Annotated in this window: 55 protein-coding genes (2 of these 55 cut by a window edge); 22 read left to right on the top strand and 33 right to left on the bottom strand. The window is 67.8% G+C overall.

Going from position 1 to position 57671, the window contains the following annotated elements; all coding sequences use genetic code 11:
* Positions 1-356, top strand: partial view of a YeiH family protein gene (locus AC1DN2_RS06380; RefSeq protein WP_476849647.1) — the end only. It extends 670 nt beyond the left edge of the window; 356 of the gene's 1026 nt are visible here — the last part of the coding sequence; its start codon lies off the left edge, out of view; its stop codon occupies positions 354-356.
* Positions 357-390: 34 nt separating this feature from the next.
* A complete protein-coding gene (pepN, locus tag AC1DN2_RS06375) occupies positions 391-3042 on the top strand; it encodes an aminopeptidase N (protein ID WP_476849646.1) in 2652 nt (883 codons plus the stop codon).
* A 142-nt stretch (positions 3043-3184) separates the two neighbouring features.
* Here pepN and AC1DN2_RS06370 read toward each other — a convergent pair whose 3' ends face one another.
* From AC1DN2_RS06370 to AC1DN2_RS06350, 5 genes are all read right to left on the bottom strand, one after another.
* Positions 3185-4291, bottom strand: coding sequence for a lipoate--protein ligase family protein (locus AC1DN2_RS06370; protein ID WP_476849645.1), 1107 nt, complete (start codon positions 4289-4291; stop codon positions 3185-3187).
* A gap of 132 nt (positions 4292-4423) precedes the next feature.
* Positions 4424-4681: a type B 50S ribosomal protein L31 gene (locus tag AC1DN2_RS06365; RefSeq protein ID WP_476849644.1), complete on the bottom strand. Its 258-nt coding sequence runs from the start codon at positions 4679-4681 to the stop codon at positions 4424-4426.
* A 169-nt stretch (positions 4682-4850) separates the two neighbouring features.
* Positions 4851-5660 (bottom strand): TrmH family RNA methyltransferase, encoded by an 810-nt coding sequence (locus tag AC1DN2_RS06360; RefSeq protein WP_476849643.1) that lies wholly within the window; start codon positions 5658-5660, stop codon positions 4851-4853.
* 33 nt (positions 5661-5693) lie between these two features.
* A complete protein-coding gene (locus tag AC1DN2_RS06355; protein ID WP_476849642.1) occupies positions 5694-6479 on the bottom strand; it encodes a sulfite exporter TauE/SafE family protein in 786 nt (261 codons plus the stop codon).
* Between the two features lie 18 nt (positions 6480-6497).
* The gene (locus AC1DN2_RS06350; RefSeq protein WP_476849641.1) at positions 6498-7283 is read right to left on the bottom strand and encodes an ABC transporter ATP-binding protein; all 786 of its coding nucleotides are present in this window, start codon (positions 7281-7283) and stop codon (positions 6498-6500) included.
* 132 nt (positions 7284-7415) lie between these two features.
* Here AC1DN2_RS06350 and serB point away from each other — a divergent pair, with 132 nt between their 5' ends.
* Positions 7416-8423 (top strand): phosphoserine phosphatase SerB, encoded by a 1008-nt coding sequence (serB, locus tag AC1DN2_RS06345; protein WP_476849640.1) that lies wholly within the window; start codon positions 7416-7418, stop codon positions 8421-8423.
* A 98-nt stretch (positions 8424-8521) separates the two neighbouring features.
* Here the strand turns inward: serB and AC1DN2_RS06340 are convergent, their stop codons facing one another.
* The 3 genes from AC1DN2_RS06340 to AC1DN2_RS06330 form a co-directional block, all read right to left on the bottom strand.
* A complete protein-coding gene (locus AC1DN2_RS06340; protein ID WP_476849639.1) occupies positions 8522-9298 on the bottom strand; it encodes an SDR family oxidoreductase in 777 nt (258 codons plus the stop codon).
* Positions 9299-9446: 148 nt separating this feature from the next.
* Positions 9447-9866, bottom strand: coding sequence for an Hsp20/alpha crystallin family protein (locus AC1DN2_RS06335; protein WP_028275538.1), 420 nt, complete (start codon positions 9864-9866; stop codon positions 9447-9449).
* Positions 9867-10140: 274 nt separating this feature from the next.
* A complete protein-coding gene (locus AC1DN2_RS06330; protein WP_230008961.1) occupies positions 10141-10866 on the bottom strand; it encodes a beta-ketoacyl-ACP reductase in 726 nt (241 codons plus the stop codon).
* Positions 10867-11016: 150 nt separating this feature from the next.
* Here AC1DN2_RS06330 and AC1DN2_RS06325 point away from each other — a divergent pair, with 150 nt between their 5' ends.
* The 4 genes from AC1DN2_RS06325 to AC1DN2_RS06310 are packed head-to-tail and all read left to right on the top strand — an operon-like array spanning position 11017 to position 13133.
* Entirely contained in the window at positions 11017-11481 is a 465-nt protein-coding gene (locus AC1DN2_RS06325) for a DUF3099 domain-containing protein (protein WP_028275536.1), read from the top strand.
* On the top strand, positions 11478-11771 hold the full coding sequence (locus tag AC1DN2_RS06320; protein WP_476849638.1) for a hypothetical protein: 294 nt from the start codon (positions 11478-11480) through the stop codon (positions 11769-11771). The genes AC1DN2_RS06325 and AC1DN2_RS06320 overlap by 4 nt, the downstream gene beginning before the upstream one ends.
* Positions 11772-12650, top strand: coding sequence for an SURF1 family cytochrome oxidase biogenesis protein (locus AC1DN2_RS06315; protein WP_476849637.1), 879 nt, complete (start codon positions 11772-11774; stop codon positions 12648-12650).
* Between the two features lie 3 nt (positions 12651-12653).
* Positions 12654-13133: a YbaK/EbsC family protein gene (locus AC1DN2_RS06310; RefSeq protein WP_476849636.1), complete on the top strand. Its 480-nt coding sequence runs from the start codon at positions 12654-12656 to the stop codon at positions 13131-13133.
* Between the two features lie 95 nt (positions 13134-13228).
* Here AC1DN2_RS06310 and AC1DN2_RS06305 read toward each other — a convergent pair whose 3' ends face one another.
* Positions 13229-14827, bottom strand: a complete 1599-nt coding sequence (locus AC1DN2_RS06305) for an ABC-F family ATP-binding cassette domain-containing protein (protein WP_476849635.1) — start codon at positions 14825-14827, stop codon at positions 13229-13231.
* A gap of 327 nt (positions 14828-15154) precedes the next feature.
* On the opposite strand from AC1DN2_RS06305, the gene AC1DN2_RS06300 reads away from it, so the two are divergent.
* Genes AC1DN2_RS06300 through AC1DN2_RS06290 form a run of 3 tightly spaced genes read left to right on the top strand, consistent with a single transcriptional unit; the run spans position 15155 to position 17234 of the window.
* Positions 15155-15802: a biotin transporter BioY gene (locus AC1DN2_RS06300; protein WP_476849634.1), complete on the top strand. Its 648-nt coding sequence runs from the start codon at positions 15155-15157 to the stop codon at positions 15800-15802.
* Complete coding sequence (locus AC1DN2_RS06295; RefSeq protein ID WP_476849633.1) at positions 15799-16605, top strand: energy-coupling factor ABC transporter ATP-binding protein; 807 nt, start codon at positions 15799-15801, stop codon at positions 16603-16605. Before AC1DN2_RS06300 ends, AC1DN2_RS06295 begins: the two co-directional genes overlap by 4 nt.
* Positions 16602-17234, top strand: a complete 633-nt coding sequence (locus AC1DN2_RS06290) for an energy-coupling factor transporter transmembrane component T family protein (protein WP_476849632.1) — start codon at positions 16602-16604, stop codon at positions 17232-17234. The genes AC1DN2_RS06295 and AC1DN2_RS06290 overlap by 4 nt, the downstream gene beginning before the upstream one ends.
* A 329-nt stretch (positions 17235-17563) precedes the next feature.
* Here the strand turns inward: AC1DN2_RS06290 and AC1DN2_RS06285 are convergent, their stop codons facing one another.
* Positions 17564-18718, bottom strand: a complete 1155-nt coding sequence (locus AC1DN2_RS06285; protein ID WP_476849631.1) for a thiolase family protein — start codon at positions 18716-18718, stop codon at positions 17564-17566.
* 133 nt (positions 18719-18851) lie between these two features.
* Positions 18852-20264 (bottom strand): class I adenylate-forming enzyme family protein, encoded by a 1413-nt coding sequence (locus AC1DN2_RS06280; protein WP_476849630.1) that lies wholly within the window; start codon positions 20262-20264, stop codon positions 18852-18854.
* Between the two features lie 58 nt (positions 20265-20322).
* On the opposite strand from AC1DN2_RS06280, the gene ypfJ reads away from it, so the two are divergent.
* On the top strand, positions 20323-21210 hold the full coding sequence (gene ypfJ / locus AC1DN2_RS06275) for a KPN_02809 family neutral zinc metallopeptidase (protein ID WP_476849629.1): 888 nt from the start codon (positions 20323-20325) through the stop codon (positions 21208-21210).
* A gap of 55 nt (positions 21211-21265) precedes the next feature.
* Here ypfJ and AC1DN2_RS06270 read toward each other — a convergent pair whose 3' ends face one another.
* The 7 genes from AC1DN2_RS06270 to AC1DN2_RS06240 form a co-directional block, all read right to left on the bottom strand.
* Positions 21266-21862: a hypothetical protein gene (locus tag AC1DN2_RS06270; protein ID WP_476849628.1), complete on the bottom strand. Its 597-nt coding sequence runs from the start codon at positions 21860-21862 to the stop codon at positions 21266-21268.
* A gap of 227 nt (positions 21863-22089) precedes the next feature.
* Positions 22090-22422, bottom strand: coding sequence for a metal-sulfur cluster assembly factor (locus AC1DN2_RS06265; RefSeq protein ID WP_018772973.1), 333 nt, complete (start codon positions 22420-22422; stop codon positions 22090-22092).
* A gap of 13 nt (positions 22423-22435) precedes the next feature.
* Entirely contained in the window at positions 22436-23233 is a 798-nt protein-coding gene (sufC, locus tag AC1DN2_RS06260; protein ID WP_026537381.1) for a Fe-S cluster assembly ATPase SufC, read from the bottom strand.
* 88 nt (positions 23234-23321) lie between these two features.
* The gene (locus AC1DN2_RS06255; protein WP_223917407.1) at positions 23322-23681 is read right to left on the bottom strand and encodes a non-heme iron oxygenase ferredoxin subunit; all 360 of its coding nucleotides are present in this window, start codon (positions 23679-23681) and stop codon (positions 23322-23324) included.
* 31 nt (positions 23682-23712) lie between these two features.
* Complete coding sequence (gene sufD / locus AC1DN2_RS06250) at positions 23713-24999, bottom strand: Fe-S cluster assembly protein SufD (protein ID WP_476849627.1); 1287 nt, start codon at positions 24997-24999, stop codon at positions 23713-23715.
* Entirely contained in the window at positions 24999-26462 is a 1464-nt protein-coding gene (gene sufB, locus AC1DN2_RS06245; RefSeq protein ID WP_476849626.1) for a Fe-S cluster assembly protein SufB, read from the bottom strand. Before sufB ends, sufD begins: the two co-directional genes overlap by 1 nt.
* Positions 26462-27325, bottom strand: a complete 864-nt coding sequence (locus AC1DN2_RS06240) for a helix-turn-helix transcriptional regulator (RefSeq protein ID WP_476849625.1) — start codon at positions 27323-27325, stop codon at positions 26462-26464. The genes sufB and AC1DN2_RS06240 overlap by 1 nt, the downstream gene beginning before the upstream one ends.
* A gap of 171 nt (positions 27326-27496) precedes the next feature.
* On the opposite strand from AC1DN2_RS06240, the gene AC1DN2_RS06235 reads away from it, so the two are divergent.
* The 5 genes from AC1DN2_RS06235 (at position 27497) to AC1DN2_RS06215 (ending at position 32488) form a co-directional block, all read left to right on the top strand.
* A complete protein-coding gene (locus tag AC1DN2_RS06235; protein ID WP_028275511.1) occupies positions 27497-28465 on the top strand; it encodes an ABC transporter ATP-binding protein in 969 nt (322 codons plus the stop codon).
* Entirely contained in the window at positions 28462-29274 is an 813-nt protein-coding gene (locus tag AC1DN2_RS06230; protein ID WP_230008147.1) for an ABC transporter permease, read from the top strand. The genes AC1DN2_RS06235 and AC1DN2_RS06230 overlap by 4 nt, the downstream gene beginning before the upstream one ends.
* 7 nt (positions 29275-29281) lie before the next feature.
* Positions 29282-30226, top strand: a complete 945-nt coding sequence (locus AC1DN2_RS06225; protein ID WP_476849624.1) for a COX15/CtaA family protein — start codon at positions 29282-29284, stop codon at positions 30224-30226.
* Positions 30227-30512: 286 nt separating this feature from the next.
* Positions 30513-31037, top strand: a complete 525-nt coding sequence (locus AC1DN2_RS06220) for a hypothetical protein (protein WP_476849623.1) — start codon at positions 30513-30515, stop codon at positions 31035-31037.
* 290 nt (positions 31038-31327) lie between these two features.
* The gene (locus AC1DN2_RS06215) at positions 31328-32488 is read left to right on the top strand and encodes an acyltransferase family protein (RefSeq protein ID WP_476849622.1); all 1161 of its coding nucleotides are present in this window, start codon (positions 31328-31330) and stop codon (positions 32486-32488) included.
* Between the two features lie 37 nt (positions 32489-32525).
* Here the strand turns inward: AC1DN2_RS06215 and AC1DN2_RS06210 are convergent, their stop codons facing one another.
* Positions 32526-33473, bottom strand: coding sequence for a threonine/serine dehydratase (locus AC1DN2_RS06210; RefSeq protein WP_476849621.1), 948 nt, complete (start codon positions 33471-33473; stop codon positions 32526-32528).
* 131 nt (positions 33474-33604) lie between these two features.
* Positions 33605-34567 carry a heme o synthase gene (locus tag AC1DN2_RS06205; protein ID WP_026266346.1) on the bottom strand — a complete coding sequence of 321 codons (963 nt, stop codon included), beginning with the start codon at positions 34565-34567 and terminating at the stop codon, positions 33605-33607.
* 497 nt (positions 34568-35064) lie between these two features.
* Between AC1DN2_RS06205 and tkt the strand changes: the two genes are divergently transcribed.
* The 6 genes from tkt to pgl all read left to right on the top strand — a co-directional run bounded on the left by tkt (position 35065) and on the right by pgl (position 43326).
* On the top strand, positions 35065-37182 hold the full coding sequence (gene tkt / locus AC1DN2_RS06200) for a transketolase (RefSeq protein WP_223917422.1): 2118 nt from the start codon (positions 35065-35067) through the stop codon (positions 37180-37182).
* Between the two features lie 63 nt (positions 37183-37245).
* Positions 37246-38361 carry a transaldolase gene (tal, locus tag AC1DN2_RS06195; RefSeq protein ID WP_476849620.1) on the top strand — a complete coding sequence of 372 codons (1116 nt, stop codon included), beginning with the start codon at positions 37246-37248 and terminating at the stop codon, positions 38359-38361.
* Positions 38362-38367: 6 nt separating this feature from the next.
* Positions 38368-40002, top strand: coding sequence for a glucose-6-phosphate isomerase (locus AC1DN2_RS06190; RefSeq protein WP_476849619.1), 1635 nt, complete (start codon positions 38368-38370; stop codon positions 40000-40002).
* A gap of 15 nt (positions 40003-40017) precedes the next feature.
* Entirely contained in the window at positions 40018-41580 is a 1563-nt protein-coding gene (zwf, locus tag AC1DN2_RS06185; protein ID WP_476849618.1) for a glucose-6-phosphate dehydrogenase, read from the top strand.
* A complete protein-coding gene (locus AC1DN2_RS06180) occupies positions 41577-42518 on the top strand; it encodes a glucose-6-phosphate dehydrogenase assembly protein OpcA (protein WP_028275501.1) in 942 nt (313 codons plus the stop codon). The genes zwf and AC1DN2_RS06180 overlap by 4 nt, the downstream gene beginning before the upstream one ends.
* The gene (pgl, locus tag AC1DN2_RS06175; protein ID WP_290370274.1) at positions 42508-43326 is read left to right on the top strand and encodes a 6-phosphogluconolactonase; all 819 of its coding nucleotides are present in this window, start codon (positions 42508-42510) and stop codon (positions 43324-43326) included. The genes AC1DN2_RS06180 and pgl overlap by 11 nt, the downstream gene beginning before the upstream one ends.
* Here the strand turns inward: pgl and AC1DN2_RS06170 are convergent.
* The 13 genes from AC1DN2_RS06170 to uvrA form a co-directional block, all read right to left on the bottom strand.
* Positions 43279-43638, bottom strand: coding sequence for an RNA polymerase-binding protein RbpA (locus tag AC1DN2_RS06170; RefSeq protein ID WP_306292809.1), 360 nt, complete (start codon positions 43636-43638; stop codon positions 43279-43281). The two genes, pgl and AC1DN2_RS06170, sit on opposite strands and share 48 nt — an antisense overlap.
* 154 nt (positions 43639-43792) lie before the next feature.
* Positions 43793-44050: a preprotein translocase subunit SecG gene (gene secG, locus AC1DN2_RS06165; protein WP_018772994.1), complete on the bottom strand. Its 258-nt coding sequence runs from the start codon at positions 44048-44050 to the stop codon at positions 43793-43795.
* A 48-nt stretch (positions 44051-44098) separates the two neighbouring features.
* A complete protein-coding gene (tpiA, locus tag AC1DN2_RS06160; protein ID WP_018772995.1) occupies positions 44099-44914 on the bottom strand; it encodes a triose-phosphate isomerase in 816 nt (271 codons plus the stop codon).
* A 108-nt stretch (positions 44915-45022) separates the two neighbouring features.
* A complete protein-coding gene (locus AC1DN2_RS06155; protein ID WP_476849617.1) occupies positions 45023-46249 on the bottom strand; it encodes a phosphoglycerate kinase in 1227 nt (408 codons plus the stop codon).
* Between the two features lie 10 nt (positions 46250-46259).
* A complete protein-coding gene (gene gap, locus AC1DN2_RS06150; RefSeq protein ID WP_028276841.1) occupies positions 46260-47270 on the bottom strand; it encodes a type I glyceraldehyde-3-phosphate dehydrogenase in 1011 nt (336 codons plus the stop codon).
* 287 nt (positions 47271-47557) lie between these two features.
* Positions 47558-48181, bottom strand: a complete 624-nt coding sequence (locus AC1DN2_RS06145; RefSeq protein WP_476849616.1) for a superoxide dismutase — start codon at positions 48179-48181, stop codon at positions 47558-47560.
* Between the two features lie 169 nt (positions 48182-48350).
* The gene (gene whiA, locus AC1DN2_RS06140) at positions 48351-49331 is read right to left on the bottom strand and encodes a DNA-binding protein WhiA (RefSeq protein ID WP_390202376.1); all 981 of its coding nucleotides are present in this window, start codon (positions 49329-49331) and stop codon (positions 48351-48353) included.
* 10 nt (positions 49332-49341) lie between these two features.
* Positions 49342-50361: a gluconeogenesis factor YvcK family protein gene (locus AC1DN2_RS06135; protein ID WP_028276839.1), complete on the bottom strand. Its 1020-nt coding sequence runs from the start codon at positions 50359-50361 to the stop codon at positions 49342-49344.
* Positions 50361-51284 (bottom strand): RNase adapter RapZ, encoded by a 924-nt coding sequence (rapZ, locus tag AC1DN2_RS06130; protein ID WP_018773001.1) that lies wholly within the window; start codon positions 51282-51284, stop codon positions 50361-50363. Before rapZ ends, AC1DN2_RS06135 begins: the two co-directional genes overlap by 1 nt.
* A gap of 119 nt (positions 51285-51403) precedes the next feature.
* The gene (gene uvrC / locus AC1DN2_RS06125; RefSeq protein WP_476849615.1) at positions 51404-53413 is read right to left on the bottom strand and encodes an excinuclease ABC subunit UvrC; all 2010 of its coding nucleotides are present in this window, start codon (positions 53411-53413) and stop codon (positions 51404-51406) included.
* Positions 53414-53498: 85 nt separating this feature from the next.
* Entirely contained in the window at positions 53499-54167 is a 669-nt protein-coding gene (locus tag AC1DN2_RS06120; protein WP_026266350.1) for a lysophospholipid acyltransferase family protein, read from the bottom strand.
* Complete coding sequence (locus tag AC1DN2_RS06115; protein WP_476849614.1) at positions 54154-54945, bottom strand: HAD hydrolase-like protein; 792 nt, start codon at positions 54943-54945, stop codon at positions 54154-54156. The genes AC1DN2_RS06120 and AC1DN2_RS06115 overlap by 14 nt, the downstream gene beginning before the upstream one ends.
* 189 nt (positions 54946-55134) lie before the next feature.
* Positions 55135-57671, bottom strand: the 3' portion of a protein-coding gene (uvrA, locus tag AC1DN2_RS06110) for an excinuclease ABC subunit UvrA (RefSeq protein WP_476849613.1). It continues 412 nt past the right edge of the window; only the last 2537 of its 2949 coding nucleotides appear in the window; the start codon falls outside the window, past its right edge; the stop codon is at positions 55135-55137.

Raw genomic sequence — 57671 nt, 5'->3', positions numbered from 1 at the left:
AACTCACCCGGGTGATCCTGCTGGCACCGATGGTTGCCGCCGCGGGCTTCCATCACCGGCTGGGCACCGCAGCCGACGGCGCCAAGCGCCCCCCGGTGGTCCCGCTGTTCGTCATCGGATTCGTGGCCCTGGCGGGCCTGCGCACCGCCGGGTGGCTCTCCCCCGCGGCCCTGGACGCGGCCGCCGCCGTCCAGGACCTGCTGCTCGGCATGGCGCTGTTCGGGCTGGGCTCCGCCGTCCGGGTGGGCCAGCTGCTGCACACTGGCGCACGCGCGCTGCTGGCCGCGCTGGCGTCCTGGCTGCTGATCGCCCTGCTGGGCCTGGCGGCCGCCTTCCTGATGTTCCCGCCGGCGTGACCGGGCACACACGCTCCCGTGATTAGATAGCGGGGTGTCAAACCAGAATCTGAGCCGCGACGAGGCCGCGGACCGCGCCGCCCTCATCACCACTCACAGCTACGATGTCTCCCTCGACGTCCGGCAGGCGGCCGACCCGAACGTCGCCGGCTACACGAGCCGCAGCATCATCTCCTTCTCGGCCAGCGAACCCGGCGCGACGACCTTCGTGGATTTCATCGCCGGCAGCGTGCACAGCGTCTTCCTCAACGGCAAGGGACTCGCCGTCGCCGACGTCGTGGACGGTTCCCGGATCCGGCTCGAAAACCTGCAGCCGGAGAACCAGGTCACCATCACGGGAACCGCCCTGTACAGCACCTCCGGTGAAGGCATGCACCGCTTCGTCGATCCCGCCGACGGCCAGTGCTACCTCTACACGCAGTATGAACCCGCCGACGCCCGCCGGGTGTTCGCGAACTTCGAACAGCCCGACCTGAAGGCCGAGTTCACCTTCCACGTCATGGCCCCCTCCGACTGGCAGGTGTCCTCCAACGGCGCCGAGGTGCTGCGCACCCAACTGACGAGTGATCCCGCCACGAGCCGCTGGGACTTCGCGCCCACCAAGGCGATGTCCACCTACATCACCACCGTCCTCGCCGGACCGTACTTCAAGGCCGAGGACGCCTGGCGCGGCACGCTCGCCGACGGCACCGTTCTGGACGTACCGCTGGCGCTCTACTGCCGAGCCTCCATGGCCGCGTCCTTCGACACCGACGCCCTGTTCCGCCTCACCAGGAACGGGCTGTCCTTCTTCAACGAACTCTTTGATTTCCCTTACCCGTGGGGCAAATACGAGCAAGCGTTCGTCCCTGAGTACAACCTCGGCGCCATGGAAAACCCGGGCCTGGTGACCTTCACCGAAAGCTACGTCTTCACCTCCCGGGCCGCCGATTCGCAGTACCAGGCCCGCGCCAACACGCTCCTGCACGAGATGGCGCACATGTGGTTCGGGGACCTCGTCACCATGAAGTGGTGGGATGATTTGTGGCTCAAGGAATCCTTCGCTGATTACATGGGCACCCTCGGCGTGGACCGGACCACGGACTGGGACACGGCCTGGGTGAACTTCGCCAACAACCGTAAGGCGTGGGCCTACGTCCAGGACCAGCTGCCCACCACCCACCCGATCGTCGCCGACATCCCGGACCTGGAAGCCGCGAAGCAGAACTTCGACGGCATCACCTACGCCAAGGGCGCATCGGTGCTCAAGCAGCTGGTGGCCTACGTCGGGTTCGAAGCCTTCATCGCCGGGTCCCGCCAGTACTTCCGGGACCACGCCTACGGCAACACCACCCTCGCCGAACTGCTGGCCGCCCTCAGCGCCGCGTCCGGCCGCGACCTCAGCGAATGGGCCCGCCAATGGCTCCAGACCTCCGGCATCTCCACCCTGTCCAGCGAAATCACCGAATCCACCGAATCCACCGAAGACAGCAGCGCGCTCAGCTCCGTCGCCGTCCTGCAGGACGCCGTGGATCCCACCACCGGCCGGCAGGAGCCCCGCCCGCACCGGCTGCGGATCGGCCTCTACGATTTCGACGACGCCGGCGCCTTGGTCCGCACTGACAGCGTCGAGACCGATGTTCGCGGCGCCCGGACCGATGTGACCGCGCTGGCCGGCAAACCGCGCCCTGCGCTGCTGCTGGTCAATGACGAGGACCTCAGCTACGCCAAGGTCCGGCTGGACCCGCATTCCGAGGCCACTGTCCGCGGCTCCCTGGACAAGCTGGACGACCCCATGGCGCGGGCGCTGTGCTGGACGGCGCTGTGGGACTCGGCCCGGGATGCCGTCACACCGGCCGCACTCTACGTCGACGCCGTCGAGCGCTTCGGGCCCGCCGAGCCGGGCATCGGCGTCCTCCTCAATGTCCTGGGCAATGCCTCGACGGCAGTGGAACGCTACGTGCCCCGGGGCCAGCGCGATGCCGTGCGCCACGGCTTCCTCACCACGGCCGCCGAACAGCTGCACGCGGCAGCGCCGGGTTCCGACCAGCAATTGGCCTGGGCCCGGACCCTTGCCGCAACCAGCCGCTACGACGCCGGCCAGCTGGACCTGCTCAGGGGCATCCTGGACGGTAGCACGGTGATCGATGGCCTCGCCGTGGACGCCGAACTGCGCTGGAATCTCTGGCATGCCCTGGCGGCCAACGGCCAGGCCCCGCAGGAGCAGCTCGACCAGGAGCTCGCCCGGGACAACACGGCGGCAGGCAAGTCCGGGCACGCCACGGCCCTCGCCGCGCGCCCCGAGGCATCCGTCAAGGCGGCCGCCTGGGAGGCCGCCGTCCACGGCACCGGCCTGTCCAACCAGCTCCTCGGCGCCACGATTGCCGGGTTCAACACCGGCGCGGCCTCCCTGCTGGCCGGGTTCATCGACCCGTACTTCGAATCCCTCGAGGACGTCTGGGCGGACCGGAGCATCGAGATCGCCAGCCGGATTATCCGCGGCTTCTACCCCGCGGCACAGGACCTGGACGGCGGAACGCCCGAAACCCACGCCGTGATTGTCCGCACCGACCAGTGGCTGGCCGCCCACCCTGATGCGCCGCGTGCCCTGCGCCGGATCATCATCGAACAGCGCAGCCAGCTGCACCGTTCCCTCAGGGCGCAGGCACTGACAGCACCGGCCCAGGCACCATCGACTGCTCCGTAACGGCCCTTTTGACGGCTGAAATCGGCGGCTGGGCCCACGCCGGCAGGGTTCCCTGGCCGAGCTTGCGAGGCGAGGGTGCCGGTGGGGAGCAGCCGATGGGGATGAAGGCTGTTAGGGAGCGGGCTTCTTAAAGAACAGGCTCCTACGGGACCCGGTGCAGCCACTCCGTGGTGCCGAACTTGGTCTCCACGCGGCGGCGGGCGGCCTCCAGCTCTGCGTCGGTGAGGATGGACGGTGTCGCGCCGTAGCGTTCGGCGAAGACGTCCATCATCGCTGCAACGATTTCGGCGCGGGCCAGGCCGGTCTGGCGGCGGAGCGGATCCACGCGCTTCTTGGCGCTCCTGGTGCCCTTGTCGGACAGTTTCTCCTTGCCGATCCGCAGGACCTCCACCATCTTGTCGGCGTCGATGTCGTAGCTCATGGTGACGTGGTGCAGCATGCCGCCGTTGGCGAGTCGCTTCTGCGCGGCGCCGCCGATCTTGCCGTGCTCGGTGGCGATGTCATTGAGCGGCACGTAGAAGGCGCTGATGCCGACCTTTTCCAGGGCCGCCATCACCCAGGCGTCGAGGAAGCGGTAGGAGTCCGCAAAGCTGATGCCGTCCACGAGGGTCTGCGGGAGGTACAGCGAGTAGGTGATGCAGTTTCCGGCCTCCATGAACATCGCTCCCCCGCCGCTAATCCGCCGGACCACGCTGATGCCGTGCCGGGCCACGCCCTCGGGATGGAGTTCGTTGCGGACGGACTGGAAGCTGCCGATCACCACGGAGGGCTCCTCCCAGTCCCAGAACCGCAGGGTGGGATTGCGCCGCCCGGCGCCGACTTCCTCGGTGAGGACCTCATCCAGGGCGACGTTGACGTGGGTGGGGAGGACGGACGGGGCGATGATGTTCCAGTGGTGGTCCGACCAGCCGGTGGCCTTCGCCAGGGCGCGGCGGACGGTGACGGCGACGGCGTCGGCGGAAAAACCGAACAGCACGGTGCCTTCGGGCAGCGCCGCCGTCACGGCGTCCGCGATGTCCGCGGCACTGGTCTCAACGGGCAGCCCGGTGAGCGCCCGGTTAATCTCCGGCAGCGCCTCGTCGGGTTCGAGGAAGAAGTCCCCGCTCAGCGAGACGTGGGCCAGGACGCCGTCGACGACGTCGAAGTCGGCGACCACGAGCTTGCCGCCCGGGACCTTGTACTCGCCGTGGTGACGGCCGCCGCCGTCGTCGTCGGGGCTGGGGGCGGTGGCCGCGGGATGGGATGTCATGACCTCCATCCTGCCGCATGCGTCCGGGAACCCGGGAACCCGGGTCGCCCGGTTAGCCGGAACGGCAGCAGAGACGCAGAAAGCCCGCACCGTTGCCGGTGCGGGCTTTCCGTAAGACCTTGGGGAAGAAAGTTACTTCTTGCCGCCGAAGCCCTTGAAGCGAGCGTTGAAGCGCTCGACGCGGCCTGCGGAGTCCATGATGCGCTGCTTGCCCGTGTAGAACGGGTGGGACTCGGAGGAGATTTCGACGTCGATGACCGGGTAGGTTTTGCCGTCTTCCCACTCGATGGTCTTCGAAGAAGACACGGTGGACTTGGTCAGGAACTTGACGCCGGAAGCCAGGTCGTTGAAAACAACAGCTTCGTACTTCGGGTGAGTATTAGACTTCATAATTGGACCTTTGTTCGCACAACTGGATTTTGCCAGTTGCCAGGTATGAATGGGATGGCCGGCGGAAAGCACCGGACGGCCAGCTATCAATGATAGCCGATCCCCGGACCGCTGACGAACACCATTGGCGCACGTCAGCGCGGCGCGGCCGCCGCACGATGCAGGGGCCTCAGTCCTTCGGGCGGAGCTCCCAGAACGCCACCGCCGACGCCGCGGCGACGTTGAGCGAATCGACGCCCGGGCGCATCGGGATTTTCACTGCGAGGTCGACGGCGGCCAGGGTTCCTTCGCTCATGCCCGCGCCTTCCGTGCCCAGCACCAGGGCCAGCCGCTCCGGGCGGCGCGCCGCGAGCACGTCGAGGTCCACCGCGTCATCCGTGAGTTCCATGGCCGCCACGGTGAAGCCTTGCTCCTGCAGCGCGGCCAGGCCTTCCGCCCAGTCCTCCAGCCGGGCCCACGGAATCTGGAACACGGTGCCCATGCTGACCCGCACGCTGCGGCGGTAGAGCGGATCCCCGCAGCGCGGCGAGACCAGGACGGCATCCACGCCCAAGGCCGCGGCCGAGCGGAAAATGGCCCCGACGTTCGTGTGGTCCACGATGTCCTCCAGCACCGCAACCCGGCGGGCTCCGGCGAGCAGGTCCGCCAGCGGCACCGGGGCGGGCCGGTGCATGGCGGCCATGGCGCCGCGGTGCAGATGGAAACCGGTGATTTGCTCCAGCAGCGCCGCGGGGCCGATGTAGGCCGGGACGTCCGGGTACTGCTCAAAGACGTCGGCGAGGTCCCCGGCCCACTTCTCGGCCAGGAAAAAGGACCGCGGCCGGTGCCCTGCGGCCAGGGCCCGGCGCAGGACGCGGGAGGACTCGGCGATGTACAGGCCCTCGGCGGGTTCCCGGATTTTACGCAGGTGCACGTCCGTGAGCTGCGTGTAGTCCGCAACCCGCGGGTCGTCGGCGGATTCAAGAAAGTGAAAGGTCACGGGCAGGTCATTCCTGGGAGGCTGTTGGAAGGGCTATTTGAACAGGTTGGCGGTCATGAACCCCAGCGCCACCAGGCCCAGGGTGAAGATGACCCCGCGCAGGACCGCCGGGGAGAGCCGGCGCCCCACCCTGGAGCCAATCACGCCGCCGATCAGGGAGCTCACGGCGATCAGCCCGACCACACCCCAGTCGATCCGGTCGAAGGCGAACAGGAGGTAGGAGGCTGCGGCCACCACGTTCACGCCCAGGACCAGGAAGTTCTTCATCGCGTTGGCGTTCTGGATGGTCCCGGTCATGAACACGCCCAGGATGCCGACTAACAGGATGCCCTGGGCCGCGACGAAGTAGCCGCCGTAGACGCCGGCGAGGTACACCAGCACCACGAGCAGGACACCGTGGCGGCGGTCCCGGATCGCGTGCTCGGGGTTCTCCTCGCGGTTCCTCACCCACCGCTGCAGCCGCGGCTGGAAGACCACCATCAGCAGGGCCAGCACGATCAGGACGGGGGCGGCGTAGTAGAAGACTTTCTCGGGCAGGTGCAACAGCAGATAAGCGCCGGTGACGGCACCCAGCAGGGAGGCCGGCAGGAGCCGGAGCAGCTGCTTGCCGCGGCCCTCGAGTTCTTTCCGGTAGCCCCAGGCGCCGGTGGCGTTGCCGGCCACGAGCCCCATGGCGTTGCTGATGGAGGCCGTGACGGGGGCGTAGCCCAGGGCGATCAGCACCGGGAACGTGACCAGGGTGCCGGATCCGACGACGCTGTTGATGGTGCCCGCCCACAGCCCGGCGAAGAATATGAGGGCGCTATTGAGGAGCTCCACGCGCGGTCAGCGGCCCCGTCAGCGGCTGGCGGTCGCGGTGTACCGGCCCGCGTTGACGCTGACGTCCAGCGGCAGGCCGAACGTTTCGCTCAGGTTTTCCGCCGTGAGGACCTCCTGCAGCGGGCCGGAAGCCACGACGCCGCCGTCGCGCATGAGCATCGCGTGCGTGAAGCCCGGGGGCACTTCTTCGAGGTGGTGGGTGACCAGGACGATCGCCGGGGCGGCGTCGTCGCGGGCGAGTTCGCTCAGGCGCTGGACCAGGTCCTCGCGGCCGCCGAGGTCGAGCCCCGCGGCCGGCTCGTCCAGGAGCAGGAGCTCGGGATCGGTCATGAGGGCGCGGGCAATCTGGACGCGCTTGCGCTCCCCCTCGGAAAGCGAGGCGAAGGGGCGGTTGAGCAGCGGGCCCATCCCCCACTCGTTCAGCAGCCCGAAGGCGCGCCGCTCGTCGTCCTTCTCGTAGCCCTCGCGCCAGCGGCCGGTCACGCCGTACGCGGCGGTGACCACCACGTTGAGGACCTTCTCGTGCTCGGGGATCTGGCTGGCCAGCGCAGCGGAGGACAGCCCGATCCGGGGGCGGAGCTCGAAGACGTCGACGGCGCCGAGGACTTCCTCGAGGATGCCCGCCATTCCGGAGGTCGGGTGGATGCGGGCCGCGGCCAGCTGGAGGAGCGTGGTCTTGCCGGCGCCGTTGGGGCCCAGGATCACCCAGCGTTCGCCCTCTTTGACCTGCCAGTCGACCTTGTCCAGGAGCGTCTTCGCCCCACGTACAACACTGACCCCGGCCATTTCAAGAACATCACTCATAGGAGTAGACACTAGGACAAAAAAGCGGGTGACTGATAACCGGCGCCGCGCCCTGCCGTGGAGCGTCACGCGGCGCCTGCCCGGGCGCAACGAATTCGGGCCGCCCGCCGCCCGCTCGCTAGGATTGAGGCCATGAGTTCGAACGTGACCGCAGTGAGCTACGGCCTGAAACTGTCCCTTCCCGACATCCAGCGGCTGCGTTCGCTCCTGACGGCCGCCGGGCTGGGCGTCGGGGCGGAAACCCGGACCGGCGACGCCCGCTTCGAGGTATACGCCGTCGACTGCGCACTGGACAGTGTGCAGGACGACTCACTGGACTCCTCCCGGGGCGACTCCCAGGCCGGCGGAGCGGACAGCCGCCCGGACACCGGACGGGACGGACGGACTGCCGACGCCGCCACAGCCGCCGCGGTTGCGGAAGCCCGCCTGGACGGTGCGCGCCGTGCGCTGGCGGCCGCCGGCATCGAGGGCGTCGACACGGCCCTGGTTCCGGCAGCACTGCGCAGCGCGCCCCGGAAGTTCCTCATCATGGACGTGGACTCCACCCTCATCCAGCAGGAAGTAATCGAGCTGCTGGCCGCCTACGCCGGCAAGCGCGAGGAAGTGACGGCGGTGACCGAGGCGGCCATGCGCGGCGAGCTGGACTTCGCCCAGAGCCTGCACGCCCGGGTGGCGGTCCTCGCGGGGCTGCCCGCGGACGTCGTCGAGTCGGTCCGCGCCGAGGTCAGGCTGACCGAGGGCGCCGCCGAGCTGGTGGCGGCGTTCCAGGCTGCCGGCCATGCCGTGGCCGTCGTGTCCGGCGGCTTCAACCAGATCCTCCGGCCGATCGCCGAAGACCTGGGGCTGCACTACTGGATCGCGAACGAACTCGAAATCGTCGACGGCGCCCTGACCGGCAAGGTGCTCGGCGACGTGATCGACCGGGCGGCCAAGGAGAAGTACCTGCGCGAATGGGCTGCGGCCGAGGGCATCCCGATGGAACACACGATCGCCGTGGGCGACGGCGCGAACGACCTCGACATGCTGGGCGCCGCCGGGATCGGCATCGCCTTCAACGCGAAGCCGGCCGTCCGCGCTGCCGCGGACGCCGCCGTCAACCTTCCCTATCTTGACGCCGTCCGGTATATCGCCGGAGTCTGATGCATTAACCGGGAAGGCACGTCCCGGCAATGTTTAGTCAAACATTGCCGGGACGTGCCTTCCCTACGCGCCATCCCGGCGCGCGTGGCGGCCTGCGCCTAGCTGGAGCTCTTATCCGCTGCCTGGTCCGCGGTCTTACCGAAATAATCCGCACCGCCAACGTATTCCGTGTGGCCGGTTTCGACGTCGGCCGAGGCCATCTTGGCGACCTCCGCTGCAAACTCCTTGACCGAGTACAGCTTGCCGGCTTCTGCGCGGCGGGCCTCGATGGCGCCGGGGTTGGACCGGTCAAGCAGGGTGGCCGTGACGGTGCCCTCGATCATGTCGCCGGAGACGACCACGAGCGTGATCCCCTTCTCGGCCAGGTTCGGGACCAGTGCCCGGAGTGCATCCTCGCCGGCGCGCTTGCTGCGGGCCACGGGCTCGTACTCGGGCATGGTGGGCACCGTGTCGATGAAGTGGGCCTGGTGGCTGGTCACGAAGACCACGCGCGAGCCGTGGGGCATGAGCGCGACGGCGGCGTTGAGCATGTTCACCTGGGCGTCGCGGTTCAGCTTCAGCGCGTAGCCCTCTTCCATGCCGGTCTCCATGCCGCCGGAGGCGTTGAGGACCAGGAGGTCGAGCGAGCCGAAGTTCTCCATCGCGGCGCTGGCGAGGGCCTGGACGCCTTCCTGGGTGGTGAGGTCCGCCCCGACGGCCGCGGCACGGCCGCCGTCGGCTTCGATCTCGGCGACGACCTTGTTGGCGCGCGGCGCCTTCTGGCGGTAGTTGACGACGACGGCCGCACCCTCGGCGGCGAGGATTTTGGCCACTTCGGCGCCGATTCCGCGCGACGAACCGGTCACGATCGCAGTCTTGTTCTCCAGCAGTCCCATACGAGCTCCTTTGTTCCAAACGTCCAAATACTGTGGGTCTGCAATCCATCATGCCAGCGGACCGCGCCATTACAGTTGTTCAGCATCCACAAAGAAGCCCCGGCGGCGTAGTTCCGTCGACACGTGGCTTGAACATGCCGGGGGTGGGTCAGCCGCGGTCGATCCGGATCTTCGTCGTCGCTTCACCGGTCACAACCTTGGGCGCCGGTGCGCGGACTTCCAGGACGCCGTCCTTGTACGTGGCGGTGATGTCTTCTTCCCTCACCCCTGCGGGCAGCGCGATGCTCCGGGCGGCCCGGCCGTAGCGGAACTCCGAGCGGTAACCGTCCTTGCTCTTGTGCTCGGACGACTCCCGCCGCTCCACCGCAATATTTAGCACGCCCTCGCCGACCGAGACGTCGACGTCCCGGTCCGGGTCGATCCCCGGCGCTTCCGCCCGCACCACCAGGGTGGTGCCCTCCTGGAACTGTTCGATCTTGATCCCTGGCGCTATGGACAGATCACCGTCAAGGAAGCGGCGGACCGGTTCCAGCATGTCCGAGGGCGTCCATTTGCTGAGATCACTCATGATTTCCTCCTGCGTCCACGCCCCTGCCGCGGCATGGTCAGGGGCTGTGAGCCCATTACACGCTCCAGGAGCCCCGGAGCCAAGGGCAAAAAGGCCCGGCGCGGAACCCGGCCCGGAACCCGGCCCGGAAAACTGTGCGTCTCCAGTGGCCCGGTCCGGGTTGCAATAGACAGCGGACTCAGAACAAGCGGACACAGAACAGCGGACGACGGCGGAATCCGCCGTCGTCCGCTGTGCTCAGCAGGAGTCCTGCGTCGTCCTGCTGTGTCAGGGGCTAGTGGCCCATTCCGAGGCCGCCGTCGACCGGAATGACCGCACCGGAAATGTAGGACGCCTCGTCGCTGGCGATCCAGCGCACGACGTTGGCGACCTCGGAGGCCTCGGCGAAGCGGCCGGCGGGAACCTTGGTCAGGTAGTCCTTCTGCGTGGCCTCGGGCAGCTCGGCCGTCATGTCGGTGTTGATGAAGCCGGGCGCGACGACATTCGCGGTGATCCCGCGTGCGCCGAGCTCGCGGGTGAGCGACCGGGCGATGCCCACCAGGCCTGCCTTGGAGGCGGAGTAGTTGATCTGGCCCGGCGCGCCGTAGAGGCCGGAGACGGAGGAAATCAGCACCACGCGGCCCTTGCGCGCCCGGATCATGCCCTTGGATGCGCGCTTGATCACCCGGAAGGCGCCCGTGAGGTTCGTGTCGATCACCGAGGTGAAGTCGTCTTCGCTCATCCGCATCAGGAGCGTGTCCTTGGTGATGCCGGCATTGGCCACAAGGACTTCCACCGGGCCGTGGGCGGCTTCGACTTCCGCGAACGCGGCGTCCACCGACGCTTCGTCCGTGACGTCCGCTTTGACGCCGAGGATGCCCTCGGGCAGCGACGATTCGCTGCGGAAGGTCACGGCCACCTTGTCGCCGTTGGCCAGGAAGGACTCGGCGATGGCCAGGCCGATCCCGCGGTTTCCGCCGGTGATCAGAACGCTGCGGCCAGTGGTGGATGTGTCAGTCATATGGGGCTCCGGGATTCTGCGGCAGGGAGGGCCGCGCTGGGGGCTGGAATTTTCCTGCCTCCGATCTTAGCGCCCGGTGCGCTTCCGTTTGGGCGGCTCCGCCGATGGTGAGAGAATCGAAGTAAGCCTTGGGAGCGTGATCTGACAGCCGTGACACTCAAAAACCGACCCGGTGCTCATGTGCCCGGGAGGCCGGACTCCGAGTCCGGCGGTACCGAGGTGCACAGCATCACCGACGCCGCTGCTGCGCACTCGGACGAGATGCACCAGCGGATGGTGAAGTATGCCATCGCCATGGGCATCCGCATGGTCTGCCTGATCCTGATTTTTGTCGTGGATGGCTGGTTCAAGCTCCTGCCGATTGCCGGCGCTGTCTTCCTGCCCTGGGTGGCGGTGGTGATCGCCAACGGCAGCGACAAGGCGGAAATCCACAGTGACTCGCTCCTGGACTATGCTCCGCTCGCAGAGCTGGACGCACCGGACACCGCGGGCCCCGCCGGGCAGGATCCAAACGGGCAGGATCTGAGCGACGGCGCAGATGGTTCAGGGACGCTGCTGCAGGGTGAGCTGATCGAAGATGAGAACGACGACGACCACGGACGGGCAGCTTCATGAATCTCTTTGACCTGGCCGGGACCGGTGGTGACAAGGCCGCGGCCCCGGGCACCGTCTGCTCGCGGAAAGCCTGCCGCGCGGCGGCGGAATGGCAGCTGCTGTGGAACAATCCCAAGATCCACACCCCGGAGCGGCGCAAGATCTGGCTGGCGTGCGGGGAGCACCGCGCGTGGCTTGAGGACTACCTCCAGACGCGCGGACTGTGGAAAGAGACTGTGGTCCTCGGCGCAGAGAACGTCCCCCTCCCGCCAGTGACCGCCCCTCTCGACCCGTCAGGCAGGATCGGCTGAATGTACCGCTTTCTCTTCTCCAGTAAATGGCTGGGGTACTTGTTGCTGGCCGCGATTTTCGCTGCCGGCTGCGTTGGGCTGGGCCGGTGGCAGATGGACCGCCGCGCCGAGACCCTGGCCGAAATCAACCGGGTGGTCTCCAACTACTCGGCCACCCCCGTGCCGTTCGCCGATGTCCGCGACCAGTTCAGCCGGCTGAATCCGGAGCGGGAGTGGACCCAGGTGGAACTGAAGGGCAGCTACGACGCCGCCGGCCAGCGCATTGTCCGCAACCGCCCGCTCAACGGCCAGCCCGGCTACGAGGTGGTGGTCCCCTTCAAGCTCCAGTCCGGCGAAACCGTGGTGATCGACCGTGGCTGGCTGCCCATCGGCAACAACACCCCGGGACGGCCCGACTCAGTGCCTGCCCCGCCGCAGGGGCCGGTGACGGTGGTTGCCCGCCTCAAGCCGGCCGAGCCCGAGCTGCAGCGCGGCGCCCCTGACGGACAGCTGGCCTCGATCGACCTTTCCGCCTATTCCGGGCAGCTGGGCTATCCGCTGCTGACGGGCGCCTACGGACAGCTGGCCTCCGAGTCGCCGTCGGTGCAGGACATGCCGTTCCCGTTCCCTAAACCGACCACTGATGAGGGCACCCACCTGTCCTACTCCCTGCAGTGGTTCGCGTTCGGCGTGCTGATGTTCGTCGGGTTCGGCTACGCGGCCAGGCAGCAGGCCCGCAACGCCGCGATCGACGCGGAGGACGCCGAAGCCGAGGCCGCCGAGGGCGTGTTCCTGCACTCCAGCGGCCCGGTGGCCCGCCGTCGTCCTGCTCCGCGGAAGCGCAAGAACGCGACGGCGGAAGAAGAGGAAGACGCCATCCTCGACGCCCAGGGGTTCTGAGCGATGAGCCCTGACGCCTTTCCCGGCCCGGTGGCCAACGTCAAGCGGGCCCTCACCGCCCTGGGCGCCCAGGACACCGTGACGGTGTTCGACGCGAAGGTGCCGACGGCGGCAGCGGCCGCCGCGGCGCTGGGCTGCGATGTCGCGGCGATCACCAACAGCCTGGTGTTTGAGCTCGGGGGCACCCCGCTGCTCATCCTGGCCAGCGGCGCGGCCAAGGTGGACGTCCGCAAGGTCGCGGACCGGCTGGGCACGGGCAAGATCCGTCGTGCCTCCCCCGAGTTCGTCCTGGCCCACACCGGCCAGGAGGTCGGCGGCGTCGCCCCGGTAGGCCACCCGGAGAAGATCCGGACTCTGCTGGATGAGTCGTTGTCGGCCCACCGTGTGCTCTGGGCGGGCGCAGGGGATCACAACTCGATGTTCTCGATCAGCTACGCGGACCTGCACCGGATCACGGCCGCGGAAGAGATGCCGGTCCGCTGACCCTGCTGCCTCGCTGCTGGGGCCACCCGGCTGCCTCGCTGCTGGGGCCGTTTTCAGTGCCGGGAACGGCCCCGGCTGCGGGTCGGTTGGGTCACTTACGCCAGCGTGATGAGGTCCAGGTAGTCTTCGTTCCAGTGGTCCTCGATGCCGTCGGGAAGCAGGACGACACGCTCCGGGTTGAGCGCCTCGACGGCGCCCTCATCGTGGCTCACGAGGACGACGGCGCCGGTGTAGTTGCTCAGGGCCCCGAGGATTTCGGCGCGGCTGGCGGGGTCCAGGTTGTTGGTGGGTTCGTCGAGGAGCAGCACGTTCGCGCTCGAGGCCACGATGGTGGCCAGCGCCAGCCGGGTCTTCTCGCCGCCGGAGAGCACACCGGCGGGCTTGTCGACGTCGTCGCCGGAGAACAGGAATGAGCCCAGGATGTTGCGGACTTCCGCGTCGTTCATGTCCGGGGCGGAGGAGCGCATGTTCTGCAGGACAGTGCGGTCCACGTCGAGCGTCTCGTGCTCCTGCGCGTAGTAGCCCACCTTCAGGCCGTGGCCCGCAACGACTTCGCCGGTGTCCGGCTTGTCGACGCCGGCCAGCATCCGCAGCAGCGTGGTCTTGCCGGCGCCGTTGAGGCCCAGGATGACCACCTTGGACCCGCGGTCAATGGCAAGGTCGACGTCGGTGAAGATCTCCAGCGAGCCGTAGGACTTGCTGAGGCCGTCCGCGGTGAGCGGGGTCTTGCCGCAGGGTGACGGGTCCGGGAAGCGCAGTGCTGCCACGCGGTCGGTCGCGCGGACGGCTTCGAGGCCGCCGAGCAGGCGCTCGGCACGCTTGGCCATGTTCTGGGCGGCGACGGCCTTGGTGGCCTTGGCGCGCATTTTGTTGGCCTGGTCGATGAGGACCTGGGCCTTCTTTTCCGCGTTGGCCCGCTCACGCTTGCGGGCGCGCTCGTCCGTTTCGCGCTGGTTGAGGTAGCGCTTCCAGTCCATGTTGTAGAAGTCGATCTGCGCGCGGTTGGGGTCGAGGAGGAAGACCTTGTTGACCGTCGCTTCGAGCAGTTCGGTGTCGTGGCTGATGACAATCAGCCCGCCCTGGTGGTTCTTGAGGAACTCACGGAGCCAGGAGATGGAATCGGCGTCGAGGTGGTTGGTGGGCTCATCGAGGAGCATGGTTTCGGCGTCCGAATACAGGATGCGCGCAAGCTCCACGCGGCGCCGCTGTCCACCGGACAGGGTCTTGAGCGGCTGGTTCAGCAGCCGGTCCGGCAGGGCGAGGTTCGAGCAGATCGCTGCCGCCTCGGCTTCGGCGGCATAGCCGCCGGCGGCCAGGAATTCGGATTCCAGCCGGTCATAGCGGTTCATCGCCTTGCGCTGGACCGCGGGGTCCTCGCTGGCCATCTCTTCGTGCGCCAGACGGAGCTTGCCCACGGCAATGTCCAGGCCGCGGACGGACAGGATCCGGTCCCGCGCGAGCTGCTCCATGTCCGGGGTGCGGGGATCCTGCGGCAGATAGCCGATTTCGCCGGTGCGGGTTACCTTGCCGGCGGCGGGCAGGCCCTCGCCCGCGAGCACCCGGGTCAGCGTTGTCTTGCCTGCACCGTTACGGCCGACCAGACCGATCTTGTCTCCCTTGTCGATCCGGAAGCTCACCTGGTCCATGAGGAGGCGGGCGCCGGCGCGCAGTTCGAGATCCTGGACGGTAATCAATGCAGCTAAGGCCTTTCACAACAGGGAATGCCGCGGCACGACGGGTGGAGTCTGGGCGGGGCCGGGGCAGGGCGATGCGAGAGCACGGCCTCTGCAAGTCTACCGGCACCACCCCGGCTCCATGACATTGGCATGTATGGCAGTAGGCAGCCGCCGTCGCGATGCTGGCCCGGCCGGCTGGAGGTGTTCATTGGCGGTGCCCTCCAGCAACCGGGCTGCCGGTTAGTGGGGCGCCTACAAAAAACCGTCCGCGCGGCGGCCGTACAGTCAATATCACAATCCATATTTCCGCCGCAGCTCCCTGAGCAGCACCCCGACAGGAACATCATGACGCAAACCGACCGTCCCGCCGCAGCCAGGACCCCGCGCCGCCGGGTCCGCTGGAATGCCACCGACCTTGGCCTCATCGCCGTCTTCGCCGCCCTGGTGGCCGCTTCGGCACTGATCGCCGCCATTCCCGTAGGCGGCCTCGGCGTGCCCATCACGCTGCAGACCCTTGCAGTCATGCTCACGGGCCTGGCTCTGGGCCCGGGCCGGGCCTTCGCCGCCGTCGGCCTGTACCTGCTGCTGGGCTTCGCCGGCCTGCCGATCTTCAGTGGCGGCCGCAGCGGGCTGGGCGTCCTCGCCGGACCCTCCGCCGGCTACATCATCGGGTTCCTGCTGGCCGCCACGGCCGTCGGCTGGCTGACCGTCGTCGTGCTCAAGCGCACCGCCAACCGCAAAGGCAGACTGCGTGCCATCCTCTTGTTCGCCGCCGCCATGGTGAGCAGCATCGTCTTCATCCACGGCCTGGGCATCCTGGGCATGATGGTCAACGCCAAGCTGGACTTCTCCAAAGCCTTCCTGGCCGATCTCGTGTTCTACCCCGGCGACATCATCAAGAACGTCCTGGCCGTCAGCATCGCCTTGGCCCTGCACAAGGCCTTCCCGGACCTGCTGCTGCGCCGTGTCCGGACGGTTGACACCCGCCCGTGAGCATCATCGTCCTGGACCGGGTTTCGGTGCGGGTGCCGGTTGACGGCCGCCCCGCACCCAAGACGCTGCTCCAGGAGTTTTCGCTCGACCTGACGGAACGGCGGATCGGGGTTATCGGGGCCAACGGCTCGGGCAAGTCCACCCTCCTGAGGCTCCTGAACGGCCTCGTGGCACCCAGCGACGGCACCGTGAGAGTCGACGGCGCCGATACCGTCCGGGCCGTCCGTGAGGTCCGCCGCCGCGTGGGCTTCGTGTTCACCGACCCGCTCTCCCAGCTCGTCATGCCCACCGGACGCGAGGATGTGGAACTGTCCCTGCGCCGCTCCATCCGCAACGCCACCGAGCGCAGGGCCCACGCGGAGTCGGTGCTGGAACGGTTCGGTCTCCTGCCGCTGGCGGACCAGAGCATCTACGAGCTCTCCGGCGGCGAACGCCAGCTCCTGGCGCTGGCCGCGGTCCTGGCCGTCGATCCGGAGGTGCTTGTCCTGGACGAGCCGTCCACGCTGCTGGATCTGCGCAACCGCGAACTCCTGCGGCGCACCCTCGCCGGGCTCCGCCAGCAGGTGATCCTGTCCACCCACGACCTCGAGCTGGCCCTGGACATGGACCGCGTCCTGGTGGTGGACGCCGGGAAGGTGGTGTTCGATGGCGAACCGGCAACCGCCGTCGCCCGTTACCGCGCCCTGAGCGCGGCGGGCCTGCCAGCGGCTGACGGCGTCCCAGCAGGCGGTGGGCTCGGCGGCGTAGCCGGCGGCCGGCTGGAGCGGGCCGTGCCCGACCAGGCCCGGCGGGAGCAGGCGTGAGCGGTCACGGCTTCCTGCTGGCGGCGTATGTGCCGGGCTCGTCCCTGGTCCACCGTGCGCCGCTGTGGCTGAAGTTCCTGCTGGTCGTTGGGTGCGGAATGACGTCGTTCCTGATCGCGGACTGGGCCGTGTCGGCCGTCATGCTGGTGCTGCTCTGCGGACTGTTCCTGCTCAGCGGGGCCGGCCCGGCCCGGCTGTTCCGCGCGGTACGTCCGGTTCTTCCGGTACTCGTGGCGATCGGGCTTTTTCAATGGTGGCAGCTGGGCGCACCGACCGCCGCCCGGATCGTCCTGAACGTCCTGGTCTGCGTCGTCGCGGCGTCAATCCTGACCGCCACCACTCCTGTGCAGGCACTCCTCGACGGCGTGGCGTCGCTTGCCCGGCCGTTCCGGCGCTTCGGTGCGGACCCTGAACGCTTCGCCCTGACCATCGCCATCATGCTCCGCAGCATCCCGTTCGTTGCCGGGGCCTACACGGACGTGCGCGACTCGGCCAGGGCCCGCGGACTCGAACGCAACCCGCGGGCCCTGGTGTTGCCCGTCTTCATCAGCACGGTGGCCTTCGCCCGGCAGACCGGCGAGGCCCTCGCCGCCCGTGGACTGGGTGAGCCGGAGGACCCGGAAGACTAGCCCCGGATGGCCGGGCCGCGGTTCCGCTGCCCAGATGGTTGGTGGACATGCCCTCCCCTGGCCGCGAACTGCTCCCCGGGAGTCGGAACTGAATATCTCAGTCCAACTTCCGGGGAGCAGTTCACCGCCGCAAGTGGAGATTTGGCCTATATGTCCACCCTGCGCCGCGAAGAATGGGCATGTCCCCCCGGTGGCCCGGCGAAGAATGGGCATGCCCTCCCCTGCCCGCAGCCAGTGAACATGTGGCCCATATGTCCACTCCTCGTGCCCAGGACTGGGCATGTCCCCCCCGCCGGCACCTGCCACGCACATGTCCCCCTCCCGAGGGGCTAGTCGAGGCGCGCGTACCCCAGCAGTGCGGCCGTGCCCATGCCGCCTGCGATGCTGATCATCGCCAGGGAAAGCTGCCCCGGCTCCGGGGACCTGCGGGCCTGGGCCAGCAGCCGGGTGACCAGTACCGCGCCCGAGGCTCCATAGGCGTGACCGAGGGCCAGGGCGCCGCCGTCGAGGTTGGCCTGGTCCGGGTCGATTCCCAACTGGTCAAAGCACGCGAGCGTCTGGGCCGCGAAGGCCTCGTTGAATTCCACCAGGCCCACGTCCGCAGCACTCAGTCCGTGCGCCGCCAGGAGCCGTCCGGCCGCAGCGGCCGCTCCGATGCCGAGGAGCTGCGGCGCCACCCCTGCGGTATCGGTTCCCAGCACCAGCAGCCCGTCGGCGGCGCCCAGCTGCCGGGCCCGCTCCATGGACGTGACAACGACGGCGGCCGCGCCGTCGGCGTCGAAACAGGAGTTCCCGGCCGTGACCGTGCCGCCGCTGGCAAATACAGGCGGGAAACGGGCCATCAGGGCCGGGCCAAGACTCGGCCGCGGACCGTCGTCGGCTGCCGCGGACCCCCCGGAGCCGGCGGCGAGGGGCACGAGCTCGGCGTCGAACCTCCCGGCGGCCGCGGCTGCCAAGGCACGATGGTGGCTGCGGAGCGCGAAAGCGTCCTGGCGTTCCCGGCTGATGCCGAAGCGGGCGGCGACGTTTTCGGCCGCCACCCCCATGTCGGGGTCGCCGAAGCTCAGCGGCGCGAACTGGGCCCGGCTGTAGAAGTCCGGGCTGCCGTAGTCGTTGCGGTGGGCCCGGAGCGGAGCCGTGCTGATGCTCTCCACGCCGCCTGCAAGGTACAGGCCGCCGCCGCCCGCCGCGACCAGCCGGGAGGCCAGGACGATCGCGTCCAGACCGGAGCCGCATTGCCGGTCCACGGTGACGCCGGGGACGGTGACCGGCAGGCCCGCCTCCAGCGCGGCGAGCCGGGCAACGTTTCCGCCGCCGCCCACGGCGTTGCCGATCACGACGTCGGTCACGGATTCCCGGCCGGGGCCGTCGCCGGCATCGCCGAGCAGGCTGCGGAGCACCGGAGCCAGGAGTTCGTGAGCGCGCAGCTTCTTCAGGGCCCCGTTGGCCCGGCACAGCGGCGTCCGGCGCGCGGCGATGATCACCGGCTGCCTGTCCTCAGGCAGCAGCCCCGGGAAAGACAGCCCCGGGAAAGACAGCCCGGGAACAGACCGCCCGGGGAACGACGTCCCGCGGGTCGGCCGCCCGGGTGCTGCCGGCCCGCTGCCCGCGCGCGGCTCAGCCAAGACGCCGGATCCTGGGATCGTTCCGGGCCACCCAGTCCAGCAGCAGCTGCCGGCTGATTTTGCCGCGCTCCGTCAGGGGCAGCTCAGTCAGCACGAAGTACTCCAGGGGGCGCTTGTTCCGGGCCAGCACATCGTCGATCCCGGACCGCAGCTGGGTGGCGGTGACCGCCCCGTGCGAGGGCACGACGCCGGCCACGACGCGCTGGCCGCGAAGATCGTCAAGCATGCCGGCCGCCACGGCCGCCGCGACGCCCGGGACGGAGGCCAGCGCCATCTCGACCTCATGCGGGTAGACGTTGGTGCCGGCGGTGATGATCATGTCGGAGCGGCGGCCCAGCATGTGCAGGGTCCCGTCGGAGAGGTAGCCCTGGTCCCCCACGGTGTACCAGCCGTCGAAACAGCGCAGCGCCTGGCCGTCGTCACCCCACAGGTAGCCGTTGCTGACCATGCCGCTGCGGACGCAGATGTTGCCGTCGCTGCCGTCCGGGAGTTCGGCGCCGTCGTCGCCGAGGATGCGGATTTCGACGCCGGGAAAGGGCTTCCCGATGCCGGTCCCGCCCGGCTCGACGGGCTCGCCCGGGCGCAACCCGGCGCCCGAGACGAAGCTGAGCTCGGAGGCGCCGTAGTACTCGAAAATGGTCGCGTTGGGGGCCCAGCGCCGGGCCGCCTCCAGCGTCCGGGCGTCCAGCTTGGAACCGGCGCAGATGATGCTGCGGATGCCGGAGGCATCGACACCGCCGGTAAGGCCCCGCTCGCTGAGCAGCCGGAGCATGGTGGGCACCAGGACCAGGCGGGTGATGCCGTCGTGGCTGACGGCCGCGTGGGCGGCACCGACGTCGAAGTGGTCCAGGCTGTGGAACTCGGCGCCGGCATACAGGCATTCGGCGAGGGCGTAGAGGTTCAGGCTTGCCGCGAGCGGCCCGGGAGCCAGGGACTTGTCGTCCTGCGTCAGTGCGAAGAATTCGATGGAGGCCTCGAAGGATTCCTGCCAGGACCGCCGCGAGCGGGTGAACGCCTTGGGCACCGAGGTCGTGCCGGACGTCAGGCCGACCAGGAACGAGGTCTCCGGCGGCCCGTCGACCAAGAACGGGTCCGGCCCGGGAACTGCACGCGCCGGACCCGTTTCCGACCCGGCGATGCGGGCGGTGATGCCGTCCTGGAGTTGCTGGGGCCAGGCCGGGTCCAACACGGCGCACTGCCGCTCACCAGCCACGGCCGCGGCGAACGCTATGGCGAAGTGGGTTGAATTTTGTTCGGACAGCACAGTGATGGCCGGCGCCGAGGGCACCAGGGCCGCCGCGTTGTCCCGCAGGGCAGACCAGCTGAGGTGCTCTCCGGACACGACGACGGCTGTCTCGTCGGGACGGTCATCGGCCCAGCGCTGGAGTCTGTCGAGAAAAGGCATCGAACCAACTTTAGCGTTGCCGGGCGCCGCGGCTGCGTGTGCGGGATATTGTGACTCCATGAGCTTTAACGACAACGCCCCGCTGGACCCGTCACAAGTCCAGGACCGTCGCGGGATGGGCCGCGGCCCGATGATCGGCGGCGGGATCGGCGGCGGCATCATCCTGCTGCTGGCAGCCCTCTTTGGCATCAACCCCCAGCTTCTCGAGGGTCTGGCCGGCACCGTCCAGGAGCCCCAGTCGCAGAGCCAGGGCTCTGCCCCCGCCTGCCAGACCGGCGCTGACGCCGACGCCCGCCTCGACTGCAGGATCACCGGCACGGTGAACAGCCTGAACGCCTTCTGGCCGGCCTATCTGTCGCAGTACAACACCAAGTACCCGCGGCCGAAGGCCGTGATCTTCACCGGCGGAACCAACACCGGCTGCGGCGCCGCCACCTCGGACGTGGGGCCGTTCTACTGCCCCGTGGACACCACGGCGTACTTCGATCCCGGCTTCTTCCAGGAGCTGGTGGACCGGTTTGGCTCCTCAGGCGGTCCCCTGGCGCAGGAATATGTGGTGGCCCACGAATTCGGCCACCACGTCCAGAACCTGCTTGGCGACCTCGACCGGGCGCAACAGGATCCGCAGGGCCCCGGCTCCGGGGGTGTCCGGGTTGAGCTCCAGGCCGACTGCTACGCAGGGCTGTGGGCCCACTATGCAACGACGCAGGCGGATCCCAAGACCGGCCAGCCCTATCTCGACCCCTTCACTGACCAGGACGTGAAGGACGCCCTGTCGGCGGCCTCCGCCGTCGGTGATGACCGCATCCAGAAGGCCGCCACGGGCCGCGTCTCACCGGAGGCATGGACCCATGGCTCAAGTGCCCAGCGGCAGAAGTGGTTCTACCAGGGGTACACCACCGGGGACATCAACAAGTGCGACACGTTCGCGGTGGCAACGCCTTAGCCCCACCCCCTGGCCCCAACCCTTCGGCCCAACTCTCGGGCCTAAACCCGAGGCCTCACCCGCGCTGCCGGCGCCGGATCGGGACCTCGACGTAGCTGAGGAATCCGGCGTGGCCCAAGTGCCGGTGCTTTGCGTGCCACACGGGCCGGTATTGGTGCCCGAAGGGGTCGGTCACCAGTACCGATTCCAGCCGGTCGTTTCCGGCCAGGAGGCGGTCGACGTCGGCCAGCGCATTGCGCCGCGTCGCCAGACCGTCGATGTCCAGGCTCCAAAGCCCCAGCTCAGCATCGGTTCCGCGTTCCAGCTGCAGCGTCTCGAACAGTCCGGCCACGAGCCCGGCGAGCCCGACGGGGTCAACCCGTTGCAGCCGAAGGGACTCGGGATGCACGTCACGCGCCTCGGCGAGGGCCTGGCGCAGCCAGTGGAACTCCACCGATCCCAGGGGCGGTCCCATGCGCAGGTGGCGGTTCTCGTCCAGCTCCAGCCGGTAGGTAGTGGCGCTGCGGTCCATGATGCACGGAGCTTCGCCGACATATTCGAAGTCGGCCAGCAGGGCTTCCCGGGACCGGTAGTAGGAGAACTCGCCGCTGTCCTCGACAACCACGAAGTCCTTGCCCGCATCGGAGGGCCGCGGCGGTGGCGTGGCATCCATTCCCGTGTGCCTCCTGTTCGACGGCGTGCCCGGCCCGAAGCGTGTGGACCCGTTGTCTTTATCAGACCACCGCCGGGACGATATGGGAACGGCGGCGGGAACGCCGGAACGAAATGACGACGGCGGCCCCGCCTCAATGAGGTGGGGCCGCCGTCGGCGTAATTAGGGGCCTCCGCCGCCGAGGGTTCTCTGGCCGAGCGAAGCGAGGCCAGGGAGGCGGTGGGGACCTAGATGTTGAAGCCCAGGGCGCGCATCTGGTCGCGGCCGTCCTCGGTGATCCGTTCCGGACCCCATGGCGGCATCCACACCCAGTTGAGCCGCCAGTCGTCGACGATCCCGTCCAGGGCCTTGCCGACCTGCTCCTCGATCACGTCGGTGAGCGGGCAGGCAGCGGTGGTGAGCGTCATGTCGATCAGCAGGGCGCCGTCGTCGTCCGAGTACTTCAGACCGTACAGCAGGCCCAGATCAACGATGTTCACCCCGAGTTCCGGGTCGATCACATCCTTGAGCGCCTCTTCGACATCCTCGAGGCCCGTGCGGGCCACATTGAGTTCGGTCATTGCGGAGTCCTAACTACGCCTGGGCTGCAGCCGAGGCGGCAGCGATGGTGGCCGCCCCTGCGCCGGTGGCGTAGCGGTCGTAGCCTTCGTCTTCGAGGCGGTCGGCGAGCTCCGGGCCGCCCTCTTCCACAACCTGGCCATCGACGAACACGTGCACGAAGTCCGGCTTGATGTAGCGCAGGATCCGGGTGTAGTGCGTGATGAGCAGGGTGCCCATGTTGCCTTCGCCGTGGGCGCGGTTGACGCCCTCGGAGACAACCTTGAGCGCGTCGACGTCCAGGCCGGAGTCGGTCTCGTCGAGGATGGCGAACTTCGGCTTGAAGAGCTCGAGCTGGAGGATCTCGACGCGCTTCTTCTCGCCGCCGGAGAAGCCTTCGTTGACGTTGCGCTGGGTGAAGTCGGCGTCGATGCGCAGCTGCGCCATGGCGGCCTTGACGTCCTTGGTCCACGTGCGCAGCTTGGGGGCTTCGCCGTCGATCGCGGTCTTGGCGGTGCGCAGGAAGTTGGTCATGCTCACGCCCGGGACCTCGACGGGGTACTGCATGGCGAGGAACAGGCCGGCGCGGGCGCGCTCGTCGACGCTCATGGCGAGGACGTCTTCACCGTCGAGGGTGATCGTGCCGGAGGTGACGTTGTAGCGCGGGTGCCCGGCGATGGTGGACGCCAGCGTGGACTTGCCGGAGCCGTTGGGGCCCATGATGGCGTGCGTCTCGCCGGTCCTGATGGTCAGGCTGACGCCCTTCAGGATTTCTTTGGTGCCCTGCTCGGTGTCAATGCTGACGTGCAGGTCCTTGATCTCAAGAGTCGACATGTGTCTTGTTCTCCTCTGCACCGTGCCCTCGGCACTGTGCGTTTTCTTGGCGATAAGTTTTCTTGTGCGGGTTGCCGGCTGCAGGCAGCTAGCTGAAGTTGGGAGCCTCGGCGCCGTTCAGGACGTTGGTGAAGTCCACGTAGACCTCGTCATCCAGGACGGTCACGGCAAACACGGGAACGGGATCATAGGCCGGCAGCTGGAGCGGCTCGCCGCTGCGCAGGTCGAACTGGGAGCCGTGGCCCCAGCACTCGATTTTGCAGCCTTCGACTTCTCCTTCGGAGAGCGAAATGTCCGCGTGCGAGCAGGTGTCGCCGATGGCGTGGATCTCCCCCATCGAGTCCTTCACGATCGCTACCGGGTAGTCGTCGATCAGGATCCGCAGCGCCTGCTTGAGTTGGATCTCGCTGGCGTTGCAGACTAGCTCGCCCTTTGGCTGTTCAGTCATTGATGTCGTCCGTGTTCTCTGGTGCTGCGCACTAGTGATTGGTCGCCGCGAGTTCGCGCTCGACGGCTTCCGTGAGGCGGTCTTCGATGGCCGGAACGTTGATCTTCTGGATGATCTCGTTCAGGAACCCGCGGACCACCAGGCGGCGGGCCACCTCTTCCGGGATGCCACGGGCCATCAGGTAGAACAGGTGCTGATCATCGAATCGTCCGGTGGCGCTGGCGTGGCCGGCGCCGGCGATCAGGCCGGTCTCAATTTCAAGGTTCGGCACGGAATCGGCGCGGGCACCGTCGGTCAGGACCAGGTTGCGGTTGGCCTCGTAGGTGTCGGTGCCTTCTGCTTCCTTGCGGATCAGAACGTCACCGACCCACACGGTGTGCGCGTTGCGGCCCTGCAGGGCGCCCTTGTACAGGACGTTGGACTTGCAGTTGGCCACGGCGTGGTCTACGAACAGGCGCTGCTCGAGGTGCTGGCCGGCGTCGGCGAAGTACAGGCCGAACAGTTCCACTTCGGCGCCCGGGGCGGTGAAGCGTGCCGAAGGCGTGACCCGCACGAGGTCGCCGCCGAGGCTGACGACGATGTGCTTGAACTTCGCGTCGCGGCCGAGCTTCGCCTGCTGGGAGGAGGCGTGGACGGCGTCGTCGTTCCATTCCTGGAGCGAGATGACGGTCAGCTGCGCGCCGTCCTCAACGAGGATTTCGATGTTTTCCGAGACGACGGCGGTGCCCTGGTGGTCCAGGACGACGACGGACTTGGAGAACTTTTCCGCGACGATCACGACGTGCTGCGCGGAAGCTTCGGTGCCCTGGCCGGTCAGCAGCACGCTGACCTCGCCCTCCACCTCGACCTCGGACGGGACCGTGATGACGGTGGCCTCGGTGAAGTTCTCCCAGGCGTTCGCGGAGACCCGGTCCTCGGGGATGGCGGCGGAGCCGATCCGGCGGTCGTCACGGCCGACGGTCTCGACCCTGACGCTGTCCGGAGCGGTGACGCTCACGGCCGGCGCCGCACCGGTGAGGACCTCGGTGTGCAGGCCGCGGAGGCGCTTGAGCGGGGTGAAGCGCCAGTCCTCCTCCATGCCGGTCAGCGGTTTGAAGTCCGCCAGCTTGTAGGAGGTCAGGCGGCCGGCGCGTGAGCTGTCCGGTACGCCGACGCCGCCGCCGTGCGAGTGGCGCTTGACGGCTTCGCCGGCCAGCGGCGCCTTGGACTCCGCGGCGTTCAGCGGTGAGAGGCTTTCGCCTTCCTCGGTGAAGCCGTTGATGAACGGCTGGGCTGAGGGCGCGCCGATGCGGGCCTTTTCAGTAGTGATGTCAGTCATTAACCGACCGATCCTTCCATCTGCAGTTCAATCAGTCGGTTCAGCTCGAGGGCGTATTCCATCGGCAGTTCGCGGGCAATCGGCTCGATGAAGCCGCGGACGATCATCGCCATGGCCTCGTCTTCGCGCATGCCGCGGGACATCAGGTAGAACAGCTGCTCTTCGCTGACCCGCGAGACCGTGGCCTCGTGGCCCATCGTGACGTCGTCCTCGCGGATGTCGATGTATGGGTAGGTGTCCGACCGGCTGATGGTGTCCACCAGGAGAGCGTCGCAGCGGACCGTGTTGGCCGAGTGCTTGGCGCCTTCGCGGACCTGGACCAGGCCGCGGTAGGCAGCACGGCCGCCGCCGCGGGCCACGGACTTGGAGATGATCGAGCTCTTGGTGTTGGGCGCGATGTGGACCATCTTGGAGCCGGTGTCCTGGTGCTGGCCTTCGCCGGCGAACGCGATGGACAGGGTCTCGCCCTTGGCGCCTTCGCCCACGAGGTAGACGGCCGGGTACTTCATGGTGACCTTCGAGCCGATGTTGCCATCGATCCATTCCATGGTGGCGTTCTCTTCGCAGATGGCGCGCTTGGTGACCAGGTTGTACACGTTGGTGGACCAGTTCTGGATGGTCGTGTAGCGGACGCGGGCGCCCTTCTTCACGATGATTTCCACGACGGCGGAGTGCAGCGAGTCCGAGGTGTAGATCGGCGCGGTGCAGCCTTCGATGTAGTGGACGTAGGAGTCCTCGTCCGCGATGATCAGCGTGCGCTCGAACTGGCCCATGTTTTCCGTGTTGATGCGGAAGTAGGCCTGCAGCGGGATGTCCACGTGGACGCCCTTGGGCACGTACACGAAGGAACCGCCGGACCAGACGGCCGTGTTCAGCGACGCGAACTTGTTATCGCCCACCGGGATGATGGTGCCGAAGTACTCCTGGAAGATTTCCGGGTGTTCGCGCAGCGCGGTGTCGGTGTCCAGGAAGATGACGCCCTGGGCTTCCAGGTCCTCGCGGATCTGGTGGTAGACCACTTCAGACTCGTACTGGGCGGCGACGCCGGAGACGAGGCGGCTGCGCTCGGCTTCCGGGATGCCCAGCTTCTCGTAGGTGTTCCGGATGTCCTCGGGCAGGTCCTCCCAGGTGGCGGCCTGCTTCTCGGTGGAGCGCACGAAGTACTTGATGTTGTCGAAGTCGATGCCGGACAGGTCCGCGCCCCAGGTGGGCATGGGCTTGCGGTCGAAGTACTTCAGGCCCTTGAGCCGGAGGTCGAGCATCCATTCCGGCTCGTTCTTCTTGGCCGAAATATCGCGAACAACGTCCTCATTGATGCCGCGGCGGGCGTTGGCCCCGACGTCGTTCTTGTCGGCCCAGCCGTACTCATAGGTGCCAATTCCGTGGAGCTCGGGATTCTTTTCCAGAATCTCCGAAATCACAGTAGAGCCAGCAACCTTCTTCTCTGATAGTTGGTCCGTCATCACGGCCTTTCTTGGAGATGGTTGGATACTTCGTCCGGGTTGACCGGTGCAGCGGGACTGGGAGTCCCGACGGCGGCCGGACGGCCCGTAGGTATGTGGGTGGTGCAGACGTGCCCGCCGCGCGCCAGGGTGGACAGCCGGCGCACATCGACGCCGACCAGCCGGGAGAACACTTCGGTCTCCACGTCGCAGAACACGGGGAACTGGGCAGCCAGGTGCTGGATGGGGCAGTGCCCCTGGCAGAGCTGGACGCTGGAGAGCGCCGCCGGGAGCGGGGCCTTGGCTTCGATCGACTGCGCCGAGGCGACGAACCCGTCGCGGCTCAGCGCCGCGGAGAGAGCCTGGGCGCGGGCCGTGATGTCCGGTCCGGCCTGCTCGATCTCCGGTGCGTAGCGGCGCTCCATGTCGGCGAACCGCTCGACGGCGAACTGCCGCACGGCCTCGGGGCCGGCCGCCTCGCCGAGCCGGCGCAGCGCCACGGAGGCGATGTCGAGGTAGTCGTTGCCCAGGTTCGACTGGCCCTGGGAGCTCAGGACGTAGCGGCGGGCGGGCCGTCCGGCGCCGGCACCGGCGCGGGCAACCCGCTTGACCTCAATCACTCCGGTGCGCGCGAGGTGGTCCAGGTGGCGGCGCACGGCGGCCGGAGTGAAGCCCAGGAGGTCGCCGAGTTCGGCTGCGCTGATGGGTCCGTGTTCCAGGACCGCGTTCAGGACGCGGTCGCGGGTGCGCTCTTCGGCGTCGTGCGTGTGGGTGCCGGCAGCCGCGGGAACTGCGTCCGGAACGGCCGCCACGTGTACCCGGGCAGGCCTGACGCGCGCGGCGCCGCGCGCGGACGGGACTGCGGACGCAGCGGCTCCGGACACAGGGCCTCCGGACACCGCGGCTCCGGACACAGCTGCTCCATACACAGGGGGGCTCATGGAATACACAACACAATCATGTCGTAATTTAGTCCGGCATTCCAGTAAGGCATGGCTTGCCTGCGGGACGCCCCCTCCGGGGAGCCGACGTACTACATCGCGTAGAATGCTGTGGTGCGATCTCCCGAATCCCCCGTTCTGACCATCAGCGGGCTTGTCAAGGATGTTGGTCCACTGCCCACCCTCGACGGCAAGATGCTGCGCGTGGTCAGCGGCCTTTCCCTCATCGCCGAACGCGGCCAAGTCACGGCCCTGCTCGGCGCCAATGGCGCGGGCAAGACCACCACCATCGAATGCGCCCAGGGGCTGCAAAAGCGCACCGCCGGCGCCATCAGCCTACTCGGCCACGATCCGGATTCGGCCGGCGCGGGCCTCCGCGCCCGGGTGGGCGTGATGCTGCAGGACGGCGGCCTGCCGCCGTCGGCCCGGCCCATCCCCCTGCTGCGGCACATCGCCGGCATGTACCAGGACCCGTGGCCGGTGGATGAACTCATCGGCCGCCTGGGCATCGACTCCTTCAGCCGCACCAACGTGCGGCGCCTGTCCGGCGGGCAGAAACAGCGCCTCGCCCTGGCCGCGGCGCTGGTCGGCAATCCGGAGGTCCTGTTCCTCGACGAGCCCAGCGCGGGCCTCGACCCGCAGTCCCGCCAAATGGTCTTCGATCTCATCTCCGAACTGCGGAACAGCGGCATGGGCATCATCCTGACGACGCACCTGATGGACGACGCCCAGCGGCTGGCGGACTACGTCTACATCATCGACGCCGGCCGCAACGTCGCCGAGGGCACCGTCGCCCAGCTCCTGCGCCACCAGCTCCCGGCGGGCGACGCGTCGCAGCACATCCGCACCTTGTTGTTCGAAACCGAACCAGGCCTGGACTTCGCAGGCGTGCTGCCCGACGGCGTCGACGTCACCGAGGCGCGGGCCGGCAGTTACGCCGTGACCGGAGCCCTGACCCCCGCCGACCTCGCCGCGATCACCGCGTGGTGGGCCCAGCGCGGGATCATGCCCAGCTCCCTGAGCCTTGAAGCGCGCAGCCTCGAGGACGTCTTCCTGGACATCTCCGGAAGGGAGATCCGATGAACCGCGTAACAGGTGGTGCCCCGCTGGAGAGCGCACGCCGTGCCGGCGCGCCCCCCGCCGCGCATGGCAGCGCGCCCGCTTCCCTGCTGCGCCGCATCCTGCTGCAGGGGCAGTACGAGACAGTCACCATGCTCAGGAACGGCGAGCAGCTGATCCTCGCGATCGTGCTGCCGCTGCTGGCCATGGTCGGGCTGACCGTGACGCCGCTGCTGGACGGGCTCGGTTCGAGCCGCATCAATGTCGCCGTCCCCGGCATCCTGGCCCTGTGCGCCATGTCCACGGCCTTCACCGGGCAGGGCATCTCCACCGGCTTCGACCGCCGCTACGGCGTCCTGCGCTTTCTTTCCACGACACCCCTGGGCCGCACCGGCCTGATTGCGGGGAAGGTCCTGGCCGTCCTGGCGGTGCTGTTCCTGCAGGTGCTCATCGTGACCGCGGTGGCCGTGCTGCTGGGCTGGCAGCCCAATCCCGCGGGCTGGCTGCCCGGGCTGGCCATCCTGATCCTCGGCGCCGCCGCCTTCACGGCACTCGGGCTGCTGGTCGCCGGGACGGTCCGGCCGGAGGCGACCCTGGCCATCACCAACCTGCTCTGGATCCTGCTCGGCGCGCTGGGCGGAATCGTGATTCCGGCCGAACGGCTCCCGGCGCTGGCCCAGGCCGTGGTGCATTTCCTCCCCTCCGGCGCGCTGGGCCAGGCGCTGAGGGATGCTTTCCTGTACGGCAGCGTCAATGGTGCCGCCGTTCTTGTCCTGCTGCTCTGGACGGCGATCGCCGGCGGCGCAGCAACCCGTTGGTTTAAGTGGAATTGAGAAAACTGTGAGCACGGCGTCACGAACTCCCCGGATTGTCTCCGGAATCACCTCCCGGCTGCCAGTCCGCGTCGATAAGACGATCAGGCGGCTGGCCGTGCTGTCCCTCATTGGCCAGATCGTCCTGGTGGTGACAGGCGGTGCCGTCCGCCTGACGGCCTCGGGCCTTGGCTGCCCCACGTGGCCGCGCTGCACGGAGGGATCCCTGACGACCACCCCGGAAATGGGGATCCACGGAATCATCGAATTCGGCAACCGGCTCCTGACGTTTGCGCTGGCGGCCGTCGCCGTGATGATGCTGGTCTATCTGTGGAACCTCCGCAAGGAGCGCCGCGACCTCTTCCTGCTGGCCCTCGGCCTGCTCGCCAGCATCCCGGCCCAGGCCGTCATCGGCGGCATCACGGTGCTGACCCAGCTGAACCCATGGGTCGTAGGCCTGCACTTCCTCGTGTCCATGGCCCTCGTGGTCCTGGCGACGCTTCTGGTGAACCGGGCGTACGGCCGCACGGGCAAGGCCCGGACCGTGCAGCTTCCCGCCCTGCCGGGCGTTGCCCGCCCGGTGATGACCGCCGTCGCGGTCCTCTCCGCCGTCGCGGTCTGCCTCGGTGTGGTGGTGACCGGCGCCGGTCCGCATGCCGGGGACGCGAACGCCCCGCGCAACGACCTCGACTGGGACCTGTTCGCGCACATCCACGCCGTGCCCGCCTACCTGGTGACCGCCGGCGCGCTGTTCGCGCTGGTCCTTGTGGTCCGCGGGCGGATTCAGGGGCCGTTCCGCTCCGCGGTGTTCATGCTCCTGGGCGTCACGGTGCTGCAGGCCGCAATCGGCTTCACGCAGTACTACAACGGCATCCCGGCGCTGCTCGTCGGCGCTCACATGCTGGCGGCGGCACTGCTGATGAGCGCGGCGACCAACGCCGCGGACCTCGCCCGCTACAGCCCGGTGGACTAACCGGTGGACTAATCAGCCGCAGCACCCCTGAACAAAGCATCGCGGGGTCACTTACCGCCCTTCCGGCACGTCCGGACGGGCCGTAAGTGGCCCCGCGTTTGCTGTCTGTTGCTGTCTGGGCACTCGTACGGGCGCTGCGGCAACAATGACCAGTAGCGCATTCACCTCCCGGGGGCTGGCCTTGACGGGATTTCCGGGTGGACTATGGGATGGCATGGATATGGATCGTCGCGGCCGTGGGCTTTCCTCGCTCGTTCCCGTGACGCTGACCGGAAGGCCTTCTCTGATGCAAGCGACAGAACCGACCGTGCCTCCTTCACCCTCAGCCCGCCAACGCGCGGCGAGCCTCAAAGAACGTGTATACATCATCTTCACGAGCCTGGCCGTGGTGTTGGCGCTTCGGAGTCACGCGGACGAGACCACGCCGCTGGCAGCGGCGGCGACGCTCAGCATCGTGGTGATCGGCTCCCTGCTGGGGATTTTCGTCGCCGACCTCCTGAGCCACCTGACTGTTCATTCGAAGCTTCCCACCGGTGAGGAGCTGCACCACATGATCGCGGTCAGCGCGGGCGGCCTCGGCGTCCTGGTCACCCCGCTGCTCCTCCTCACGGCAGCCGGCCTCGGTCTGTGGTCGACGGCCGTTGCCCTCGGGTGGGCAGTCGCTGTTCTGGTTGTTTCGCTCGGCATCGTCGGGTTCCTCGCGATCCGCCGCCTCGAGATCCCGCTGCGTCACAAGGCCGCCATCATGTTCGCCGAAGTCGTGTTGAGCCTGCTGGTAATCGGGCTGGAGCTGGTGGCCCACAATCTCTAAAGAGGCCTAAAGGCGTCCCCCTCGACGCCCGGTTACCGGCCGGTCACTTGTCCAAACGGGAAAGATTTCGGAATACTGGATGCTGTGGCCCCTTTTCGGGCCCGCCCTACAACCAACCGCAGAGCCGGGCAGCCGCAGAACCGGCGTCAGGTTTCGTCCAGCCAAGGCGGGAATACTTGGATAGGGCGCAGGACTGGCGCCGCAATCGCATCCATGGATAGACGGACGGCGCGGTTTTGCCTTGATGCAGCTGGAATCGGAACCGGCCAGACAGAGGCACCGGAGGTTATGTGGCGTTACTAGTCGGCGAAAGGCCCGCACAGACGGTCCAACATACTGCAAAGCGCCCGCGGCTGGACGGCCTGGACGTTCTTCGCGGTGCCGCCGTGGGCGCCGTCCTGCTCGGTCATTCCTGGCCCGGCATATTCCAGGGCGCCGGCATCGTGGGTGTCATTGCCTTCTTCGTGTTGAGCGGTTACCTGATCACCAACGTGCTGGTCGGCGATATCGAACGGCACCGTAAGATTCGTTACGGGCGCTTCTATGCGCACAGGGCCTTCCGGCTGGTGCCGGCACTGGTTTCTCTCCTGGGCGTCTACGCGATCGTCGAATTGGCCACCGACGTCCTCGGTGACCGGTCCAAGGGAATCGTGGGCTACACCGTCCTCGCCGGTCTTGGCTACCTCAAAGACCTCCCCCTGCCGTTCGACGTCAGCATGGCGATCGGACCGCTCTGGACGCTGGCGGTGGAAGAACAGTTCTACCTGATCTGGCCCGCGCTGCTGGTGCTCGCCCTGCGGCGCAACCGCCAGGGAAAGCTGATTGGCTGGTCCGCCGCCGTAGCGCTGTTCCTCATGTCGGCCAGTGTGCTGGCAATGGTGACCCTGGCCCCGCAACTTCACTCCTTGGTCTACGCGCTGCCGACCACGTGGGGCCTGGGCCTGATCATCGGTTCGGCCTTGCGGTTGTACAGGGTCCATGTGTTCAACTGGTTCAGCGGCCGCTGGCTCAGGCGCGCGGCCCTGCTCGGTTCCGTCGCCGTCCTGGCCGCGCTGATCTACTTCCCGAAGGCCAACGAAACGCCGGCCTTCATCTTCATTGGCGGCCCGCTGGCCATGGCCGCCGCGGCCGTCCTGGTCGCACTGGCCGCCTCCCGAACCGCGGCGATGCCGAAGTGGACGCGCCCGGTGCAGCTGCTGGGCACTGTCTCCTACGCCGCGTACCTCTGGAACTACGCCGTCATTCTTTGGCTCAACGGCGGCTCCACGGCCGATCTGCCGCCGCTCATCGCGGTGTCCGCCATTGTGGTGACCCTGCTCATTGCGGTCATCAGCTGGCACACTGTCGAACGGCTCGGGCGGATCGCGCGGGCCCGCTTCGACCAGCACTATTCGGCCCGCTACCATCCGGACCGGCAGCAGGCCGGCAGCGCCGCTTCCCGGCACGGTTAGTCGGCACGGTTAGTCGGCACCCCTCAGTCGGCGCTGTTCAGTCGCTGCCCGGGTCGTTCTCCAGCGTGCAGGCATCGGTGTTCGCCCCGCAGACGATCACCGCGACGCGTTCCTCTTCGGCGGGTGTGTACGCCCCTGACGTGAGCGCCGCGAACGCAGCCGCAGCCCCGTATTCGGCGGGGATCCGGTAATCGCCCCACAACTGTGACCGGGCGGCGACGATGGCGGCGTCGTCCACCAGCACAGAGGTCGGCGGGACGCGTGAGGCGATGCTGAAGGCTATCCCACCCACGCGCCTGGCCCCGAGGGAATCCGCGGCGACGCCCGAAACGGCCACGTCGACCGGGCGGCCGGCGTCGAGGGCCGCGTGCAGCGTGGGGATGGTGTAGGGCTCGACCGCGACGACGCGGGCCCGGCCCTCGGCAGCTGCCGCCACGCCCGCATAGAGTCCGCCGCCGCCGACGGCGACGACGATCGTGTCGATGCCGGGCTCGTCCTCGAGGATTTCCTCGGCCAGGGTGCCTGCGCCTGCCGCAATTTCCAGCTGGTCGTACGCATGGCAGAACAGGGCGCCGGTATCTTCCACGTAGTGCATTGCGGCCGCGAAAGCCTCCGCGTACTCGGCGCCGACCTGCCGGACCGTGGCGTTGTACGCGAGGAGACGCTCGACCTTTACCCGCGGGGCGTTCTCCGGGACGAACACCGTCGCCGGCACACCGAGGACCGCGGCGGCGTACGCGTTCGCCAAACCCGCGTTGCCGCCCGACGCCGCCACCACACCGACTGCCGGGTCAAGCTCCCCGCGCTCCCGGGCGGCGAGCTGGCGGTTGAAGGCGCCGCGTGCCTTGAAGACGCCTGTGCGCTGCAGGAACTCACATTTGAACCAGAGCGGGGCGGCAGCGGTACCCCCGCGGAGCAACGGTGTGCGCCGCAGGTGGCCACTGATGCGGTTCTGTGCCTGAAGTACATCGCTGCGGTTGATCACGGGCTCCCCCTGGGGTTGTGTCGCCTGGCCGGTTCGTAAGGATACCCCGGGACCGAAAAGGACCGTCCCCCTGATACAGCTGACGCTCCCCCACCACTGGTGAGGGAGCGTCAGGCAGATGAACGGGGGGATCAGCCGCCCATGATGGCCGAGCCGACGAACGGGTCGACGGCCAGGGCAATGAAGAGCAGGGTCAGGTAGCTGATGGAGCCGTGGAAGACCTTCATGGCTCCCTTGTTGGATACGTCGCCGGCCTGGGCGCGGTTGTACAGGGCGTGCGACTCGTACAGGAACCAGGCACCGGCGCCGACGGCGGTCACCGTGTAGACCCAGCCGGCACCACCGGCCGGGATCATCAGCAGCGAGCACGCCACCATGGCCCAGGCGTAGAGGACCACCTGCACCGAAACCACCTTCGCCCCGGCGATGGCGCCCAGCATCGGTACGTTGGCATTGCGGTAGTCCTCGCCGTAGCGCATCGACAGCGGCCAGTAGTGCGGCGGCGTCCAGAGGAAAATCACCATGAACAGTACGACGGCGGGCCACTCGACGGTGTTGGTGACGGCGGCCCAGGCGATCAGGACCGGGAAGCACCCGGCGGCGCCGCCCCAGACAATGTTCTGGGCCGTGCGCCGCTTCAGGATCATGGTGTAGATGACCACGTAGAAGACGATGGCGCCGAGTCCGAGCCACGCGGCGAGCGGGTTGGCCCCGAACCAGAGGATGGCGATCGCCGCCGCGCCCAGCAGCCAGGAGAAGATGAGGGCTTCGCGGGGTGTGACCTCACCGGTGACCAGGGGCCGGTTCTCCGTGCGGTGCATGAGCTTGTCGATGTCGCGGTCGATATAACAGTTGAAGGCGCCTGCGGAACCTGCCGCGAACGCGCCGCCCACCAGCGTCGCCAGGATCAGGCCGATCGACGGGAAGCCGCGTTCGGCATAGATCATGGTGGGCAGCGTGCTGACGAGCAGGAGCTCGATCACGCGGGGTTTCGTGAGCGCCAGGTAGGCCTTGGCTTTGCGGCCGAAGCCCATTCTTCCCGAGGCCGGGGAGGCGTTCAGCGGCGTATTAGTTGTGCTCACGGTGGCAGTCACTCTGTTCTGTCTGGCTGTGCAGTTCTGTCTGGCTGGGCAGCCCCGGGTGGATTTCGCAACGCACTGTGCTGCAGACCGGGCTCCGCGCTCGGCGCACACCCGTGTCCTTGCCCCAGTCGAAGGCCACCACCCATCATACCGTGGAGCTCCGGGCCGGAGGGCCGCCGAATGCCGCGCCATGATTCCGGCGCGTTAACGCCGGCTCACCGGCCCCGCGGCGGACGGTGATTCATATAAGCGAAATCAGGTCCAATTGGTGAGATATACGCTGACCACAAAGTGGAATGGGACTAGGCTGTCATTAGATCAGCGCACACGGGCACGCATTTAGGCACTTGCCGGAACACGCGGCTCTGCATCTGCGTCTGAATGATAGATCAACGTTTCGATGGTGAACGGCTGGTACGAACCGCAGCGGGCACCGAACTGTGCCCGGGCGGGAAAAGAGCGTACCGCCGGCCGTCAGCACAGAGAGGGGCCCGGTTTTCGTGCCACATTTGGAAGAGCAAGAACTGTCATGGACTGACTTGGACCAGCGCGCAGTGGACACCGTCCGGGTGCTGGCCGCGGATGCGGTGGAGAAAGTCGGAAACGGCCACCCGGGGACGGCGATGAGCCTGGCTCCGGCCGCGTATTTGTTGTTCCAGAAGCTGATGCGCCACGACCCGGCGAATCCGGACTGGCTGGGCCGCGACCGGTTCGTCCTGTCCCCCGGGCACACGTCCCTGACCCTGTACATCCAGCTGTTCCTCTCCGGCTACGGCCTGGAACTGAAGGACCTGGAGGCGCTGCGGACCTGGGGTTCGCTGACCCCGGGCCACCCGGAGTACAAGCACACCAAGGGTGTGGAGATCACCACCGGCCCGCTGGGCCAGGGCCTGGCTTCCGCGGTCGGCTTCGCCTATTCCCAGCGCCGGATGCGCGGCCTGTTCGACGCCGACGCTCCCGCCGGCACGAGCCCGTTCGACCACACCGTCTGGGTGATCGCTTCCGACGGCGACCTGCAGGAAGGCGTCACCTCCGAGGCGTCCTCACTCGCCGGTCACCAGGAACTGGGCAACCTCGTGGTGATCTACGACGAGAACCACATTTCGATCGAGGACGACACCGATGTGGCGTTCACCGAGGACGTCCTGGCCCGCTACGAGGCCTACGGCTGGCACACCCAGCGGGTCGACTGGACCCGGACCGGCGAATACGTCGAAGACGTCCAGGAACTGCACGCCGCACTGCTCGCCGCGAAGGCCGAAACCGGCAAACCCTCCATCATCTCCCTGCGGACCATCATCGGGTACCCGGCGCCGAAGAAGCAGAACACCGGCAAGATCCACGGCTCCGCCCTCGGCGCTGAGGAAGTCGCGGCCCTGAAGAAGGTCCTGGGCTTTGACCCGGAACGCGCCTTCCAGGTCGACGAGGACGTCCTGGCCCACGCCCGTGCCGTCCAGGACCGCGGCGCGGCCGCCCGCGCCGACTGGCAGGCCTCGTTCGAGGCGTGGCAGGCCGGCAACCCCGAGTCCGCTGCACTGCTGGAACGCGTCGAGGCGAAGAAGCTCCCGGGCGACTTCGAGGCCGCCCTGCCGGTCTTCGAAGCGGGCAAGGACGTCTCCACCCGGGCCGCCTCCGGGAAGGTCCTGAACGCGATCGGCCCGGTCATGCCCGAACTCTGGGGCGGCTCCGCCGACCTCGCGGAGTCGAATAACACCACGATCGAGGGCTCGCCCTCATTCATCCCCACGTCCCGGTCCACCGCGGCGTGGAAGGGCAACCCCTACGGCCGGGTCCTGCACTTCGGCATCCGCGAGCACGCGGCGGCGTCGATTGTGAACGGCATCTCCCTGCACGGGCGCACCCGGGCTTTCTCCGGAACGTTCCTGATCTTCTCCGACTACCAGCGCCCCGCGATCCGGCTCGGCGCCCTCATGGGCGTCCCGTCGCTGTATGTCTGGACGCACGACTCGATCGGCCTGGGCGAGGACGGCCCCACGCACCAGCCCGTTGAGCAGCTCGCCTCCCTCCGCGCCATCCCGGGCCTGGACGTCGTCCGCCCGGGAGATGCGAACGAGGTGGCCGCGGCCTGGAAGGCCATGCTGGAAAACCACGAAAACCCCGCCGGCATCGTCCTGACCCGGCAGAACATCCCCACCTACGCCCGCGGCACCGGCGTGGCCGACGGCGACACCTTCGGCTCCACCGCCGGCGTCGAGAAGGGCGGCTACGTCCTTGCCGAGGCGTCGAAGGACGGCTCCACCGTCGAAGCCCAGGTCATCCTGATTGGCACCGGCTCCGAGGTCCAGCTCGCCGTCAACGCCCGCGAAGCGCTGCAGGCCGAGGGCATCCCCACCCGTGTGGTGTCCATGCCCTGCGTGGAATGGTTCAACAAGCAGGACGCCGCCTACCGCGACGCCGTGCTGCCCCCGGCCGTGAAGGCACGCGTCTCGGTCGAAGCCGGACTGGCCCTGGGCTGGAAGGAATTCGTCGGCGATGCCGGCCGTTCCATCTCCCTGGAGCACTTCGGAGCGTCCGCGGACTACAAGCGCCTCTTCCAGGAATTCGGCATCACGGCAGAAGCAGTCGCCGCCGCCGCGAAGGAATCCCTCGCCGGCCTCACCAACTGATCCACCACCACGGTTCCGGGGGACGCTGTGCCCCCGGAACCCATGATTTCCAGGAGTTATGAAATGACTACCCCCACCCAGCAGCTCTCCGACGCCGGTGTCTCGATCTGGCTCGACGACCTCTCCCGCGGCCGCCTCCAGACCGGCACCCTGCGCAAGCTGATCGAAGAGAAGAACGTCGTTGGCGTCACCACCAACCCGTCGATCTTCCACGCCGCCATCACCGCCGGCCACGACTACGACGCCGTGATCGCCGCCCAGGCCGCCGCTGGCGCCACCGTCGAAGAGACCGTCTTCGAAATCACCACCACCGACGTCGCCGACGCCTGCGACCTGTTCGCCCCCGTCGCCGCGGCCACCAAGGGCGTCGACGGCCGTGTCTCCATCGAGGTCGACCCCCGCCTGGCCTGGGACACCGCAGGCACCATCGCCGAAGCGAAGCACCTGTACAAGAAGGTCAACAAGGACAACGTCCTGATCAAGATCCCGGCCACTCTCGAAGGCCTCGAGGCCATCACCGCCACCCTGGCCGAGGGCATCAGCGTCAACGTGACCCTGATCTTCTCGCTGGAACGCTACCGCGCCGTGATCAACGCCTTCCAGTCCGGGCTCGAGCAGGCCAAGGACAACGGTCACGACCTGTCCACGATCCACTCGGTCGCGTCCTTCTTCGTCTCCCGCGTCGATGCCGAAATCGACAAGCGCCTCAACGCCATCGGCACCGAGGAAGCCAAGGCACTCAAGGGCAAGGCCGGCCTGGCCAACGCGCGCCTGGCCTACCAGGTCTACGAGGAGCTCTTCTCCACCGAACGCTGGGCCCTGCTGGCCGCGGCCGGCGCCCTGCCGCAGCGCCCGCTGTGGGCCTCCACCGGCGTGAAGGACCCGGCCTACCCGGACACCCTCTACGTCACCGAACTCGTCGCCCCCGGCGTCGTCAACACGATGCCGGAGAAGACGCTCGACGCGACGTTCGACCACGGCACCGTGACGGGCGACACCGTCTCCCGCGGCTACGACGACGCCAACGCCACGCTGAATTCCCTCGACGCGCTGGGGATTTCCTACAACGACGTCGTCGCCCTGCTCGAATCCGAAGGCCTGGACAAGTTCGTGGCCAGCTGGAAGGAACTGCTGGGTGACGTCGAAGGCGCCCTGGCCTCTGCACGGAAGGCTTCCTAACCCACCATGAGCACACTCAGCTACGACGCCACCGGCGCAGCCCGCCAGGCACATGAGCAGCACCTCCCGGCACTGCTGGAAGACCGCATCGCCACCCGGATCTTCGCGAAGGACCACACCCTGTGGGGTCCGGACGCAGAGCAGGAATCCGCTGTCCGGCTGGGCTGGGTCGAGGCGGCTTCCGTCTCCCAGCCGCTGGTCGGCGACATTCTCGAACTCCGCGACGCGCTGAAGGCCGAGGGCGTGACGCGGATCGTGCTCTGCGGCATGGGCGGCTCTTCGCTGGCGCCTGAAGTCATCGCGGGCACCGCTGGCGTCGAGCTGACTGTTCTGGACAGCACCGACCCCGAACAGGTCAGTGCCGCGGTGGCGGACCGGCTGGACGAAACCGCGATCGTGGTTTCGTCGAAGTCCGGCTCCACTGTGGAAACCGATTCCCAGCGCCGGATCTTCGAGCAGGCGTTCACCGATGCCGGGATCGATGCGAAGAGCCGCATCATCATCGTCACCGACCCGGGGTCGCCGTTGGACAAGGCCTCCCGGGAGGCCGGCTACCGCGCCGTCTTCAATGCAGATCCGAACGTCGGCGGCCGTTTCTCTGCCCTGACCGCCTTCGGGCTGGTCCCGTGCGGGCTGGCCGGCGTCGATATCCAGGCTTTCCTGGATGAGGCCGAAGAAGCCGCCGAGATCCTCAATGAGGACTCGGAGGACAACATCGGCCTCGCCCTCGGCACCGCCCTGGGCGGCACCACCCCGCTGCGCAACAAGATCGTCATCGCGGAGGACGGATCCGGGATCGTGGGCTTCGCCGACTGGGCCGAGCAGCTCATCGCCGAATCCACGGGCAAGCTCGGCACCGGCGTGCTGCCGGTCGTAGCCGGTCCTGCCTCCCCGGAAGCCACCCTGGGCGCCCCCGATGTCCTGGTCATCCGGCTCGTCGCGGCGGATGCCGACGTGCAGCTCGGCGAGAACGAGGTCGCCATCGCCGGCGGCTTGGCCACGCAGATGATGGTGTGGGAATTCGCCACCGCCGTGGCCGGCCGCCTGCTCGGCATCAACCCGTTCGACCAGCCGGACGTCGAGGCAGCGAAGATCGCCGCCCGCGGCCTGCTGGACGCACAGCCCGCACCGACGCCGGCGAATTTCACCGACGGCGCCATCGAGGTCCGCGGCGGGGAATGGCTCGGCAACGCCGGCACAGCGGCCGAGGCCGTCAGCGCCCTGCTGGGCGAACTCGGCCCGGACAACTACCTCAGCGTCCAGGCCTATTTCGACCGGCTGGCCTATGCCAGCCTCGAGGGCGTCCGGGACGAACTGGCCGCGGCCAGCGGACGCCCGGTCACCTTTGGCTGGGGCCCGCGGTTCCTGCACTCCACCGGCCAGTTCCACAAGGGCGGACCCGCGATCGGCGTCTTCCTGCAGGTCACGGCCGCATCCGCGGCTGACCTGGCCATCCCGGACCGGCCGTTCACGTTCGGCGAGCTGATCTCGGCGCAGGCCGCGGGCGATGCCCAGGTCCTGTCCGAGCACGGCCGTCCGGTCCTCCGGCTGCACCTGGCCGACCGCGCCGCGGGTGTGAAGCAGCTCCAGGAGCTCGTCACCTCCCTTGCCGGCCAGGCAGCATCCTCCACTGAAAGCTAAGGCACCCACGCAACCATGCCAGAAACCTACAACGGCGGCAGGAACACGGCCGGCCGGGGGCGCAATCCGCTCCGGGACCCCCGTGACCGCCGTCTGAACCGTATTGCCGGACCGGCGTCGCTGGTCCTGTTCGGGGTGACCGGGGACCTCGCCCGCAAGAAGCTCATGCCCGCCGTGTATGACCTCGCCAACCGCGGGCTGCTGCCGCCGAGCTTCGCGCTGGTGGGCTTTGCCCGCCGCGAGTGGGAGAACGAGGACTTCGCCGCGGAGGTCAAGGAGTCCGTCAAGGCGTACGCCCGCACCCCGTTCGATGAAACGGTCTGGAAGCAGCTCTCCGAGGGCATCCGCTTCGTGCAGGGCGAGTTCGACGACGACGAGGCGTTCAAGCGGCTCTCCGACACGATCGATGAGCTCGACGAACAGCGCGGGACGCGGGGAAACCACGCGTTCTACCTCTCGATCCCGCCGAAGGCCTTCGAACAGGTCTGCCGTCAGCTCTCCAAGCACGGCCTGGCCCAGGCCGCGGGCGACAACTGGCGCCGCGTGGTGATCGAAAAGCCGTTCGGACACGACCTCGAGTCGGCCCGGCAGCTCAACGACATCGTCGAGTCGGTATTCCCGCCGGACGCGGTGTTCCGGATCGACCACTACCTGGGCAAGGAGACGGTGCAGAACATCCTGGCACTGCGCTTCGCCAACCAGCTCTTCGAGCCGCTCTGGAACGCCAACTATGTGGACCACGTCCAGATCACCATGGCCGAGGACATCGGGACCGGCGGCCGGGCAGGCTACTACGACGGCGTGGGCGCGGCCCGCGACGTCATCCAGAACCACCTGCTGCAGCTGCTGGCCCTGACGGCGATGGAAGAACCGATTTCCTTCAACGCGGACGACCTGCGTGCCGAGAAGGAAAAGGTCCTCGCCGCCGTCCGGCTCCCCGAGGACCTCTCCTCCCACTCTGCCCGCGGGCAATTCACCGGCGGCTGGCAGGGCGGCGAGGAAGTCCTCGGGTACCTGGAGGAGGAGGGCATCCCGGCCGATTCCAAGACCGAGACGTTCGCCGCGATCCGGGTGGACATCAACACCCGCCGCTGGTCCGGCGCGCCGTTCTACCTGCGCGCCGGCAAGCGGCTGGGGCGCCGGGTGACGGAGATCGCCGTCGTGTTCAAGCGCGCACCAAACCTGCTCTTCACGGACCACGGCGAGGACGACTTCGGCCAGAACGCCGTGGTGATCCGGGTCCAGCCTGACGAGGGCGCCACGATCCGGTTCGGTTCCAAGGTTCCGGGCACCCAGATGGAGGTCCGCGACGTCACCATGGACTTCGGATACGGCCACTCCTTCACCGAGTCCAGTCCCGAAGCCTACGAACGCCTCATCCTGGACGTGCTCCTCGGCGAGCCGCCGCTGTTCCCCCGGCACCAGGAAGTTGAGCTGTCCTGGAAGATCCTGGATCCCTTCGAGGAATACTGGGCCGGCCTGGACGAACAGCCCCAGCCCTACGCTCCCGGCAGTTGGGGCCCCGCCTCGGCCGATGAGCTCCTAGCCCGCGACGGACGAACCTGGAGAAGGCCATGATCGTAGATCTTCCCGATACCACCACCTCCAAAATTTCCAAGAAGATCATGGCCCTGCGCGAGCAGGGCGGCGTGATCGCCCTGGGCCGGGTCCTGACCCTCGTGGTCGTCACCCGCTCCGGGCTGGAAGAGGAGGCCATCGAGGCCGCCAACGAGGCCAGCCGCGAACACCCGTGCCGGATCATCGTCCTCGCCGACGCCGGGGCCTCGGCCCCAACCCGGCTGGACGCCCAGATCCGCGTCGGCGGCGACGCCGGCGCCTCCGAGGTGATCCTGTTGCGCGGCTACGGCGAACTCGCCGAGGAAAGCGAATCCCTCGTCGCGGCCCTGCTGCTCCCGGACGCCCCGATCGTGGCCTGGTGGCCGCACGGCGCGCCCAGGAACGCGTGCCAGACCTCGGTCGGGGGCATCGCGCACCGCCGGATCACCGACTCGGCCAATGAAGCGGACCCGGTCGCGGCGCTGGAGAACATCCGCCGCACGTACAAGGCCGGCGACACGGACCTGGCCTGGACCCGGCTGACCAACTGGCGCATCCAGCTGGCCGCGGTCCTGGACCAGGTGGACGACTCGCCGGTGACGGCCGTGGCCGTCGAGGGCGCCTCGGACTCACCCAGCACCGTGCTTCTCGCAGCCTGGCTCACCCTGGCCCTGGACGTTCCCGTGACGATCGTGGCGGATCCGGCCGGAACCGGCATCCGGCGCGTCCGGCTGACCCGGCCCGGCGGCGACATCCAGCTCTTCCGGCCCGGGCTCACCATCGCCGAACTGACCCAGCCCGGCCAGCCCGCCCAGCGGATCTCGCTGCCCCGCCGCAGCCTCAAGGACTGCCTGGCCGAAGAACTCCGCCGCCTGGATCCGGACGAAGTCTTCGGTGAAGTGATTACTATGGGACTGCCGCGTACCAATCTAAGGAGTGTCCGTCCCAGTGAGCGCTGACCCGAGAGTAAGCATCCATCCTGACTCGACCGTTCTGATGGCGGCGATCGCAGCCCGCCTGATTACCAAGCTGGTGGATATCCAGGACCGGCACGGCGAGGCCACGGTGGTGCTTACCGGGGGAACGATGGGCATCGGCTCGCTCAGGGCCGTGGCCGAATCGCCCGCGGCGCGGGCCGTCGACTGGTCCAAGGTGAACTTCTGGTGGGGTGACGAGCGCTTCGTGGCGGCCGGCGACGCCGAGCGCAACGCCCGCCAGGCCCAGGACGCCCTCCTGTCCCACATCAATGTTGATCCGGCGCGCGTCCATGTGCCCGGTTCCACCGATGACTTCGACAGCCCGGACGACGCCGCGGCCGACTATGCCCGCCGGCTCGCCGAGGCGGCGGCCGGTGAGCACGCCGCGGACATGTCCGACGACAGGCCGGAACAGCCGGCGCGGCTTCCCCGCCTGGACATTGTCCTCCTCGGCGTGGGGCCGGACGCGCACGTCGCCTCGCTCTTCCCGGAGCAGGCCGGCATCCGGGAGAAGGAACTGACTGTCGTGGGCGTCCACAACTCCCCCAAGCCGCCGCCGGCGCGGGTGTCGCTGACGTTGCCGGCGATCAACACGGCATCCGAGGTGTGGATGGTGGTGGCCGGTGATGACAAGGCCGGCGCCGTAGGGCTGGCCCTGGCCGGCGCCAATCCCGTGCAGGTGCCCGCCGCGGGGCCGCGCGGCCGCCGGGAAACGCTGTGGCTGATTGACGAGGACGCGGCCTCACGGGTCCCGGAGCAGCTCGTCCGGAAGGGTCCGTCCGGAGCGTAGACGTTCCAGCGCTCCAGCCAGCACGTCTTCGGCGTCCTGGCTGGAGCGCCGCTCTTTAACGTATTCCAGATGCGTCTTGAAGCCTTCTGTTGGCGTTTCCTCCAGGGCAAACTTTGATTCGTCGCGGGTTGCGGTGCCGCCGCAGCGCCGGCAGTCCCAAACTCCGGGGATCTGTTCCTCCGGAAGCTGTGCGAACACGAGCGAGGTTTCATGGCCCTTGGCGCACCGGAACGATACACGAATACGGGGCTGGCGTACGCCGGCCCCGTTCAGTGGTTCGTGGCGGGGAGTTGCCCCCTCGGTGGCGCCCACACGGATTCCTTTGAATCCGGAAGCAGAATGCAGCATCGGGAACTCCTGGCTACTTGGCTGGTGGAAGTGCAAGACGACAGCCACAGTGTAGTTCGTGAGTTCCCGATGCCGGGAGGGCCATAAGGACCCCATATGAAGTTGTCGGACGGGCGTCCTAGGAATCGGCGCCTGTGCTGAACCGCATGAGCAGGCCGAGGGCGATGATCACCACGCCCCAGGTGATTCCCAGGATGACCGTGAACCGGTTGAGGTTCCGTTCCGCGACGCCGGAGGAGCTCAGGCCCGAGCTCATGCCGCCGCCGAACATGTCGGACAGGCCGCCTCCGCGTCCTTTATGGAGCAGGATGAGCAACGTCAGCAGGAGGCTGGTGATGCCCAGGAGGACCTGCAGAATGACATGAAGAACGTCCACGACGGCCTTTCAGAAGGATTGGATTGCGGGGGTCAGGCTGTGTCCGGACTAATCCGTCAACAGGTGACTCTCGAACCTGACAATATTAGCAAACTCGGCAGCGTCCAGGCTGGCACCGCCGACCAGCAAGCCGTCGACGTCGCGCTCCTTCAGGATCGAGGCCGCGTTGTTGGCCTTGACGGAGCCGCCGTACAGCAGGCGGGTCTTGGCGGCGACGTCTGCTCCGAAGAGGGTGGACAGTTCGGCACGGATGGCGGCGCACATTTCCTGCGCGTCCTCCGGGCCTGCGACCTCGCCGGTGCCGATGGCCCACACGGGCTCGTAGGCGACTACAAGCTCGGCGGCCTGCTCCGGGGTGAGGCCCTCGACGCCGGCGCGCAGCTGGGCGAGGGTGTGGTCCACGTGGGTGCCGGCCTGCCGGATCTCCAGGCCTTCTCCGACGCAGAGGACCGGAGTAATGCCATGCCGGAAGGCGGCTTTGGTCTTGGCGTTGAGCACGGCGTCGGACTCGTTGTGGATGGTGCGGCGTTCGCTGTGGCCGACCAGGACGTAGCTGCAGGCAAGCTTGGCGAGGAACTGGCCGGAAATGTCGCCCGTGTAGGCGCCGGAGTCGAACTGGGAAAGGTCCTGGCCGCCATAGACGACGGCGAGCTCGTCGCCCTGAACCAGGGTCTGGACGCCGCGGAGATCCGTGAACGGCGGGAAGACGGCGACCTCCACCCGGCTGTAGTCGTGCTTGGCGTCGGACAGGGTCCACGCGAGCTTCTGCAGGAGGGTGATGCCCTGGACGTGGTCCATGTTCATCTTCCAGTTGCCGGCGATGAAGGGCTTGCGGTCGAATTTACCGTTGGTTGACGTGGTCACGTGATCTCCAGGAGTTCTTGGTGTGTGGGAGCAGCCGGCAGGGCGCCCGGTTCCCTGCGGAGGGCACCCTGCCGGCTCAAATGCCGGTGCTTTTAGCGGTCAGTGCTTCTAACGGTCGAGGACGCTCAGGCCGGGGAGTTCCTTGCCTTCAAGGTACTCCAGGCTTGCGCCGCCGCCGGTGGAAATGTGGCCGAACGCCTCATCGGCGAAGCCGAGTGTCCGGACCGCTGCCGCCGAGTCGCCGCCGCCAACCACGGTGAATGCCTCCGTCTCGGTCAGGGCCTGGGCGATGGCCCGGGTACCGCCGGCGAAGGCCGCGAATTCGAACACGCCCATGGGCCCGTTCCAGAACACCGTCCGGGCGTCCTTGATCCGTTCCGCGAACGCCGCTGCCGAGACCGGCCCGATGTCCAGCCCGATGCCCTGGGCTCCGAAGCTGCCCGACTCGATGGCGTCGGCGGCAACGGTCTCGTGCTCGGCGTCGGCGGCGAACTTGCCCGCCACCACAACATCGGTGGGCACGACGAACTCGGTACCGGCGTCGGCGGCGCGCTTCAGGTAGTCCTGGACGACCGGGATCTGGTCCTCTTCGAGCAGGCTGCCCGCGACCTTGTGACCCGAGGCGGCGAGGAAGGTGAACAGCATGCCGCCACCCACCAGGATGGTGTCCGCCTTGCCCAGGAGGTTGTCGATCACAGCGAGCTTGTCGGAGACTTTGGAGCCGCCGAGGACAACGACGTAGGGCCGCTGGGTGTCGGTGGTGAGCTTGCGCAGCACCTCGACCTCGGTGCGGACAAGGTCGCCCTGGTAGGACGGCAGCCGCGTGGCGACGTCGTACACGCTGGCGTGCTTGCGGTGCACCGCACCGAAGGCATCATCGACGAAGGCGCCGTTGTCCCCGGTGAGGGCGACCAGCTCGTCCGCGAAGGCGCCGCGCTCGGCGTCGTCCTTGGAGGTCTCCCGCCCGTCGAAGCGCACGTTTTCCAGGACCAGCACTTCGCCGTCCTGCAGCGCCGCGGAGAGCTCCTTGGCCGACTCGCCAACCGTGTCGGCGGCAAGGGAGACCTTGAACCCGGCAAGCTCGGCCAGCCGTGCGGCTGCGGGCTTGAGAGAGTACTTCTCCTCCGGCGCGCCCTTGGGGCGGCCGAGGTGTGCTGTGACCAGCACGCGGGCACCGGCGTCCGTGAGCTTCGCCAGCACTGGCAGGGAGGCCTTGATGCGGCCGTCGTCAGTCACTGTAGAGCCGTCGAGCGGCACGTTCAGGTCACTTCTGACCAGAACGTACCGCCCGCGGACACCATCAGCGATCAGTTCGTTGAGGGTGTGAAATGTCATGAGTCTTACCCTAGCCCAGCTTGGACGCGACAAGCTCCGTGAGGTCCACGAGGCGGTTGGAGTAACCCCACTCGTTGTCATACCAGGACACAACCTTGACCTGGTCGCCGATCACCTTGGTCAGGCCGGAATCGAAGATGGACGATGCCGGGTCGCCGACAATGTCGGAGGAGACGATCGGCTCGTCGGTGTAGGTCAGCAGGCCCCTGAGCTCCTCGGTCTCCGATGCTGCCTTAAGGGCGGCGTTGACTTCGGCGACCGTGGTCTCGCGGGAAACCGTGACGGTCAGGTCCGTGGCGGAGCCGGTGGGAACGGGCACGCGGATGGCGTAGCCGTCGAGCTTGCCCTTGAGCTCCGGCAGGACCAAGCCGATTGCCTTGGCCGCACCGGTGGAGGTGGGCACCATGTTGATGGCGGCGGCGCGGGCGCGGCGGAGGTCCTTGTGCGGGCCGTCCTGCAGGTTCTGGTCGGCGGTGTAGGCGTGGATGGTGGTCATCAGGCCACGCTCGATGCCGAAGGCGTCATTGATGACCTTGGCCAGCGGGCCGAGGCAGTTGGTGGTGCAGGAGGCGTTGGAGATGATGTGGTGCGTGGCGTTGTCGTACAGGCCGTCATTGACGCCCATCACGATCGTGATGTCCTCATCCGACGCGGGGGCGGAGATCAGGACCTTCTTGGCGCCGGCGTCGATGTGCTTCTGCGCATCGGCGGCCTTCGTGAAGAAGCCTGTGGACTCGATGACGATGTCGACGCCGAGCTCGCCCCAGGGCAGCTTCGCGGGGTCACGTTCGGCGAGGACCTTGATGATGTTGCCGTCGACGACGATGTTGCCGTCTTTGACCTCGATGGTTTCGGCCAGGCGGCCGCCCACGGAGTCGTACTTGAAGAGGTGAGCGAGGGCTTCCGGGCTGGTGAGGTCGTTGACCGCAACGATCTCGAGGTCTGCGCCCTGTGCGAGGGCGGCGCGGAAGTAGTTGCGGCCGATACGGCCAAAGCCGTTGATGCCAATACGGGTCGTCACGTTTTCAGTCTCCTTGGTGCTCTTGCGAGCACGACTAGTTGAGAAGGCGTTCAAGCCAACTAACAGATCCCGCACGCCATTGGGCAGAGATAATTACCAGATCGGAGGGCGACCAGCCACATTGCTGAAGGCTAACCGCCTTCCGTGATCCATCTTACGTTTAACCGGGACTGCCCCCGCAAGTGCAGGGGCAGTCCGTCCACATTTCGGGCCGAAGGGCCCGTAATGTGAGGTTTGTTACAAACGGAAGTCGATTCCGTCACCCTGTGCAGGGTAAAGGGACCTGCCTAGAGGGTGATGAGACCCGTAGCGTTTTTGCGGGCGGCGTCGAAGCGCTTGGCGACGTCGGCCCAGTTCACGATGTTCCAGAAGGCCTTGACGTAGTCAGCCTTGACGTTGACGTAGTCCAGGTAGAAGGCGTGCTCCCACATGTCCAGCATCAGCAGCGGGGTGGTGCCGAGTGCGACGTTGCCCTGCTGATCGTAGAGCTGCTCGACGACCAGGTTGCCGCCGATGGGCTCGTAGGCCAGGAAGCCCCAGCCGGAGCCCTGCAGACCCAGCGCCGCGGCGCTGAACTGCGCACGGAACGCGTCGAACGAGCCGAAGGCGTCGTCAATGGCCGCCGCAAGCTCGCCCTCGGGCTTGTCGCCACCGTCCGGTGAGAGGTTCTTCCAGAAGACGGAGTGGTTGATGTGGCCGCCGGTGTGGAACGCGAGGTCCTTGGAGAGGCGGTTGATGTTGGCGAAGTCGCCCTTTTCGCGCGCCTCGGCCAGCTGGGCCAAGGCGTTGTTGGCGCCGGCCACGTAGGCGGCGTGGTGCTTGCTGTGGTGCAGCTCCATGATCTTCGCGGAGATGTGCGGTTCCAGCGCTGCGTAGTCATAGTCGAGCTCGGGCAGTACGTACTCGGTCACAAATTCCTCCAATGTCGTGGACGGGTTGTCCGGTTCGGTAACTCTTTTGATTGTGCATCCGGATGCGGGGCATCCGGAAAATTGCGGTGGGATCCTACGGCGACAACCAGCCGCGGCTCCCGGATATTTCATTCCCCGGGATATTCCTGCTGTTGATTCTAGGGGCGGGCTAGTCGTCGAGCATTTCGGGCGTCACATTGGCCTCCGTGCCCGGGATGCCGAGGTCCTGGGCCCGTTTGTCCGCCATGGCCAGCAGCCGGCGGATCCGGCCGGCGATGGCGTCTTTGGTCATGATGGGGTCGGCGAGCCGGCCCAGCTCGTCCAGGCTGGCCTGTTTGTGCGCGACCCGGAGCTCACCGGCATACTTCAGGTGGTCCGGGACGTCGTCGCCCAGGATTTCCAGGGCGCGGTCCACCCGGGCACCGGCGGCCACGGCGGCCTGCGCGGAACGGCGCAGGTTCGCGTCATCGAAGTTGGCGAGCCGGTTGGCCGTGGCGCGGACTTCCTTGCGCATGCGGCGTTCCTCCCAGACCATCAGCGCGTCGTGGGCGCCCATGCGCGTCAGCAGCGCGGCGATCGTGTCGCCGTCGCGGATCACCACGCGGTCCACTCCCCTGACCTCGCGGGCCTTGGCCTGGATGCCCAGGCGGCGGGCCGCGCCGACGAGGGCCAGGGCCGATTCGGGGCCGGGGCAGGTGACTTCCATGGCCGAGGAGCGGCCGGGCTCGGTGAGCGAGCCGTGGACCAGGAACGCGCCGCGCCAGACAGCTTCGGCGTCCGCGGCGGAGCCGTTCACCACTACCGACGGAAGGCCGCGCACGGGGCGCCCCCGCGCGTCCAGGAGCCCGGTCTGGCGGGCGAGGGCCTCACCGTCGCGCACCACCCGCACCACGTAGCGGCTGCCGCGGCGCAGGCCGCCGCCGGAGACGACGATGATCTCGCTCTGGTGGCCGTACACCTCGGCGATGGCGGCGCGCAGCCGCCGGGCGGTCGATGCGAGGTCGACTTCGGCCTCGATCACAATCCGGCCCGAGATGATGTGCAACCCGCCGGCGAAGCGGAGCATCGCCGACACCTCGGCCTTGCGGACTGAGGACTTCTTGATATCCAGACGGGAAAGTTCTTCCTTGACTGATGCTGTCAGTGCCATGGCACCTTTCCTAACTATTCCCGAAAATATCGTGATACGCCGTCGCCAGCCGCAACGGATCGTGGACCGGACGGCGACCAGACGCCCCCACTTTACCCAAGACCACCTCAGCACCGAGCATTCCTGCCGCCGCCTCGAAGTCGGGCAGGTTCTGCACCGACGCCGGGTCGGCCAGGATGACGTCGATCGTGAACTCCGGCGCGTATTCGCGCAGCACCCGGAGGTGGTCGGCGGCGGACATGCCGGCCGTCTCCTTGGTATCTGTGGCCAGGTTCATGGTCAGGCACCGGCGGGCAGCGGTGTTGGCGAGGGCCTCGCGCATCTCGGGCAGCAACAGGTGCGGCAGCACGGATGTGTACCAGGAGCCCGGCCCGAGGATCACCCAGTCGGCCAGCTCGATCGCCGTCAGTGCCTCGGTGCAGGCCGGAGCGTTCTCAGGCAAGAGCCGGACGTGCTCCAGGGACCCTGCCACCGCGCACTTGGCCTGGCCGGTGAGGGTCTGCAGTGCCGTCGCGCCGTCCGGGGCGGTGACCCGGACCTGGCCCTCGATGGTCAGCGGGACGCTGGACATCGGCAGGACTTCGCCGCGCGCGCCGAGCAGGGCGCCGGCCCACTTCAGGCCTGCGACGGTGTCGCCCAGGAGCTCCCAGAGCGTGACGATCAGGAGGTTGCCCATCGCGTGCTCATCGAGGGAGCCGCCGCGGCCTTTGCCGGGGGCGAAGCGGTGCTGCATGACATCGCGCCACGTGCGGCCCCAGTCGGTGTCGTCGCACAGCGCGGACAGGGCCATCCGGAGATCACCGGGCGGCAGGACGCCGTACTCTTCGCGGAGCCGGCCGGAGGATCCGCCGTCGTCCGCGACCGTGACGACCGCGGTGAGTTCGGAGGTCAGCAGGCGCAGGGCCGACAGCGAGGCGGAGAGGCCGTGGCCGCCGCCGAGCGCGACGACGGAGGGGCCTTTGTCCTGCTGGCTGGCGAAGGCCGCGCTGGCGGGCGGGACAAGGGGCAGCGGGCCGGTCAGCAGCGCCATTACTCGCGGCCCAGGTCCCGGTGCGTCGTGGTCACCGTGACGCGCGGATACTGCGCCAGCCTCCGTGAGAGCTCGACGGCGACCGCCACGGAGCGGTGCTTGCCGCCGGTGCAGCCCACGGCGATGGTGGCGTAGTGCTTGTTCTCCCGGCGGTACCCGTCCAGGACAGGTTCAAGGGCCAGGACGTAGCGTTCCACGAAGTCGCTGACGCCCTGGGCCTCCAGCACGTAGTCGCTGACGTCCTTGTCCAGTCCGGTGTGCGGGCGCAACTGCGGCACCCAGTGCGGGTTGGGGATGAAGCGGGCATCGGCCACGAAGTTGGCGTCCACCGGCAGCCCGTACTTAAAGCCAAAGCTCATGACGTTCAGCCGCAGCGCCACCGGCCCGGTCTCGCTGAAGAGTTCGGTGATGGCGGTGGCGAGGCCATGGACGTTGAGGGAGGACGTGTCCAGGACGATGTCGGCGGTGTCCTTCAATTCACGGACCAGCTCGCGTTCGGCGGCAATGCCGTCGAGGATCCGGCCACCGCCCTGGAGCGGGTGGGGCCTGCGGCCCTGCTCGAAGCGGCGCACCAGGACGTCGTCGTTGGCGTCGAGGAACAGGACGCGGAAGCTCACGCCGGTGGCCTCCAGGGCGCGGAGCGCCGCGCGCATGTCGACGAACAGTTCCTTGCTCCGGACGTCCATCACGACGGCGAGCTTGGACATGGAGTGCGGCGTCCGGGACACCAGTTCGGCGAGCGTGCCGAGCATCTGCGGCGGCAGGTTTTCCACGACGTACCAGCCATGGTCCTCAAGGGCGTCCGAGGCGGTGCTGCGGCCGGCTCCCGACATTCCGGTCACCACGAGCAGTTCAGCCTCGACGGGTTTGACGGGTGTCATGCCGTCCGCATCCGTCTCGGATCCTGCCGTCGACTCTGCCATCAGTGAAGCCCCATCTCTGCCTGTGCGATTTGCTGTTGTCAGGTTTGCGCGCGGGCCGCGGTGATGCCGCTGCCGTGCCGTACCCAAGTCTTTACCCTAGCTAAGTTTGGCGGCACTAGCTAAGCGTCGAGGATTTCGCCGGTGGTCATGTTGACGGCAGGAACCGTGGCGGCTTCCTCGACTCCGCCGCCAGCGAAGTGCCGGACGATCGCGGCGGCCAGGGAGGGGCCGATCCCCTTGGCGCCGGTGAGTTCCTCCTGCGTCGCGGCTTTGATCCCCTTGACGGAGCCGAACTCCGCCAGGAGGGCCTTGCGCTTGGATTCGCCCAGCCCGGGCACGCTGTCCAGGGCGGAGGCCGTCATGGCCTTGCCGCGCTTTTGCCGGTGGAAGGTGATGGCGAAGCGGTGGGCCTCATCGCGGATCCGCTGCAGCAGATACAGGCCGGCCGAGGCGCGCGGCAGGATCACCGGGAAATCGCTGTCCGGCAGCCACACCTCTTCGAGCCGTTTGGCCAGGCCGACCACATACACGTCCTCGATGCCGAGCTCTTCCAGCGCCCTTGCGGCGGCATTGACCTGCGGTTTGCCGCCATCGACGACGACGAGGTTGGGCGGGTAGGCGAATTTGCTCCGCGGTGTTGGCGTCGTGGAGTCCGCGACCGCCGCGGCGGTCGCCGCGTCCAGGGCGGCCTGGTGCGCCGGTTTGGCCGCGGCCGCCGCCTGCTCGTCTTTTTCTTGAAGATAGTGCCGGAACCGGCGGGTCAGCACATCATGCATGGCCGCCGTGTCGTCAGTGGCCGCGGCGCCGGTCACGGCGAACTTCCGGTAGTCGGACTTTTTCGGCAGGCCGTCCTCGACCACCACCATGGAGCCGACCACGTTGGTGCCCTGGACGTGTGAGATGTCGAAGCACTCGATCCGCAGCAGCGCCACGGGAAGCTCGAGCGCTTCCTGGATTTCCTGCAGGGCCTGGGAGCGCATGGTGAGGTCGCCGGCGCGCCGGGATTTGTGAAGTTTGAGGGCGTGCTCCGCGTTTTCACGGACCGTGGACAGGAGGGCTGCCTTGTCCCCGCGCTGGGGAACGCGGATGTCCACCCGGGCCCCGCGCAGGCCGCTGAGCCATTGCGCGAGCTCCGGGGCGTTGCTGGGTTCGGCAGGCACCAGCACTTCCCGGGGCAACCTGCCCTGGAGCCCGGCTTCCTCGCCGTAGACCTGCTGGAGCAGGTGTTCGACCAGTTCCGGGGTGGTGGAGTCCTCGACCTTTTCCACCACCCAGCCGCGCTGGCCGCGGATCCGTCCGCCCCGGACGTGGAAGACCTGCACGGCGGCCTCGAGCTCGTCTTCGTGCAGGGCGAAGACGTCGGCGTCCGTGCCCTCGGCCAGGACGACGGCGTTACGTTCGAAGACCTTCTTCAGCGCCACGATGTCGTCCCGGAGCCGGGCCGCGCGTTCGTAGTCGAGCTCAGCAACTGCCGCGGCCATCTCCCGTTCCAGCCGGTTGACGAAGGGCTTGGCTTCGCCGCCCATGAACGTGCAGAAGTCCTCGGCCAGGGCGCGGTGGTCCGCGGCGGAGATCCGGCCGACGCACGGCGCGGAACATTTGTCGATGTAGCCGAGCAGGCAGGGCCGGCCGCTGGCTTCGGCGCGCTTCAGCACCCCGGCGCTGCAGCTGCGGACCGGGAACACCCGCAGCAGGGTGTCCATGGTGTCCCGGATCGCGCCGGCGGTGTACGGGCCGAAGTACCGGGTCCCCTTGCGCCGGTCGCCGCGCAGCACCTGGACGCGCGGGTACTTCTCCCCCATCGTCACGGCGAGGTACGGGTAGCTTTTGTCGTCCCTGAACATCACGTTGAAGCGGGGCGTGAATTCTTTGATCCAGGTGTATTCCAGCTGCAGCGACTCGAGTTCGCTGCCCACCACGGTCCATTCGACGCTGCTGGCCGTGTGGACCATGGCATAGGTTTTGGGCATGAGCCCGGCAGGGTTGGCGAAGTAGGTGTTCAGCCGGGCACGGAGGTTCTTGGCCTTGCCGACGTAGATGACCCGGCCGTGCGGATCGCGGAAGCGGTACACGCCCGGATTGGTCGGAATTTCACCCGTCTGGGGTCGGTAACTCGCTGGATCTGCCACACATCAAGTCTACTGAGCCGCCGGCGGTGCCGTTGCACGTGCACCGCCGCATGCCCGGCGGATCACGGGGGCCGGGAGCTGCGCGCTATTCGGCCGACTTGCTCTGGTTGTAGCTGGTGGAGCGTTCCTGGCCGCTCAGGTCTGCGATTGCGTCCATGATGCGGTCCGTGACCTGGCGGCGGGCCGGCAGGGAATGGTCCGGTCCGGTTTTCTCGAAGTACAACGGCTCGCCGACCTTCATGGTGAAGTGCTGCGGTTTGACGGACTTGCTGTCCGCGGGCTGCAAGTGTTCGGTGCCGATCAGGCCCACCGGGATTACGGGCGCGCCGGTGGTGAGGGCCAGCCAGCCGACGCCGGTGCGGCCGCGGTACAGGATGCCGTCGCGGGAGCGGGTGCCTTCGGGATAGATGCCCACGCCCTTGCCGGAGTCGAGGATGTCCAGCAGCGTTTTCAGCGCCTGGACGCTCGCCGCCTGCTCGCCGCGTTCCACCGGAATGGAGCCGACGGCCTCGAAGAAGGACTTCATGGCCTTGCCTTTGATGCCGCCGGTGGTGAAGTATTCAGCCTTCGCGAAGAAGGCCACGGGCCGCGGCATGAGGGCCTGGACGATCACGCTGTCCAGGAACGAGAGGTGGTTCGGGGCGACAATGAACGGCCCATCCTTGGGCACGTTTTCCAGGCCGATGACCGTGGGACGGCACGTGGTGGTTACAAGCCCCCGCGTGGTCCAGCGGATTGCGTCAAACATTGCCATCGGTGTGCACCTCGTTCAGGGCTGTGGTTCCCGGGCGTTCGGAGAGCCGGTTGATCGTCGCGTGAAGCGCCGTGGTGTTGTGCACGATCTCGACGGCACCGGCCGCGTGCAGTTCGCCGTCAGGCGCAAACCCCCAGCCTACGCCGATGCAGTCCAGTCCGTTCGCAGCGGCCCCGGCGACGTCCTGTGCCCGGTCCCCCACCATCACGGCCCGGCCGGCGGCCGCAGGGTCCGCGGCAGCGAGGTCCGAGAGCGCGGCGGCGACGATGCCGGCCTTACCTTCGGGAACGGAGCCTTCGGGGACAGAGCCGTCGGGCACGGAGCCGTCGGGCACGGAGCCCGTTCCGGGGCTGGCGGCCTCGTCCGCGGCGGAGCCCCGGATGCTGTGGAAGAGTCCGGCGATGCCGTGGTGCGCCAGGACAGTGCGGGCAAGCCCTTCCGGCTTCTGGGTCGCGACGGCGATGGGCCGCCCCGCGGCGACGAAGTCCTCGAGGAGGCCGCGGATTCCCGGGTACAGCCTGCTCTGCGCGATTCCCGTGGATGCGTAGTGAGCACGGTAGATGCGAATGGCGTCTTCCAGCTGTGCGGCCGGAACGCCGGCGATTTCCGTCAGGGAATGGCTGAGCTTGGGCCCAATCATGGCGTCCATCCGGGACTTGTCCGGAACCGGCAGGCCAAGCTCGGTGAGGGCCGCGGCGATACCGTCGGTAATACCCCCGGCGGGATCGACAAGAGTGCCGTCAAGGTCAAAGATTACGGGCACTGTTGTATGCGTCACCGGCTTAGTTTCTCATGAGTGTGCGGTTGCCAGAAATTCGCATGCTCCTTCAGGAATACATCGGGAATACATCAGGGACTACATCACGCGATACATCAGCGCATACATCCGGTGGAGACGTCCCTGCGGGCGGGGACGCGTGCGGCGGAGGCTTACCTGGCCCGCCGCACGGTCCCTGGCGGCCGGTGTTCAGGCGAGGAGCTCGGCGAGGAACGCGGCCGTGTGGCTCTCGGTCGACTTGGCCACCTGCTCGGGGGTGCCGGAGGCGACCACACGGCCGCCACCGGACCCGCCGTCGGGGCCAAGGTCCACGATCCAGTCGGCGCTCTTGATGACGTCGAGGTTGTGTTCGATCGTGATCACCGTGTTGCCCTTCTCCACGAGGCCCTGGAGCACCATGAGGAGCTTGCGGATGTCCTCGAAGTGCAGGCCCGTGGTGGGCTCGTCCAGGACGTAGACGCTGCGGCCGTTGGAGCGTTTCTGAAGCTCGGCTGCGAGCTTCACGCGCTGGGCCTCGCCGCCGGAGAGCGTGGTGGCGGGCTGGCCCAGCCGGACGTAGCCAAGGCCGACGTCGACGAGCGTGTTGAGGTGCCGAGCGATCGGCGAGAAGGCCGCGAAGAACTCGGCCCCTTCCTCGATGGGCATGTTCAGCACGTCCGCGATGGTCTTGCCCTTGTAGTGGACCTCCAGGGTTTCGCGGTTGTACCGGGCGCCGTGGCAGACCTCGCAGGGGACGTAGACGTCCGGCAGGAAGTTCATCTCGATCTTCAGGGTGCCGTCGCCGGAGCAGGCCTCGCAGCGGCCGCCCTTGACGTTGAAGGAGAACCGGCCCGGGAGGTAGCCGCGGACCTTGGCCTCGGTGGTCTCGGCGAAGAGCTTGCGGATGTTGTCGAACACGCCGGTATAAGTGGCCGGGTTCGAGCGCGGGGTGCGGCCGATCGGGCTCTGGTCGACGTGCACCACCTTGTCCAGGTGTTCGAGGCCCTGGACGGACTTGTGCCTGCCGGCCACCTGCTTGGCGCCGTTGAGCTTGTTGGCGAGCACCTTGTAGAGGATCTCGTTGACCAGGGTGGACTTGCCCGAGCCGCTGACGCCGGTGACGGCGGTGAAGAGGCCCAGCGGGAAACTGGCGTCGATGTTCAGGAGGTTGTTCTCCTTCGCCCCGACCACCTTGAGCTCGCGCTTCTTGTCGTATTTGCGCCGCTTCTTCGGGATCTCGATTTTCCGCCGGCCGGAGAGGTAGTCGCCGGTGAGCGAATCCGTGTTTTCCAGCAGCGCCTGGTAGGACCCGGAATGGACCACCATGCCGCCGTGCTCGCCGGCGCCCGGTCCGATGTCCACCACCCAGTCGGCCTCGTGGATGGTGTCCTCGTCATGCTCCACGACGATCAGGGTGTTGCCGAGGTCCCGGAGCCGGGTGAGTGTCTCGATCAGGCGGCGGTTGTCCCGCTGATGCAGGCCGATCGAGGGCTCGTCGAGGACGTACAGCACGCCCACGAGGCCGGAGCCGATCTGGGTGGCCAAACGGATGCGCTGGGCTTCGCCGCCGGACAGGGTGCCGGAGGGCCGCTCCAGGTTCAGGTACTCGAGTCCGACGTCGAGGAGGAAGGTCAGGCGGGCCTGGATCTCCTTGAGGACCTGGTGGGCGATCTGGGCCTCGCGGCCGGTGAGGACGAGGTTTTCGAGGAAGTCGGCGCATTCCCGCATGGGCAGCGCGGCGACCTCGGCGATTGACTTGCCGTTGATCAGCACCGAGAGCGACGCAGGGTTCAGCCGGGCGCCGTTGCAGGCCGGGCACGGGACCTGGCGCATGTATTCCTCGTAGCGGTCGCGCGCATAGTCGGAATCGGTCTCGCCATGCTTGCGGTGGACGTACTGCACGACGCCCTCAAAACCGGTGCTGTACTTGCGTTCCCGGCCGAAGCGGTTGCGGTATTGCACCACCACCTTGTGGTCCTTGCCGTGCAGGACGGTCTGCCGGACGTCGGTGTCGAGCTTCTCCCACGCCGTCGTCATGGAGAAGCCGAGTTCCTCGGCGAGACCGGCCAGCAGCCGGTTCCAGTACTCCGTGGTGGCGGTGCCCAGGGACCACGGCGCAATGGCCCCCTCGGAGAGCGAGAGCTCCGGGTTGGGGATGAGGAGTTCCTCGTCGACCTCCAGCTTGGTGCCGATGCCGCTGCACGCGCTGCAGGCGCCGAAAGGGTTGTTGAATGAGAAGGAGCGGGGTTCGATCTCGTCGATCGCCAGGGGGTGCTCGTTGGGGCAGGCGAGGTGTTCTGAGAACGCCCTGATCCGCTCGGGATCGTCTGCTTCGAGGTCGACGAATTCGGCCAATATGCGGCCCTCCGCCAGTCCGAGGGCGGTTTCGACCGAGTCGGTCAGGCGCTGGCTGATACCTTCCTTGACCACGAGGCGGTCCACGACCACTTCGATGGTGTGCTTGAACTGCTTGCCCAGCTTCGGCGGATCACTCAGGTGGACGAGCTCGCCGTCCACCCGGGCCCGCGAGTAGCCCTTGGCGGTGAGTTCCTTGAAGAGGTCCACGAATTCGCCCTTGCGGCCGCGGACCACGGGTGCCAGCACCTGGAAGCGGGTGCCGTCCGGGAGCTCGAGCAGCTGGTCGACGATCTGCTGCGGGGTCTGCTTGGTCACGGGCTCCCCGCAGACGGGGCAGTGCGGCCGGCCCACACGGGCCCAGAGCAGGCGCATGTAGTCGTAAATCTCGG

The organism is Arthrobacter sp. 01L42 (assembly GCF_056400005.1).
This window is presented reverse-complemented; position numbering and strand designations above follow the sequence as displayed.

Bases quoted from the DNA above. Each gene is read 5' to 3' on its own strand.
- AC1DN2_RS06350 (WP_476849641.1), bottom strand. From the start codon at position 7,283: ATGAGTGATGTTCTTGAAATGGCCGGGGTCAGTGTTGTACGTGGGGCG.
- AC1DN2_RS06320 (WP_476849638.1), top strand. From the start codon at position 11,478: ATGAATCTCTTTGACCTGGCCGGGACCGGTGGTGACAAGGCCGCGGCC.
- AC1DN2_RS06270 (WP_476849628.1), bottom strand. From the start codon at position 21,862: ATGGATGCCACGCCACCGCCGCGGCCCTCCGATGCGGGCAAGGACTTC.
- AC1DN2_RS06370 (WP_476849645.1), bottom strand. From the start codon at position 4,291: ATGACATCCCATCCCGCGGCCACCGCCCCCAGCCCCGACGACGACGGC.
- AC1DN2_RS06280 (WP_476849630.1), bottom strand. From the start codon at position 20,264: ATGCCTTTTCTCGACAGACTCCAGCGCTGGGCCGATGACCGTCCCGAC.
- ypfJ (WP_476849629.1), top strand. From the start codon at position 20,323: ATGAGCTTTAACGACAACGCCCCGCTGGACCCGTCACAAGTCCAGGAC.
- AC1DN2_RS06220 (WP_476849623.1), top strand. From the start codon at position 30,513: ATGCAAGCGACAGAACCGACCGTGCCTCCTTCACCCTCAGCCCGCCAA.
- AC1DN2_RS06180 (WP_028275501.1), top strand. From the start codon at position 41,577: ATGATCGTAGATCTTCCCGATACCACCACCTCCAAAATTTCCAAGAAG.
- AC1DN2_RS06230 (WP_230008147.1), top strand. From the start codon at position 28,462: ATGAACCGCGTAACAGGTGGTGCCCCGCTGGAGAGCGCACGCCGTGCC.
- AC1DN2_RS06335 (WP_028275538.1), bottom strand. From the start codon at position 9,866: ATGAGTGATCTCAGCAAATGGACGCCCTCGGACATGCTGGAACCGGTC.
- AC1DN2_RS06365 (WP_476849644.1), bottom strand. From the start codon at position 4,681: ATGAAGTCTAATACTCACCCGAAGTACGAAGCTGTTGTTTTCAACGAC.
- AC1DN2_RS06155 (WP_476849617.1), bottom strand. From the start codon at position 46,249: ATGACATTTCACACCCTCAACGAACTGATCGCTGATGGTGTCCGCGGG.
- AC1DN2_RS06340 (WP_476849639.1), bottom strand. From the start codon at position 9,298: ATGGGACTGCTGGAGAACAAGACTGCGATCGTGACCGGTTCGTCGCGC.
- AC1DN2_RS06300 (WP_476849634.1), top strand. From the start codon at position 15,155: ATGACGCAAACCGACCGTCCCGCCGCAGCCAGGACCCCGCGCCGCCGG.
- AC1DN2_RS06265 (WP_018772973.1), bottom strand. From the start codon at position 22,422: ATGACCGAACTCAATGTGGCCCGCACGGGCCTCGAGGATGTCGAAGAG.
- AC1DN2_RS06330 (WP_230008961.1), bottom strand. From the start codon at position 10,866: ATGACTGACACATCCACCACTGGCCGCAGCGTTCTGATCACCGGCGGA.
- zwf (WP_476849618.1), top strand. From the start codon at position 40,018: ATGCCAGAAACCTACAACGGCGGCAGGAACACGGCCGGCCGGGGGCGC.
- sufD (WP_476849627.1), bottom strand. From the start codon at position 24,999: ATGACTGACATCACTACTGAAAAGGCCCGCATCGGCGCGCCCTCAGCC.
- rapZ (WP_018773001.1), bottom strand. From the start codon at position 51,284: ATGGCAGAGTCGACGGCAGGATCCGAGACGGATGCGGACGGCATGACA.
- sufB (WP_476849626.1), bottom strand. From the start codon at position 26,462: ATGACGGACCAACTATCAGAGAAGAAGGTTGCTGGCTCTACTGTGATT.
- AC1DN2_RS06315 (WP_476849637.1), top strand. From the start codon at position 11,772: ATGTACCGCTTTCTCTTCTCCAGTAAATGGCTGGGGTACTTGTTGCTG.
- AC1DN2_RS06190 (WP_476849619.1), top strand. From the start codon at position 38,368: ATGAGCACACTCAGCTACGACGCCACCGGCGCAGCCCGCCAGGCACAT.
- AC1DN2_RS06120 (WP_026266350.1), bottom strand. From the start codon at position 54,167: ATGGCAATGTTTGACGCAATCCGCTGGACCACGCGGGGGCTTGTAACC.
- sufC (WP_026537381.1), bottom strand. From the start codon at position 23,233: ATGTCGACTCTTGAGATCAAGGACCTGCACGTCAGCATTGACACCGAG.
- AC1DN2_RS06310 (WP_476849636.1), top strand. From the start codon at position 12,654: ATGAGCCCTGACGCCTTTCCCGGCCCGGTGGCCAACGTCAAGCGGGCC.
- serB (WP_476849640.1), top strand. From the start codon at position 7,416: ATGAGTTCGAACGTGACCGCAGTGAGCTACGGCCTGAAACTGTCCCTT.
- whiA (WP_390202376.1), bottom strand. From the start codon at position 49,331: ATGGCACTGACAGCATCAGTCAAGGAAGAACTTTCCCGTCTGGATATC.
- tal (WP_476849620.1), top strand. From the start codon at position 37,246: ATGACTACCCCCACCCAGCAGCTCTCCGACGCCGGTGTCTCGATCTGG.
- AC1DN2_RS06135 (WP_028276839.1), bottom strand. From the start codon at position 50,361: ATGGCGCTGCTGACCGGCCCGCTGCCCCTTGTCCCGCCCGCCAGCGCG.
- AC1DN2_RS06255 (WP_223917407.1), bottom strand. From the start codon at position 23,681: ATGACTGAACAGCCAAAGGGCGAGCTAGTCTGCAACGCCAGCGAGATC.